At 72.0% G+C, this 57,340-nt stretch carries 45 protein-coding genes and 1 other RNA gene; 25 read left to right on the top strand and 21 right to left on the bottom strand.

The genetic code is table 11. From position 1 onward, the window contains the following. Positions 1 to 89: 89 nt before the first annotated feature. Together AC07DS_RS36505 and AC07DS_RS36500 are read right to left on the bottom strand one after the other, a co-directional pair. Positions 90 to 956 (bottom strand): ABC transporter ATP-binding protein, encoded by an 867-nt coding sequence (locus AC07DS_RS36505; RefSeq protein ID WP_479152436.1) that lies wholly within the window; start codon positions 954 to 956, stop codon positions 90 to 92. Beyond that, a complete protein-coding gene (locus AC07DS_RS36500) occupies positions 949 to 1,863 on the bottom strand; it encodes an ABC transporter permease (RefSeq protein WP_479152434.1) in 915 nt (304 codons plus the stop codon). Before AC07DS_RS36500 ends, AC07DS_RS36505 begins: the two co-directional genes overlap by 8 nt. Positions 1,864 to 2,064: 201 nt before the next feature. Here AC07DS_RS36500 and AC07DS_RS36495 point away from each other — a divergent pair, with 201 nt between their 5' ends. Next, complete coding sequence (locus tag AC07DS_RS36495) at positions 2,065 to 2,691, top strand: TetR/AcrR family transcriptional regulator (protein ID WP_479152432.1); 627 nt, start codon at positions 2,065 to 2,067, stop codon at positions 2,689 to 2,691. A 25-nt stretch (positions 2,692 to 2,716) separates the two neighbouring features. Here AC07DS_RS36495 and AC07DS_RS36490 read toward each other — a convergent pair whose 3' ends face one another. From AC07DS_RS36490 to AC07DS_RS36475, 4 genes are all read right to left on the bottom strand, one after another. After that, positions 2,717 to 3,652, bottom strand: a complete 936-nt coding sequence (locus AC07DS_RS36490) for an ADP-ribosylglycohydrolase family protein (RefSeq protein WP_479152431.1) — start codon at positions 3,650 to 3,652, stop codon at positions 2,717 to 2,719. 9 nt (positions 3,653 to 3,661) lie between these two features. Then, positions 3,662 to 4,642 (bottom strand): UDP-glucose 4-epimerase GalE, encoded by a 981-nt coding sequence (galE, locus tag AC07DS_RS36485; protein ID WP_479152429.1) that lies wholly within the window; start codon positions 4,640 to 4,642, stop codon positions 3,662 to 3,664. Positions 4,643 to 4,747: 105 nt separating this feature from the next. Beyond that, complete coding sequence (locus AC07DS_RS36480) at positions 4,748 to 6,376, bottom strand: glycosyltransferase family 2 protein (RefSeq protein WP_479152427.1); 1,629 nt, start codon at positions 6,374 to 6,376, stop codon at positions 4,748 to 4,750. 44 nt (positions 6,377 to 6,420) lie between these two features. Continuing rightward, positions 6,421 to 7,692, bottom strand: coding sequence for a glycosyltransferase 87 family protein (locus AC07DS_RS36475; protein WP_479152425.1), 1,272 nt, complete (start codon positions 7,690 to 7,692; stop codon positions 6,421 to 6,423). Positions 7,693 to 7,972: 280 nt separating this feature from the next. Between AC07DS_RS36475 and AC07DS_RS36470 the strand changes: the two genes are divergently transcribed. Continuing rightward, positions 7,973 to 9,520: a glycosyltransferase family 39 protein gene (locus AC07DS_RS36470; RefSeq protein ID WP_479152423.1), complete on the top strand. Its 1,548-nt coding sequence runs from the start codon at positions 7,973 to 7,975 to the stop codon at positions 9,518 to 9,520. Here AC07DS_RS36470 and AC07DS_RS36465 read toward each other — a convergent pair. Beyond that, entirely contained in the window at positions 9,468 to 9,980 is a 513-nt protein-coding gene (locus tag AC07DS_RS36465) for a MarR family winged helix-turn-helix transcriptional regulator (protein WP_479152422.1), read from the bottom strand. The two genes, AC07DS_RS36470 and AC07DS_RS36465, sit on opposite strands and share 53 nt — an antisense overlap. 98 nt (positions 9,981 to 10,078) lie before the next feature. Between AC07DS_RS36465 and AC07DS_RS36460 the strand changes: the two genes are divergently transcribed. Then, positions 10,079 to 10,492, top strand: a complete 414-nt coding sequence (locus tag AC07DS_RS36460; RefSeq protein ID WP_451385286.1) for an organic hydroperoxide resistance protein — start codon at positions 10,079 to 10,081, stop codon at positions 10,490 to 10,492. 44 nt (positions 10,493 to 10,536) lie between these two features. Here AC07DS_RS36460 and AC07DS_RS36455 read toward each other — a convergent pair whose 3' ends face one another. From AC07DS_RS36455 to AC07DS_RS36425, 7 genes are all read right to left on the bottom strand, one after another. Continuing rightward, a complete protein-coding gene (locus tag AC07DS_RS36455) occupies positions 10,537 to 12,762 on the bottom strand; it encodes a bifunctional glycosyltransferase/CDP-glycerol:glycerophosphate glycerophosphotransferase (RefSeq protein WP_479152420.1) in 2,226 nt (741 codons plus the stop codon). Positions 12,763 to 12,768: 6 nt separating this feature from the next. Next, positions 12,769 to 14,979 carry a bifunctional glycosyltransferase/CDP-glycerol:glycerophosphate glycerophosphotransferase gene (locus AC07DS_RS36450; RefSeq protein WP_479152419.1) on the bottom strand — a complete coding sequence of 737 codons (2,211 nt, stop codon included), beginning with the start codon at positions 14,977 to 14,979 and terminating at the stop codon, positions 12,769 to 12,771. Positions 14,980 to 15,104: 125 nt separating this feature from the next. Then, entirely contained in the window at positions 15,105 to 17,369 is a 2,265-nt protein-coding gene (locus AC07DS_RS36445) for a bifunctional glycosyltransferase/CDP-glycerol:glycerophosphate glycerophosphotransferase (protein ID WP_479152417.1), read from the bottom strand. Between the two features lie 154 nt (positions 17,370 to 17,523). After that, positions 17,524 to 18,435 (bottom strand): carbohydrate ABC transporter permease, encoded by a 912-nt coding sequence (locus tag AC07DS_RS36440; RefSeq protein ID WP_479152415.1) that lies wholly within the window; start codon positions 18,433 to 18,435, stop codon positions 17,524 to 17,526. Between the two features lie 91 nt (positions 18,436 to 18,526). Next, the gene (locus tag AC07DS_RS36435) at positions 18,527 to 19,870 is read right to left on the bottom strand and encodes a carbohydrate ABC transporter permease (protein WP_479152413.1); all 1,344 of its coding nucleotides are present in this window, start codon (positions 19,868 to 19,870) and stop codon (positions 18,527 to 18,529) included. 7 nt (positions 19,871 to 19,877) lie between these two features. Next, on the bottom strand, positions 19,878 to 21,260 hold the full coding sequence (locus AC07DS_RS36430; RefSeq protein WP_479152411.1) for an ABC transporter substrate-binding protein: 1,383 nt from the start codon (positions 21,258 to 21,260) through the stop codon (positions 19,878 to 19,880). Positions 21,261 to 21,415: 155 nt separating this feature from the next. After that, a complete protein-coding gene (locus AC07DS_RS36425; protein ID WP_479152409.1) occupies positions 21,416 to 25,069 on the bottom strand; it encodes an FHA domain-containing protein in 3,654 nt (1,217 codons plus the stop codon). A 341-nt stretch (positions 25,070 to 25,410) separates the two neighbouring features. On the opposite strand from AC07DS_RS36425, the gene AC07DS_RS36420 reads away from it, so the two are divergent. The 4 genes from AC07DS_RS36420 to AC07DS_RS36405 all read left to right on the top strand — a co-directional run bounded on the left by AC07DS_RS36420 (position 25,411) and on the right by AC07DS_RS36405 (position 30,895). After that, positions 25,411 to 27,096, top strand: coding sequence for a serine/threonine-protein kinase (locus AC07DS_RS36420; RefSeq protein ID WP_479152407.1), 1,686 nt, complete (start codon positions 25,411 to 25,413; stop codon positions 27,094 to 27,096). A 111-nt stretch (positions 27,097 to 27,207) separates the two neighbouring features. Next, on the top strand, positions 27,208 to 28,434 hold the full coding sequence (locus AC07DS_RS36415) for a serine/threonine-protein kinase (protein WP_479152405.1): 1,227 nt from the start codon (positions 27,208 to 27,210) through the stop codon (positions 28,432 to 28,434). 175 nt (positions 28,435 to 28,609) lie between these two features. Beyond that, positions 28,610 to 29,716, top strand: coding sequence for a peptide chain release factor 2 (gene prfB / locus AC07DS_RS36410; protein WP_479152404.1), 1,107 nt, complete (start codon positions 28,610 to 28,612; stop codon positions 29,714 to 29,716). A gap of 291 nt (positions 29,717 to 30,007) precedes the next feature. Further along, on the top strand, positions 30,008 to 30,895 hold the full coding sequence (locus AC07DS_RS36405; RefSeq protein ID WP_479152402.1) for a hypothetical protein: 888 nt from the start codon (positions 30,008 to 30,010) through the stop codon (positions 30,893 to 30,895). Positions 30,896 to 30,991: 96 nt separating this feature from the next. Here the strand turns inward: AC07DS_RS36405 and AC07DS_RS36400 are convergent, their stop codons facing one another. Continuing rightward, the gene (locus AC07DS_RS36400) at positions 30,992 to 31,186 is read right to left on the bottom strand and encodes a hypothetical protein (protein WP_145882578.1); all 195 of its coding nucleotides are present in this window, start codon (positions 31,184 to 31,186) and stop codon (positions 30,992 to 30,994) included. A 339-nt stretch (positions 31,187 to 31,525) separates the two neighbouring features. Here AC07DS_RS36400 and ftsE point away from each other — a divergent pair, with 339 nt between their 5' ends. The 5 genes from ftsE to ssrA all read left to right on the top strand — a co-directional run bounded on the left by ftsE (position 31,526) and on the right by ssrA (position 35,505). Further along, a complete protein-coding gene (ftsE, locus tag AC07DS_RS36395) occupies positions 31,526 to 32,215 on the top strand; it encodes a cell division ATP-binding protein FtsE (protein WP_145882577.1) in 690 nt (229 codons plus the stop codon). A 35-nt stretch (positions 32,216 to 32,250) separates the two neighbouring features. Further along, complete coding sequence (gene ftsX, locus AC07DS_RS36390; RefSeq protein ID WP_479152400.1) at positions 32,251 to 33,168, top strand: permease-like cell division protein FtsX; 918 nt, start codon at positions 32,251 to 32,253, stop codon at positions 33,166 to 33,168. 67 nt (positions 33,169 to 33,235) lie between these two features. Beyond that, on the top strand, positions 33,236 to 34,414 hold the full coding sequence (locus AC07DS_RS36385) for a S41 family peptidase (RefSeq protein WP_479152398.1): 1,179 nt from the start codon (positions 33,236 to 33,238) through the stop codon (positions 34,412 to 34,414). A gap of 67 nt (positions 34,415 to 34,481) precedes the next feature. Continuing rightward, the gene (smpB, locus tag AC07DS_RS36380) at positions 34,482 to 35,024 is read left to right on the top strand and encodes an SsrA-binding protein SmpB (protein WP_116150776.1); all 543 of its coding nucleotides are present in this window, start codon (positions 34,482 to 34,484) and stop codon (positions 35,022 to 35,024) included. 112 nt (positions 35,025 to 35,136) lie between these two features. After that, positions 35,137 to 35,505, top strand: a transfer-messenger RNA (tmRNA) gene (gene ssrA / locus AC07DS_RS36375). Positions 35,506 to 35,657: 152 nt separating this feature from the next. Here the strand turns inward: ssrA and AC07DS_RS36370 are convergent. From AC07DS_RS36370 to AC07DS_RS36360, 3 genes are all read right to left on the bottom strand, one after another. After that, positions 35,658 to 36,584, bottom strand: a complete 927-nt coding sequence (locus tag AC07DS_RS36370) for a hypothetical protein (protein WP_479152396.1) — start codon at positions 36,582 to 36,584, stop codon at positions 35,658 to 35,660. 19 nt (positions 36,585 to 36,603) lie between these two features. Continuing rightward, a complete protein-coding gene (locus AC07DS_RS36365; protein WP_479152395.1) occupies positions 36,604 to 37,059 on the bottom strand; it encodes a hypothetical protein in 456 nt (151 codons plus the stop codon). Positions 37,060 to 37,222: 163 nt separating this feature from the next. Further along, positions 37,223 to 38,515, bottom strand: coding sequence for an MFS transporter (locus AC07DS_RS36360; RefSeq protein ID WP_479152393.1), 1,293 nt, complete (start codon positions 38,513 to 38,515; stop codon positions 37,223 to 37,225). Between the two features lie 84 nt (positions 38,516 to 38,599). On the opposite strand from AC07DS_RS36360, the gene AC07DS_RS36355 reads away from it, so the two are divergent. From AC07DS_RS36355 to AC07DS_RS36340, 4 genes are all read left to right on the top strand, one after another. Further along, positions 38,600 to 39,565 (top strand): LysR family transcriptional regulator, encoded by a 966-nt coding sequence (locus tag AC07DS_RS36355; RefSeq protein ID WP_479152392.1) that lies wholly within the window; start codon positions 38,600 to 38,602, stop codon positions 39,563 to 39,565. A gap of 157 nt (positions 39,566 to 39,722) precedes the next feature. Continuing rightward, complete coding sequence (locus tag AC07DS_RS36350; RefSeq protein ID WP_479152390.1) at positions 39,723 to 40,946, top strand: DNA polymerase III subunit gamma/tau domain-containing protein; 1,224 nt, start codon at positions 39,723 to 39,725, stop codon at positions 40,944 to 40,946. Positions 40,947 to 40,965: 19 nt separating this feature from the next. Further along, a complete protein-coding gene (locus AC07DS_RS36345) occupies positions 40,966 to 43,146 on the top strand; it encodes a bifunctional polysaccharide deacetylase/glycosyltransferase family 2 protein (RefSeq protein ID WP_479152388.1) in 2,181 nt (726 codons plus the stop codon). Beyond that, a complete protein-coding gene (locus AC07DS_RS36340) occupies positions 43,143 to 44,393 on the top strand; it encodes an acyltransferase family protein (RefSeq protein ID WP_479152387.1) in 1,251 nt (416 codons plus the stop codon). Before AC07DS_RS36345 ends, AC07DS_RS36340 begins: the two co-directional genes overlap by 4 nt. A gap of 34 nt (positions 44,394 to 44,427) precedes the next feature. Here AC07DS_RS36340 and AC07DS_RS36335 read toward each other — a convergent pair whose 3' ends face one another. After that, on the bottom strand, positions 44,428 to 45,063 hold the full coding sequence (locus AC07DS_RS36335; RefSeq protein WP_479152385.1) for a hypothetical protein: 636 nt from the start codon (positions 45,061 to 45,063) through the stop codon (positions 44,428 to 44,430). Between the two features lie 164 nt (positions 45,064 to 45,227). On the opposite strand from AC07DS_RS36335, the gene AC07DS_RS36330 reads away from it, so the two are divergent. Further along, positions 45,228 to 46,616 (top strand): nitrate/nitrite transporter, encoded by a 1,389-nt coding sequence (locus AC07DS_RS36330; protein WP_479152383.1) that lies wholly within the window; start codon positions 45,228 to 45,230, stop codon positions 46,614 to 46,616. An 85-nt stretch (positions 46,617 to 46,701) separates the two neighbouring features. Continuing rightward, positions 46,702 to 47,862 carry a uroporphyrinogen-III synthase gene (locus AC07DS_RS36325; RefSeq protein ID WP_479152381.1) on the top strand — a complete coding sequence of 387 codons (1,161 nt, stop codon included), beginning with the start codon at positions 46,702 to 46,704 and terminating at the stop codon, positions 47,860 to 47,862. A gap of 77 nt (positions 47,863 to 47,939) precedes the next feature. On the opposite strand, the gene AC07DS_RS36320 is transcribed toward AC07DS_RS36325, so the two are convergent. Continuing rightward, entirely contained in the window at positions 47,940 to 48,503 is a 564-nt protein-coding gene (locus AC07DS_RS36320) for an anthrone oxygenase family protein (protein WP_479152379.1), read from the bottom strand. 315 nt (positions 48,504 to 48,818) lie between these two features. Here AC07DS_RS36320 and AC07DS_RS36315 point away from each other — a divergent pair, with 315 nt between their 5' ends. Continuing rightward, positions 48,819 to 49,352 carry a helix-turn-helix domain-containing protein gene (locus AC07DS_RS36315; RefSeq protein ID WP_479152377.1) on the top strand — a complete coding sequence of 178 codons (534 nt, stop codon included), beginning with the start codon at positions 48,819 to 48,821 and terminating at the stop codon, positions 49,350 to 49,352. Here AC07DS_RS36315 and AC07DS_RS36310 read toward each other — a convergent pair. Continuing rightward, a complete protein-coding gene (locus AC07DS_RS36310; RefSeq protein WP_479152376.1) occupies positions 49,303 to 49,842 on the bottom strand; it encodes a peptidoglycan-binding domain-containing protein in 540 nt (179 codons plus the stop codon). The two genes, AC07DS_RS36315 and AC07DS_RS36310, sit on opposite strands and share 50 nt — an antisense overlap. Positions 49,843 to 50,160: 318 nt before the next feature. On the opposite strand from AC07DS_RS36310, the gene AC07DS_RS36305 reads away from it, so the two are divergent. From AC07DS_RS36305 to AC07DS_RS36280, 6 genes are all read left to right on the top strand, one after another. Continuing rightward, the gene (locus tag AC07DS_RS36305; protein ID WP_479152374.1) at positions 50,161 to 50,757 is read left to right on the top strand and encodes a CGNR zinc finger domain-containing protein; all 597 of its coding nucleotides are present in this window, start codon (positions 50,161 to 50,163) and stop codon (positions 50,755 to 50,757) included. Between the two features lie 279 nt (positions 50,758 to 51,036). Then, positions 51,037 to 51,621 (top strand): sigma-70 family RNA polymerase sigma factor, encoded by a 585-nt coding sequence (locus AC07DS_RS36300; RefSeq protein WP_079071569.1) that lies wholly within the window; start codon positions 51,037 to 51,039, stop codon positions 51,619 to 51,621. Between the two features lie 50 nt (positions 51,622 to 51,671). Then, positions 51,672 to 52,436 carry an anti-sigma factor family protein gene (locus tag AC07DS_RS36295; RefSeq protein ID WP_479152372.1) on the top strand — a complete coding sequence of 255 codons (765 nt, stop codon included), beginning with the start codon at positions 51,672 to 51,674 and terminating at the stop codon, positions 52,434 to 52,436. 60 nt (positions 52,437 to 52,496) lie between these two features. After that, positions 52,497 to 54,866, top strand: coding sequence for a HelD family protein (locus AC07DS_RS36290; RefSeq protein ID WP_479152370.1), 2,370 nt, complete (start codon positions 52,497 to 52,499; stop codon positions 54,864 to 54,866). A gap of 354 nt (positions 54,867 to 55,220) precedes the next feature. Beyond that, entirely contained in the window at positions 55,221 to 56,651 is a 1,431-nt protein-coding gene (locus AC07DS_RS36285) for an NAD-dependent malic enzyme (protein ID WP_479152366.1), read from the top strand. A 281-nt stretch (positions 56,652 to 56,932) separates the two neighbouring features. Further along, the gene (locus AC07DS_RS36280) at positions 56,933 to 57,214 is read left to right on the top strand and encodes an HU family DNA-binding protein (protein ID WP_018549700.1); all 282 of its coding nucleotides are present in this window, start codon (positions 56,933 to 56,935) and stop codon (positions 57,212 to 57,214) included. Positions 57,215 to 57,340: the final 126 nt, after the last annotated feature.

The following is a 57,340-nucleotide window of genomic DNA, read 5'->3' as shown; positions in this document are numbered from 1 at the left end:
TTCGGCTCGTCGTCTCAGGGAGCACCTTTCATAACATACTGTCACTAGAGGTATGAAAGGGATAACCACGCCTGAGGTAAGAGCAGGGCTCACGAAGGAAGAGGGACCTTGGGAGCCTCGGGTTTCGCCGCGGCCTTCCCGGGTGCCGGTTTCTTCGCGGTCTTGTCGGTCTTGTCGCCGGTGAAGGCCTCGTACTCCTTCATGACGTCCTCGGTCGGGCCGTCCATGCGCAGCTCGCCGCGCTCCAGCCACAGGACCCGCTCGCAGGTGTCGCGGATCGACTTGTTGTTGTGGCTGACCAGGAAGACCGTTCCCGCCTGCTCGCGCAGCTCGCGGATCCGCTCCTCGGAGCGCTTCTGGAAGGAGCGGTCGCCGGTCGCGAGGGCCTCGTCGATCAGCAGGACGTCGTGGTCCTTGGCGGCGGCGATGGAGAAACGCAGGCGGGCGGCCATGCCGGAGGAGTACGTCCGCATGGGCAGCGTGATGAAGTCGCCCTTCTCGTTGATCCCGGAGAAGTCGACGATGCCTTCGTAGCGCTCCTTGATCTGCTCACGGGACATGCCCATGGCGAGACCGCCGAGGTAGACGTTGCGCTCGCCGGTGAGGTCGTTCATCAGGGCCGCGTTGACGCCCAGCAGGGAGGGCTGGCCGTGGGTGTAGATGTGTCCGTTCTCCACCGGGAGAAGCCCGGCCACGGCCTTGAGCAGCGTGGACTTGCCGGAGCCGTTCGTGCCGATCAGTCCGATCGCCTCGCCCTTGTAGGCGACGAACGACACCTTCTTCACCGCGTGCACCCGGCGCACGCCGGCCGCCTTCTCGGCCTGCTTGCGGCGCAGCATGCGGTTGAGGGCGGCGGTGGCGGTGCCGCGGCCGGCGCCGGTGCCGTTGACCCGGTAGACGATGTCGACGCCGTCGGCGACGACGGTGGGGATGTTCTCTGCGGTCTGCTCAGCCACGGCCGTACGTCTCCTCAGCCTTCCAGAAGTAGATGAAGCCGCCGACGCCGACGAGCAGCGCCCAGCCGGTGGCCGCCGCCCACACGTGCGGGGGCAGCGACTTGGAGTGGAAGCTGTCGATCAGCGCGTACCGCATCAGGTCGATGTAGACCGCGGCCGGGTTGGTCTCCAGCAGGACCGTGACGATGTGCGGCAGGTGGTCCTTCTTGGTGAGCTTGTCGATGCTCCACATCACGCCGGACACGTACATCCAGGTGCGCAGCACGAACGGCATCAGCTGGGCGATGTCCGGGGTGTTGGCGCCCGCCCGGGCCATGATCATCGACATGCCCGCGTTGAACGTGAACTGCAGGACCAGCGCGGGGATCGCGAGCAGCCACGAAGCGGCGACCGGTACGCCGAAGCAGAGCAGGATGACGACCAGCGCCGCCATCGAGAAGAGCAGCTGCTGGAGCTGCTGGATGCAGAAGGAGATCGGCAGGGCGGCGCGCGGGAAGTGCAGGGCGCGGACCAGGCCGAGGTTGCCGGCGATCGCGCGGGTGCCCGCCATGATCGAGCTCTGTGTGAACGTCCAGATGAACACGCCCGTGACCAGGAACGGGATGTAGTCCGGGACGCCGTGCTTGGTGCCGAGCAGCACGCCGAAGATGAAGTAGTAGACCGCCGCGTTCAGTAGCGGGGTCATGACCTGCCAGACCTGGCCGAGCTTCGCCTGGCTGTATTGGGAGGTGAGCTTGGCGGTGGCGAAGGCGGTGATGAAGTGGCGCCGGGCCCACAGCTGGCGGACGTACTCCGGCAGGTTCGGGCGGGCGCCGCTGACCGTGAGGCCGTGCCGGGCGGCCAGCGCCGAGAGGTCGTCGTCGACCGGGACCTGGGTGGGGGGCGGTGTGTGGAGGACCTGGCTCACATCCGCTGCTTTCGCTCGGGGGAGGGGGGTGCGTCCGGCTGCCGCCGGGCCTGAGTGGTCCTCGTCCGCCATCCGCCGTTTCCTTACGCTTCTCTTCACGTTCTCTTACGTCGGGACGGGACCGTATCGTCGCAACGTGAGCCTAGAACCATCGACCGTCGGAACGCAACCGTTTCGTCGTAACGCCCTATGCTTGTTCGCATGACGACGAACGCCGACGAGGCCCCGAAGCGCGTGCGCCGCCGGACACCTGCCGGGGCTGCCGTGCTCCGGGAGGACGTGACCGAGGCCATCCGTGCGGCGGTCTTCGGGGAACTCGCGGCGGTCGGGTACGCCAGGATGTCCATCGAGGGCATCGCGCGGCGGGCGGGCGTCGGCAAGACGGCGGTGTACCGCCGCTGGCGCTCCAAGCTGCACCTGGTGCTGGACGTGGTGTCGGCGATGGCGGTACTGGGCCTGCCGGTGCCCGACACGGGCTCCCTGGAGGGGGACCTGCGGCTGCTGTACGAAGTGACGTCCCGCGCCCTGCGCCACCCCGTCGCCTCGCAGATCATCCCCGACCTCCAGGCGGAGGCGGCCCGCAATCCAGAGATCGCGGAAGCCATGCAGAAGGCACTGCGGGACGGCCAGGAAGGGGTCGCCAGCAAGATCGTGGCGGCGGCGGAGGCCCGGGGCGAGGTCCGCACCGGAGTCGACCCGGACCTGGCCCTGGACCTGATCTCCGGCCCCCTGTACTGGCGCTCGGTGGTGATCCGCTCCCCGAAACTGCCGAAGGGCTACCTGGAGAACCTGGCCCGGGCGACGGCAGGGGCGCTCAAGGCGTTGTGAGCCCCCGCCCGCAGCCGGCCGCGGTCTACGCCAACCGCTGGGCCAGGCCGGCCAGTTCGCGTGCCCGCAGTACCCGGTCACCGAACCCCGGCAGCGGTACGTGCAGCGGCTTTGTCCAGCGTTTCGGTATCGCGCCGATCCCGTACACCGCTCCCGCCAGCGCCCCGGCGACGGCCGCCACCGTGTCCGTGTCACCGCCCAGGTCGATCGCCGCGCGTACCGCCTCCTCGTACGACGTCGTCGTACGCAGGGCCCAGACCGCCGAGCCCAGGCACGGCCAGACCGCGCCGTTGAACTCGGTGGCCCGGTCCGGGTGCCAGCCGGGGGCGAGGACGGTCGCGTAGCGGGCCCGGTGGGCGGGGTGGAGCGCTGCCAGGGTGTCCGGTACGGCGGTGAGCGGATCCTCTCCGCCGAGGGCCACACGGATCAGCTCGTGCAGGACGGCCGTGCCCTCCCAGGCCGCGGGGTCGCCGTGGGTGAGGGCGGAGAGGCGGCGGGCGGCGTCCATGGTGGCCGCACGGCCGTGGCGTGCGAAGCGGACGGCTGAAGGGGCCGCCCGCATCAGTGCCCCGTTCCCGGCCGCCCGTTGGTTCGTTCGGAAGTGCAGGGCCGCTGCCGTGTCCCAGGGGGCGCCGCTGGTCAGCACCGCCTCCGTCTGGAGGCCGATGTCCTTCGGGTCGGCGGCCGCCCAGCGCCGGAAGCGCCGGAACACGTCCGGGAGGTCCGTCTCCCCGCGCTCCAGCAGCGACTCGGCGGTCAGTACGGCCATCTGCGTGTCGTCGGTCGCCTCGCCGGGGTCCCAGCCACCGCCCCCGCACATCTCGCCGCCGTGTCCGGGCTGCGGGAAACGGGCCGAGAAGGCGCCTTCGGGGCCGAACTCGAAGGGTGCTCCGAGGGCGTCGCCCACGGCGGACCCGAGCACGGCGCCGACGGCACGTTCGGTGCGCGAGGGGGCGGTCATCCCCGGAGCCTACGACCGCGCGGCCTCCGGATGCAGGCGCACCCAGCCCTCCCAGGCCGAGGTGATCATGTCCTGGACGTCGTACTTGGCCTGCCAGCCGAGTTCAGTGGCGATGCGGTCGGCGGAGGCGACCACGCGGGCGGGGTCGCCGGGGCGGCGTGGGGTGACCGTCGGGGGGCGGTCGTAGCCGGTGGCCGCGTTGATGTGGTCGATCATCTCGCGGACCGAAACGCCTTCCCCGCGGCCGATGTTGAGGGTCAGGTCGCGGCCGGGGGTGGAGCGCAGGGCGCGGGCGACCGTCACATGGGCCTCGGCCAGGTCGACCACGTGGATGTAGTCGCGGACGCAGGTGCCGTCGGGGGTCGGGTAGTCGTCCCCGAAGATGCGCGGCGCCGCGCCCTCGGTGAGCTTCTCGAAGACCATGGGGACGAGGTTGAAGACGCCCGTGTCGGCCAGGGCGGGGGTGGCCGCGCCGGCCACGTTGAAGTAGCGCAGGGACGCGGTCGCCAGGCCCGTCGCCCGGCCCGTCGCGCGGACCAGCCACTCGCCGGCCAGCTTGGTCTCGCCGTAGGGGGACAGGGGCAGGCAGGGGGTCTCCTCCGTGACCAGGTCCACGTCCGGCATGCCGTAGACGGCGGCCGAGGAGGAGAAGACGAAGGACGGCACGTCCGCCTGGGTCACGGCCTCCAGCAGGACGCGCAGGCCCTCCACGTTCTCCCGGTAGTAGTGCAGCGGGAGGTCCACGGACTCGCCCACCTGCTTCTTCGCCGCCAGATGGACGACCCCGGTCACCTCGTACTCGGCCAGCGTGCGCGCCAGCATCTCGCCGTCCAGGATCGAGCCCCGCACCAGCGGTACCTCGTCCGGTACGCGTCCGGGGACACCGGTGGACAGGTCGTCGTAGACCACGGTCCGCTCGCCCGCCTCGGTCATCGCGCGTACGACGTGCGCCCCGATGTATCCGGCACCGCCGGTGATCAGCCAGGTCATGTGCGGCCTCCCCTCGTCAGCCGGCCTGTCGTGACGCGGCCGGTGGCTCTCGGTCGTGCGGGTCCCCGGTGAAGTCCGGCGGGTCCCGGTGAAGTCCAGTGGGTCTCAGTGAAGCAGGCGGCGGAGTCGTCCGTCGGCCACCTTCATGACACCCCGTATCCCGGTGGCCACGCGTAGTGCCAGCGCGCCGGAGTGGGTGGTGTACGGCTGGACCAGCAGCACGGCGTGCCGGACGCTCGGGACGGCGCGCCGGCGCAATCGGCCGGCGCCCGTGAGGGCGTGCGCCGTCATGCTCCGGGACGTCCCGTCCGCGAAGTGCACGGTCAGGCGCAGGTCCCAGGTGCCCGCGCCGAGCCGGTCCAGGTCGACCGGCACCTCGGCCGACCAGCCGTCCGTGCCGGAGGAGCCGGAGACGGCGGAGGGCGTGAAGGTGGTCTTCTCGTGCTGGGCCGTGCGCTCGTCCTCCCTCGACTGCCACTCCACCTCCACCTCCTGCGGCCCGGCCTCGGCCACCCGTCCGTACAGCTCGTGCAGCCGCAGGCGCAGCCGGGTGCCCCGCGCGCGCGGGCGCAGTTCCGCGTCCACGGTGAGCGGCAGGAGGCGGGTGGGGCGGGTCAGCAGGGGGGTGAGGGAGGCCTGCGGGAGGTCGGCGGACCAGACGGGCGTGCCGTCGGGTGTGCGGTCGTAGGGCGGGAGCAGCCGGGCCGGGCGCGCGGCCAGCTCCTTCAGCCGGGGCAGGTCGCACGGCTCCGGGGACTCCAGGACGACCCGCGCCAGCAGCCGGCCGGGTGCCGACGGGTTCGCCTCCCAGTCGGCGGCGTCGTAGCGCGCGAGGTGCTCCCGGGTGTGCGCCCACCACGCGCGCTGGTAGTCACCGTCGCGCAGACCCAGTTCGCGCGCGTACATGCGCAGCTCGTGGTCGAGGAACTTCGTCCGCGCCGCCCGCGCCAGCTCCTTCTGCCCGGCGCCCAGCAGAATGTCGTACGCCATCGCGCACGCCTCCGTACGCGCCTTCCAGTTGTCGATCCGCCCCCGGTCCAGGGAGAGCGACAGCTGCTCGGCCGACCGGCGCACGTGCCACACGTACACACGGTCCGGTACGAGCGAGATGCGCGGCGCGGCGGCGAGCACCCGCGCGGTGAACACGATGTCCTCGTAGAGGAAGCGCCCCTCGGGGAAGCGGATGCCGTGCTCGCGCAGGAAGGCGGTCCGGTACAGCTTGTTGACGCACAGCGTGTCGTGGACCAGGCGGGGGCGCTGGGAGGGACGCGTGAGGACGGTGTGCGCCGTGTAGAGGCGCGCCTGCCAGGGCTGTTCCCGCCCCGAGGGCAGCTCCCGGCGCACGCACAGCCCGCTCGCGACCTCGGCGTGTGCTCCTTCGGCCGCCGCCAGCAGCGCGTCCACCGCACCGGGCGGCAGCACGTCGTCGCTGTCCAGGAACATCACGTACGGCATCGTCACCGCGTCGATCCCGGTGTTGCGCGGGCTGCCGCAGCCGCCGCTGTTGGTCTCCCGGCGCACGATCCGCAGTCTGGGCTCGTCGGCGGCCAGGCGCGCCAGCAGCTCGCCGCTGCCGTCCGTCGAGCAGTCGTCCACGGCGACGACCTCACCGACGGCGGCGCCCTGGTCGAGCGCCGAACGTACGGCGTCGGCCACGTGGTCGGCGTCGTTGTAGCCGATGACGACGACACCGACCTGAGGCGTAGGGTGCGGGTCTCGCGGTACTGGATACATGGGGTCCACAGGCCAGGAGCGTAGAAATACTCGGTAATACGCCGTTAAGAGGCGCTTAGCGCTCGGTGTGGAAGACGGTCGGAATCCGGTCGGGGTTGCGTCGCGGGGCCGGCCCTTCCGGACGGCGGCCGTGCGGAGCGCCACAGCCGGATGAAGGACAGCACCGCGGCGACGGCCAGCAGCCCGTTGCGCGCCAGCACCAGCAGACAGCCGGTCCAGCTGCCCGCCACCACGTCGCGGTAGAACATCGGGAAGACCACGGAGCTGAGCGCGCTCGCCGCGAGGACCAGCACGGCCACCGGGCGCTGGCTGGTGTGCCGCGAGGTCAGGCACACGGCGGCGAGACCGATCAGCCAGATCATGTACTGGGGACTGATGACCCGGCTGGTGACGGTGAACAGCAGTACCGCTGCGAGCGCGGCGTCGTACGGCGTGGCCGGGCTCCAGTGCCGCGCCCGCACCCTCCACAGCACCAGCAGCGCGAAGGCGGCCACGGTGAGCACGAGGGAGGCGGTGGCGACGGCGGGCACGTGCGGGCCGACCATCTCGATCGCGCCGTACTGGTAGCGGGCCCGGCCGGACCAGCCGGCGTGCCGCGCCAGGTTGAGCGCCGAACCGCCGAACGACTCGATCTGCACACCCCGGCCGCCCTGCTCCCGCAGGAAGGCCAGCGGATTGTTGAACGAAAGGGCGAGGAGTGCGAGGCAGGCGCCTCCGGCGGCCACCGCCCATCCCCACGTCCGCCGCGTCATCGCCCCCCGGGGCGTGCCCAGCAGCACCAGGCCCGGCCACACCTTCACCAGCGCGCCCAGTGCGGCGAAAACACCGCCCGCGCGGGGGGAGCGTCCCAGCGCCAGCAGGGAGATGACGGCGAGCGCGGTCACCTGTACGTCGTACCGGGCGAGCGGCAGGTGCAACAGCAGCGGCAGACCGCAGGTCCACAGGGTCGCGCCGAACAGGCTCCGCCCGGGGCGGAGCCCCGCGTGGACCAGGACCGCCGCGATCAGCGCGTCGGCGGCCAGCGTCAGCACCACGAACGCCTGAAAGTACGTCAACCACGGGAGCAGGCCCGGCGCCAGCAGTACCGCGCCGGCGCCGGGCGGGTACTGCCAGGTGCTGTCGTGCGCCGGGAAGGCGCCGTGCGACAGGACGCCGTACCAGTGGAAGTACAGCCGCCACACCTCGCGCGGCACCGAACCCCCGCCCAGCAGGGGCGAGCTGTCGTGCGTGAGGAGCCACGACATCAGGGCACGGGTGGCGAGCCATACGGCGGTGAGGGCGAGGACCGGGCCGGGGGTGACACGGAGACGGTTCATCACGTGGGAGCCTAATCTGCGCGGATGGTGTATCCATGCCGATACGCCGTCAATGACCGGCAAAGGTTGGCTAATCGCAAAAGATCGGGCCATGGTGAACATCGGGCCTCTTGTGAAACCGCAGTCGCACAGGGCGGCTGCAGCAGCTGTCGTACCGGCTGATGCACCGGACACACCGGATTCGTTGGATGCGTCGGATTCGTTGGATGTGCTGGACGCACCCGGTGCAACGACTCGCGCGGCGAGAAGTGCGCGGAGCGCGCTCGCCGCGTGTGTGTCCGTGTCGCTGCCCGCGCTGGTCATGCTCGGGCTCGGGCTCTGGGGGTTGGACCGGGGCGGGATGTGGCGGGACGAGGCCGTCACCTTCCAGGTCGCGCGGCGCACGGTGCCGCAGATCTGGCGGCTGCTGCACGGGGTGGACGCGGTGCACGGCCTGTACTACCTGCTCATGCACGCCGTCCTCGGCGTTCGTTCCGGCGAGGTCGTCCTCCGGCTGCCGTCCGTGTGCGCGGCGGCGCTGACCGCGGGTCTGGTGGCCGGGCTCGGTACGCGGCTGGTGCGGCCACGGGTCGGGCTGTGGGCCGGGCTGCTGTACGCGATCACGCCGATCGCCGGGCACTACGCGCAGGAGGGCCGTTCGTACGCCCTGGTCGCGGCCGGTGCCACCGGAGCGACGCTGCTGTTCGTCCGGGCCGTGCGGAGCGGGTCCTGGCGGGCGTACGGCGTCGTGCTCGGCCTCACCTGCTGGCTGCACGAGTTCGCCGTCCTGCTGCTGCTCGCCCACGCGGTGTCGCTGGCGCTGGCCCGGGCGGGGGCGCGGGTGTGGCGGGGCTGGGGGTGCGCGGCGGGTGCCGTGGGGGTTGCGCTGGTGCCGATGGTGCTTGTGTCACGGGCCCAGTCGGCACAGGTGGCGTGGTTGCGGGAGCCGACGTGGACGACGGCGGGAGGGCTGCTGCGGACGTTTCTCGGGCCGACGGACGGGGTGTACTGGGCGTGCCTGGGGTTGGCCGTGGTGGGGCTCTTGGGGTTGGTGGGGCGGCGGGGGGAGGTGACCTGCGCGGGGGTCGCTCTGCCGGCGGCCGTGCTGCCGCCGGCCGTGCTGATGCTGGTGTCGCAGGTCTCCCCGCTGTACGTCGACCGGTACGTGCTGTACGCCCTGTCGGGGGCGCCGTTGCTGGTGGCGGCGGGGGCCGAGCGGGTGGCCGGGGTCGCCGGGCGCCTTTGGCCGGCCGGCCGGCCGCAAAGGCACCCTCGGCCGGCGCCGCCCCCGAAGACCGGCCCCCGGGCCGGCTCCTTCCTCCTCCCCCTGACCGGCGTCCTCCTGATCGCCCTGGCCCTGTCCCACCAACTCCCCCTGCTCAGAGGCGACCGCGACCCGGGCCGCCGCCCCGACGACCTGGCTGTCGTGGCGCGAGTCGCCGGGCGGGAGGTGCGGGACGGGGACTCCGTGCTCTTCATGCCGGCGCAGACGCGGAACGCGGCTCTCGCCTATCCGGGCGCGTTCCGGGGGGTGCGGGACGTGGCGTTGGCGGAGTCGGGGGCCGGGTCGGGGAGTCTGTACGGGCGGGAGGTCGGTGCGGAGAGTCTGCTGCGGCGGGTGGCGGGGCTCGACCGGGTCTGGGTCGTCGCCGACCGGGATCTGCTCGCGGGGCGCTGGCGGCCGGGCAGTCCCGTCGAGCGGGCGAAGCTCGCCGTGCTGGCGGAGCGGTTCGTGCCCGGTGAGGAGTCCGTGCAGGGCGATGTGATCGTGCGGCTCTACGTCCGCCGGCCGGTCGTCAGCGGGAGCTCTCGGCCTCTTCCAGTGCCGCCGCGTCCAGCGCGGTGGTGAGCTGGTCGAGACGTTCGCGCAGCTCGCCTATCTCCGCCAGGTCGAAGCCCGTCGCCGCCATGATGCGGCGCGGCACCTGGAGGGCCCGCTCGCGCAGCGCCGCGCCTTCCCCGGTGAGCCGCACCTGCACCGAACGCTCGTCCTGCGCGCTGCGCTCACGCCGGACGAGGCCGGCCCCCTCCAGTCGCTTGACCAGCGGGGACAGCGTGCCGGAGTCCAGGCGCAGATGCTCGCCGAGCTTCTTGACCGGAAGGTCGCCCTGCTCCCACAGCACCAGCATCACCAGGTACTGCGGGTAGGTGAGCCCGAGGTCCTTGAGGATCACGCGGTAGACGCTGTTGAAGGCGCGGGACGCCGCGTGCAGCGAGAAGCAGATCTGGCGGTCCAGGCGGAGCCAGTCCGCCTCCGGAGCGGGGTTCTGGGTGGCGGTCATGTCTCCAGGATAGCTCTTGCGGGCCATTGGATTGTGCGCAACTTAATTGTGTGCTCTACTTGTGGTCGTGAGGGCGGCCGGACAGGAGCCGCCGGATCACATGATTTCGAGAGGGATGGTCTTCCATGGACGCGCTCTACACCGCTGTCGCCACCGCCACCCACGGCCGCGAGGGCCGTGCCGTCTCCTCCGACGGCAAGATCGACCTCGCCCTGGCCATGCCGGTGGAGCTGGGCGGCAACGGCCAGGGCACCAACCCGGAGCAGCTCTTCGCCGCCGGTTACGCCGCCTGCTTCGGCAGCGCCCTCGGCCTCGTCGGCCGCCAGGCCAAGGTGGACGTCAGCGACGCCGCCGTCACCGCCGAGGTCGGCATCGGCAAGCAGGGCGAGGGCTTCGGTCTGAAGGTGACGCTGCGCATCGAGCTGCCCGAGGGCGTGGACGAGGCGACCGGCCGCAAGCTGGTCGAGACCGCCCACCAGGTGTGCCCCTACTCCAACGCCACCCGCGGCAACATCGAGGTCGACCTCGTCATCGAGTAGCACCCGGGGTCAGCCCGGCAACATCCGAGGTGACCTGCCTGCCCTCACGTCGGGGCCAGCAGGTCACCTCCGACGTTCTGGCCCGGGATCCGCACCGGAGCGCCCGCGGGCATCGACTCGCCCAGCAGCAGCGTCCGTACGACCCGCTCGGCGGCCCGGCCGTCGTCGAACTCGCAGAACCGCTCCCGGAAGTCCGCCCGCAGCCGCGCCGCCTCCTCGTCCCGCCAGGACCCGGAGCCGAACAGCCAGGCCAGCTCCCGGTAGGAGTGGGACACATGGCCCGGCGCCTCGGCGGTGATGTCGAGATAGGCGCCCCGGCTCGCGGTGTACGCGGCCCAGTCGTCGGCGTGGACCACGATCGGCCGGTCCAGGTTGGCGTAGTCGAACATCAGGGCCGAGTAGTCGGTGACCAGCACGTCGGAGGCGAGCATCACCTCCTCGGCGTGCGGCTCGTCCGTCGCGTCGACCACGACCCCGCGCCGGGCCAGCTCGGTCAGGCCCATCCCGCGCGCGGGACCGGTCGCGAGCGTCGGGTGCAGCCGGACCACGAGCGTGCAGTCCTGGCCCAGGTCGGCCGCGAACCGGGCCAGGTCGAGCCGGTCCACGTACCCGCCCCGCCGGTAGTCCCGGCGCGTCGGCGCGTACAGCACCACCCGGTGGTCCTCGGGGATGCCGTGCCGCAGCCGGAAGGCGGCGCCGGCTTCCCCGGCGCCGTCCGCCGCGCCGACCAGCACGTCGTTGCGCGGGCTGCCGGTGCGCAGCGAGGTGAAGTGGCAGGGGTAGGCCCGCTCCCACACCAGCTCGGAGTGGTGGTTGGCGACCAGGCTGTAGTCCCAGCGGTCGGCCCGGCGCAGCATCTGCGGCACGTCGAAGCCGAGCCGGGCCCCGGGCTTGTCCAGCAGGTCGGCGCCCATGTACTTGAGCGGGGTGCCCTGGTGGGTGTGGAGGTGCACGCTGCCGGGCCGTTTGGCCAGTGAGCCGGGCCAGTTGACGTCGTTGACGAAGAACTTCGCCCGCGCGGTGACCTCCAGATAGCGCCGGGAGTCCACGAGCACATGCTCCACATCGGGCGGCAGCTGCGCGGCGGCCTCCTCGTCGCGGACCACCCACACCCCGCGCAGCTGCGGGGCGAGCTCCCGCGCCTTGCGGTACACGGCGGCCGGATCGCCCAGCACGCCCCGGTGCGAGGACGCCGAGTACACCACCAGGTGCGGGTCCAGCGGGCGGTGCGCGTGCAGCCCGGCCCAGCCGCGGCGGGCCCGCAGCGCGCCCGCCCGGCGCAGCTGCTCCGTCCGCCGCCCGGCCTCGCGCCCGGCCCGCGCGGCCTGCTGCTTCAGCCGGTACGCCGGGTAGCCGCCCTCCAGCAGGGCGACCTCACCGTCCACCAGGGCGCCCTCGGGCCGGTGGCGGCGGAACATCTCGGCCGTGCGCCGGAAGAACTCGGCCCTGTCCGCGGGCGGCAGCCGGTCCGGCTTGGCGAGGATGTCCAGGCAGTGCTCGCCCATCTTGCGGTGCAGATACGGCCGCCAGCCCGCCAGTTCCCCGTGCGCGTCCACGAAGGCGAAGACCCGCTCGTACTGGTCGTGGATGTCGAAGTGCTTGCGGCTGGTGGTGGACAGGATGTTGCCCTGCCGGCGCTGCCGGTAGTTCAGACAGATCCGGTCCAGGGCGGCGATCCGCCGGGCGCTGAGCATGACCGGGAACGTCCAGGGGGTGTCCTCGTAGTACCCGGGCGGGAACTCGAAGCCGTGCTCCTCGACGAAGTCGCGCCGGTAGACCTTGTTCCACACCACCATCAGCAGGTCCAGGATCTCCGGCCGGCCGGAGACCGTGAAGGTGTCCGTCCCTGCGTCGGCGAGCACCTGCGCGAGCACGTTGCGCCGGGTGCCGCCCCACCAGTAGGTGCGCGCGTAGTCGAAGACCAGCACGTCCGGGTCGCCGGACTCCGTCAGCCGGTCGGCGACGGCGCGCAGCGCGCCCGGCGTGAGCGTGTCGTCGCTGTCCAGGAAGAACAGGTAGTCGCCGGTGGCATGCGGCATACCCGCGTTGCGGGCCCGGCCGAGGCCGACGTTCTCCGGCAGGTGCAGCACCTTCACGCGCGGGTCGCGCTCGGCGTACTCGTCCAGGATCGCGCCGCAGCCGTCCGGGGAGCAGTCGTCCACGGCGATCAGTTCGAGGTCGTTGAAGGACTGCAGCAGCACCGAGTCCAGACACTCGCGCAGGAAGCCCTGCACCTTGAAACAGGGGACGATGACACTGAAGCGGGGCACGGCGGGTCAGCTCCTCACGAGGGTCGCGGCGGCGGGGGCGGGGATGCGCTCCGCGAGCGGGATCACCGGCGGGACCGCCTCCGGCGGCTCGCCGAGCAGCACCCGCCGTACGACGCGTTCGGCGGCCAGCCCGTCGTCGAACTGGCAGAACCGCCCGCGGAACGCGGCCCGTTGCGCCTTTGCCTCCGGGCCCGCGTAGGAGCCGTCGCGGAAGACACGGGCCAGTTCCTCGGCGGTGCGGGCGACCGGTCCCGGCGGCTCCGTCATCAGGTCGAGGTAGACGCCCCGCGTCTCCTGGTAGACCTCCCAGTCGTCGGCGTACACGACGATCGGCCGGTCCAGGTTGGCGTAGTCGAACATGATCGAGGAGTAGTCGGTGACCAGCGCGTCGGCCGCCAGGCACACGTCCTCCGAGGAGCGGTGCGCGGTCACATCGATGATTCGGCTGACCCGCCCGGAGCTCCGGGTGCGGCCCCCGTCGTAGAAGTAGTGGGCGCGCAGCAGCACGACCACGTCCTCGCCGGCCGCCTGGCAGAACGCCTCCAGGTCCAGGCCGGTCTCGAAACCGGTGTGGTGGTCGCGGTGGGTCGGCGCGTACAGCACGGCCGTGCTGCCCTCGGGCACGCCCAGCTCCCGCCGGACACGGACGACGTCCTCGGCGGTCGACGTGTAGTAGACGTCGTTGCGCGGATAGCCGTACTCCAGGTGCTCGTACGAACCGGGGAAGGCGCGCTCCCACATCTGGGTGGAGTGGCGGTTCGACGAGAGGTTGAAGTCCCAGCGGTCGACCCGGCCCAGCATCCGGGTGAAGCTGCCCGACTGCGCCGCCACCACCGGGTACGTCGACTGGTCCACGCCCATCGTCTTCAGCGGGGTGCCGTGCTGGGTCTGCAGATGGACGCTGCCCGGCCGTTTGGCGACGCCCTCGGCGAAGTTGGCGTTGTTCACCAGGTACTTGGCGCGGGCCAGCAGCTCCCAGTAGCGGCGGGAGCCGATCACCGCGTGCTCGACGTCCTTCGGCATCGCATGCGCCTGGTCGGCCTCGACCAGGAACACCGAGCGGATGTGCGGGGCGAGTTCACGGGCCTTGGTGTGGATCGCGGCCGGGTTGCAGGCGTAGCCGCGGCCCCAGTAGGCGCAGTACACAGCCAGGTTGGGGTCGAGGGGGCGGCGCAGGTCGCGGGCGTAGCGCAGCCGGGTGCGGAGCATGTGCGGGCGCGGCACGGTCTCGGCCGCCCTCGCCGTCGCCTGGTTGGCGCCGCGCAGCGCGCGGAACGCGGTGTACGCGCCGGCCGCCAGCAGCCGGTGCTGCACGCCGAGGCTGCCGCCCGGGGCCTGATAGCCGGCGGGCCGGTGCCGCCGGTACAGCCGGCCGGCCCGGCGGAAGAACGCCCGGTGCCCGGAGGGCAGCCGCTGCGGCCGGGACGCCGTCTTCAGCACATACCCGAAGAGCTGCTCGAAGAGCGCGTGGGTCCGCTCGGCGGACAGCCCGCCGGCGGCTGCCCGGGTCAGCACCAGCTCCACCTGGTCCAGCAGGGCGTGCTGGTGCGGTCCCGGCAGGTTGAGCCGGCTGCCCTGCCGGCGCAGCCGGTGCCGTACGACGACCCGGCGCAGCACCGCGATCCGCCCGGCGGCGATCGTGGTCAGCCCGCCCCAGCCAAGGTCGGTGAAGTGGCTCTCGGGAAACGTGAGCCGGTGCTCGGTGAGGAAGGTGCGGCGGTAGACGGCGCTCCACGCCGGCAGCTGCACACCCGTCAGCGCCGGGAACACGTCCGGAGCGAAGGCTCCCTTCGGCGCCCCGGCCAGCAGCGGGGCCGTCGGGTTGCTCGGCTCCCCCTCCCACCAGGGGGTCCGCTCGTGCTCGACATGGAGCACGTCGACACCGGCGGTCTCGGTCAGCCGCGCGTCCAGCGCCGCCAGAGCGCCGGGCAGCAGCAGGTCGTCGCCGTCGAGGAACAGCACGTACGCGCCGGTCGCCGCCCGCACCCCGGCGTTGCGGGCCCCGCTCAGACCGGCGGCCGGGGGTGAGTCGACCGGTGTCACCCGGGAGTCGCGCTCGGCGTAGGCGGCGGCCACCGCGGCGGCCGGGGCGTCGGGAGCGTCGCAGACCGGGATCAGCTCCAGGTCGCCGAAGGACTGGCCGAGTACCGAGTCCAGCGCCTGGGACAGCCGGCCGGCGACCCCATGGGACGGGACGATAATGCTGAAGCGGGGCATTCTGTTCTTTCTGTTGTCTTGCGGAAGCGGCTCGGCCGTCCGGCGGGACGCCAGGTGGACGGCCGGACCGGAGTGGGCCGCGTCGTGCTGAGGGGCATGGGAACTCCCGGTAGGACCAACGCTGTTCAGCGGCTCTCGGTGACGGGGAGGGGGCCGGAAGGTTGCGCCACGGTGGCGAGCGGGGAGCGGTCGAGCGCAGCAGCGGCCGAGGGCACGGGCTTGCGCTCGGCGAGCGGCACGATCGCCGGCCGTCCCGCCGGCTCGCCCAGCACGACGTGCCGTACGACGCGCTCGGCGGCGCGTCCGTCGTCGTACGGGCAGAACCGCTCCCGGAACGCCGCCCGCAGCTGGGCGGAGCGCGAGCCGCGCCAGTGGCCGGTGGCGAAGATGTCGATCAGCTCGTCCTCGCTGCGGGCCACCGCGCCCGGCGGGACGGCGCGCAGGTCGAAGTAGGTGCCCCGGGCCGCGTCGTACGCGTCCCAGTCCTCGGTGTGGACCACGATCGGCCGGTCAAGGTTGGCGTAGTCGAACATCAGGGACGAGTAGTCGGTGATCAGCGCGTCCGAGGCCAGGCAGAGGGAGGCGATGTCCGGGTGGTCGCCGACGTCGACGACCCGGGCGGCACCCTCGGCGAGCCGGCCGGGGTGCCAGTAGTGGGCGCGGGCCAGGACCACGAAGCGCGGGCCCAGCCGGCGCAGCACCCGGTCCAGGTCGAGGGCGGGGCGCTGGGTGCGCCGGTAGTCGCGGTGGGTGGGGGCGTACAGCAGCGCGACCGCGCCCTCGGGGATGCCGAGCGACTCGCGGATCCGGGCCACGTCGGCGGACGTCGCCCGCTGGAACACGTCGTTGCGCGGGTAGCCGTACTCCAGTGTGGTGTAGCCGCCGGGGTAGACACGCTCCCAGGTCAGGGTGGTGTGGCGGTTCGCGGACAGCAGGTAGTCCCACTTGTCGACGCCCCGCACAAGCTCCTCGAAGTCCATGTCACCGGCGGCCGCCGGGCGTTCCTGGAGGTCGAGGCCCATGTGCTTGAGCGGGGTGCCGTGCTGGGTCTGGACGAAGACCTGGCCCGGACGCTTCCTCAGCCGGCGGTCGAAGTTGACGTTGTTGACCAGGTACTTGGAGCGGGCCAGCGCCGTCCAGTAGGCGAGGCTGCCCGGGCGCAGCCGACGCGGGCCCGGCGGGACGGTGTGCTGGTGCTCGGGGCGGGCGATCCAGGCGGTGCGGATGTGCGGGGCGTGGGTGCGGAACGCCTCCTCCAGGGCGCCCGGATTGCAGCCGTGGCCCCGGTTCCAGTACGCGGCGAAAACGGCCCGGTCGGAGCGCAGCGGGAGGCGCAGCTGGACGCGGTAGTGCAGCTGGAGGACGGCAGCCCGGACGGCCCGGGCGAGCTTGACGGTGGCCTTGAGGGCGCGGCGGCGGGCGGACATCGCCAGCTGGAGCGCGCGATAGGTGCGGTGCAGGCCGAAGCGGACGAGGCCGTGGCGCAGCCGGGTGCGCAGCGGGACGCAGGCGCCCCGGACCTGGTAACGGCGGTAGTGGGCACGGGCCTTGCGCAGGAACTCGCCCCGGGTGCCGCGCGGGAGCCGGTCCCGCTTGGTGAACACGGTCGAGAAGTGGTCGACCATGCGGCGGAACAACACCGGCTGCCAACGGGCGAGTTCGGGCCTCCCGGCGATGAACGCGAACACCCGGTCGTACTGTTCGAAGATGTCGAAGTGCTTGCGGCTGGTGGTGCTCAGGATGTTGCCCTGCCGCCGCTGCCGGTAGTGCACGCACACCCGGTCCAGGGTGGCGATCGACCCCGCCGCCATCAGGACCGGGAAGGTCCAGGGCGTGTCCTCGTAGTAGCCGGCCGGGAACCGGAAGCCCTGCTCCGCGACGAACTCCCGCCGGTACGCCTTGTTCCAGGCGACCATCAGCACCCGCAGCAGCCCCGGGCGGTCCTCGAGACGGAAGGGCGCCGGGCCCTGCTGGGTGAGCTGGGCGGCGACCTTGTTGCGCTCCACCGTGCCGTTCCAGTAGGTGCGCGCGTAGTCGAAGACCAGCACGTCCGGCTCGCCGGTCTCCTTGATCCGGTCGGCGATCGAACGCAGCGCGTCCGGGGTGAGCGTGTCGTCGCTGTCCAGGAAGACCAGGTAGTCGCCCGTCGCCCGCGCCAGGCCGGCGTTCCGGGCACGGCCCAGGCCCTGGTTCTCGGCCAGGTGTACGGCCTTCACGCGCGCGTCGCGGGCGGCGTACTCGTCGATGAGGGCACCGCAGGCATCGGGGGAGCAGTCGTCCACGGCGATCAGTTCGAGGTCGGGATACGACTGTGAGAGCACCGAGTCCAGGCACTCCGAGAGGTACGCCTGGACCTTGTACGCGGGGACAATGACACTGAACCTGGGCAAGGGACATCCATGGGTCGGTCGGCGCGGGCGTTCTGCCCGGGAACGGCCAATGGAGTGATTCGGTTACGGTTCGTACGGCATGTGGGGGACACCGGGTGAACGAGAAAGGGCGGGCCTCTCAAGGCCCGCCCCTCGAAAAGGGTCCTTCTCGGTGCTACTTGACCGCGCCCGCCATGACCCCGGACACGAACTGCTTCTGGAACGCGAAGAACACGGCCAGCGGGATCACCATCGAGATGAACGCGCCCGGCGCGAGCACGTCGATGTTGTTGCCGAACTGCCGTACCTGCGTCTGCAGGGCGACCGTGATCGGCTGCGAACCGGACTTGGTGAACACCAGCGCGACCAGCATGTCGTTCCACACCCACAGGAACTGGAAGATGCCGAGGCTCGCGATCGCGGGCCCGCCGAGCGGCATCACCACCCGCGTGAAAAGCCGCAGTTCACCGGCGCCGTCGAGGCGGGCCGCCTCCAGCAGCTCCCGCGGGATCTCCGCGAAGAAGTTCCGCAGCAGGAACACCGCGAACGGCAGGCCGAAGCCCACGTGGAACAGGATCACCCCGAAGATGGTCCCGAACAGGCCGATCCTGCCGAACAGTTCGGCGATCGGGATCAGCGCCACCTGCACCGGCACCACCAGCAGGCTGACCACGCCGAGGAACCACCAGTCCCGGCCCGGGAACTCCATCCACGCGAACGCGTAGCCCGCGAGCGAGCCGATCACCACGACCAGGATCGTCGCCGGGACCGTGATCAGCACGGTGTTCAGCAGGGAGTGGGTGATGTCGCTGTTCTCCAGCAGCTTCTGATAGCTCTCGAAGGTCAGCTGGGACGGCTGGCTGAACACCTTCCACCAGCCGCTCGCGCTCATGTCCTCCGGTGCGCGCAGGGAGGAGATGAGCAGACCGATGGTCGGCACCAGCCAGAACAGGCCGACGAGGATGAGGAACACACGGACCAGTCCGCCGCTGAGCCTCTCGGTGATCCTCGAACCGAGCGACTGCCGGGCCTTCACGGTCATGTCGGCGGGTGCCGCCTTTCCGATGCTTCCGGCAGCGGTCGTCATCGCCTGCCCTCCCGCCGCAGCCTCCGAATGTTGCTGCGCCTGCCCGGGGGACAACCCCCGGACCCCCGGCCGACGCCAGGCACACGCGTCCTCATCGCCTGCCCTCCCGCCGCAGCCTCCGAATGTTGAACAGCATCACCGGGATCACCAGGAGCAGCAGGAACACCGCGATCGCGCTCGCGATGCCCGGCTGGCTCTCCGCGAAGCCCTTGCGGTACAGCTCCAGGGCCAGCACGTTCGCGTCGTCCTGGGAGGAGCCCGGCGCAATGATGTAGACGAGGTCGAACACCTTGAGCACGTTGATCATCAGCGTGACGGTGACGACGGCCAGGACCGGCGCGAGCAGCGGCACGGTGACCCGGCGGAACACCTGCCACTCATTGGCGCCGTCCACCCGCGCGGCCTCCAGCAGCTCCCGGGGCACGCCCGCGAGCCCGGCCGCGATCAGCACCATCGCGAAGCCCGCCCACATCCACACGTACGACCCGATGATGGCCGGGGTGACCAGCGACGGGCCGAGCCAGTCGACACCGTTGTACGGCTCCCTGAAGTTGTCCGCGGGAAGCCGCAGCCGGGCGCCGTCGGCCTGGGCGGGCAGCGTGAAGGTGCCGTCGCCGGCCGCCTTTGCGGACGCCACCACCTTGCCGTCCTTCACCGCCTCGATCCGCATCCCGGCGTAGCCCAGCTCGGACGGGTCGGGCACGCCCAGCTTCCCGACGCCCTTGCCGCGGGTGAAGTCCTGCCAGGTGGTGCCGGTGATCTTCCCCGGCTCCGGCTTCGCCGCCACGGCCTTCTTCGCGCCGTCGGGCATCTGGTCGGGGGCGACACCGACCAGCGGGAGGGCGACCGTCCGCCCGGTGTGCACCGGGGCCGAGGTGATGAAGCCGCCCTGGTCCGGTTCGAGCGGCGACTCGCGGCCCGGGTGCGCCTTCGGGAACGCCGACGACTGCGCGAAGGTGTCGTGCACGCCCACCCACACCGCGTTGGCGACACCCTTGTCCGGGTCCTGGTCGTACACCAGCCGGAAGATGATCCCGGCCGCCAGCATCGAGATCGCCATCGGCATGAAGACGACCAGCTTGAACGCCGTGCCCCAGCGCACCCGTTCGGTCAGCACCGCGAAGACCAGACCGAGGGCCGTGGAGACGGTCGGCGCGAACACCACCCAGATGATGTTGTTCTTCAGGGCGGTGCGGATGCCGTCGTCGGTGAACAGCGCCTTGTAGTTGTCGATGCCGGCGAAGCCGTCGCCCGAGGCGTTGTAGAAGCTGCGGACGAGCGAGTACCCGATCGGATAGACCACGAGCGCGCCCAGCAGCACCAGTGCGGGCAGCAGGAACAGGGCTGCCACCGCCTTGCGGGTGCCGGTCACGCTCCTGCGGCTCTTCGGTGCGGCGGGGCCCGGTGAGGGCCCGGCCGCCGCTGCCGACGCCATCGCCGGATCAGCTCCCGTTCCCGTAGGCCGCCGCCGCGTCCTTCTCCAGCTTCGCCTGGGTGCCCGCCACGTCCTTCGGGTTCTTCAGGAAGTCCTGCAGGTCCTTCCACTCACCCTTGCCCGGGGTGCCGCCGAAGGCCTGCGGGGCCTGGTCGGACATGTCGAAGCGGAAGTCGTCGCCGGACGCGATCAGCGCCTTGGCGATCTTCTGCTGCACCGGGTTCGGGTAGGCCGAGTCCGGCACGTTCTTGTTCGGCGAGAGGTAGCCGCCGAGCCTGGCCTGGATGGTGGCCGCCTCCGGGGAGGCCAGGAAGGTGGCCAGCGCCTGCGCCGCCTTGGAGTCCTTCAGGATGACGGCCGCGTCACCGCCGGAGACCACCGGCGCGGCCGAGCCGACCGCGGGGAACGGGAACACCTTCGCGTCCGTGCCCACCTTCGCCTTGGTGTCACCGATGTTGACCTGGACGAAGTCGCCCTCGTAGACCATCGCCGCCTTCGGCTGGTCCCCGCCGGTGAAGGTCTGCGTGACGGAGTTCGGGAACTCGGTCTGCAGGGCACCGTCCGCGCCGCCCGCCACATAGTCCTTCTTGCCCCAGATCTGGGCGAGCGTGGTCAGGGCCTGCTTCACCGAGGGATCGGTCCACTTGATCTTGTGCTGGGCGAGCTGGTCGTACTTCTGAGGCCCGGCCTGGGACAGATAGACGTTCTCGAACCAGTCCGTCAGCGTCCAGCCGTCCGCGCCGCCGACCGAGAACGGGGTGACACCGGAGTCGTACACCGCCTGCGCGGCGGTCAGCAGCTCCTGCCAGGTCTTCGGCTCCTTGGCGCCCGCGTTCTCGAAGACCTTGGCGTTGTACCAGATCAGCGACTTGTTGGCGGCCTTGTAGTAGACGCCGTACTGCTTGCCGCCGACCTTGCCGATGTCCTGCCAGCCCTGTGAGTAGTTCTTCTGCAGTTCCTTGAGCGCGTCCGGGCCGAGCGGCTTGGCCCACTTCTTGTCCACGGCCTGCTTGATCGCGCCCGGCTGCGGCAGCAGGGCCACGTCCGGCGGCTGACCGCCCGCGATCTTCGAACCGAGGAAGTTGATGATCGGGTCCTGGGCGGGCACGAACGTCACCTTCGCGCCCGTGCGCTTCTCGAACTCCGCCAGGACCTTCTTGAAGTTCGCCTGTTCGGTGCCGGTCCAGACGGCGGCGACCTCCAGGCTCGCGCCGTTCAGTTTCGGCAGGGAGACGCCGGAGCCGCTCGCGGTGTCCCCGCCGCTCGTGTCACCGCTGCCCTTCTTGCCGTCGCCGCTGGAGCAGGCGGTGAGCGCGAGGGCTCCCGCGAGCAGTGCGGCGACTGTGGTGACGGCCCTGTGTGTCCGGATGGTGTTGCTGTTGCCACGCATCACTTCCCCGTTCGTCGTTCTCCGCTGAACGTCAGAACACTGTTCCGTGCGGTCCGGTCTACGCCGGGCCGCACAGGGGCGGCAAGAGCGCCTGCGCCGTCCGGCGGGTCATCGTGACCGGCTCGTGATCAGGGAAGTATGCGTACGGATTCCGGCTACAGGAGTGAGGGCACCTCCGCCGCGGCGACCTCCCGGGCCGCCCGCTCCACCGCGCTCGCCAGCAGGGCCAGGTCGGTGGGGCCGTTGCCCAGTTCGCGCACGGGACGGCGGGCCGGCGGATCGCCCATCCGCTGCCACTCCAGCGGGACGACCGTGGGCCGCTGGGTCGCGGTGCGCGGGATGCGGCCCGTCACCCGGCCGCCCTGGAAACCGACGGTCCGCCCGTCCGGGTACGCCAGCCTGCCCCGCCCCGGTGCCGGCTCCTCGGGCCCGGGCGTCGGCGCGTCCAGCGTGACCCGCAGGGCGGCCTGCCGGGCCGGCTCCGTCTCCGCCGTACGACCGCCCGTCCCGGCGGCGGCCACCAGGTGCACGCCGAGCCGCTCGCCCTCCCGGGCCACCGCTTCCAGAGCCCGCATCACCGATCCGGCGGCGGGCCGGCCCGGCGAGCCGAGCGCGGGGGAGACCAGCGCGTCCAGGTCGTCGACGACCACGAGGAGCCGGGGCAGCGGAGGTGCGGCCTCGGTGCGCCTGCGCGCGGCGCCGGGCCGCAGCCGCAGCGTGGAGCTGGGCGGCGTCTCTATGTCACCGGCCCCGGAGGCCGCCGGGCGCCCGCCCGGGGTGCGCTGCGCGACGATACGGCCGGACACCTCACGCCCCGCGTGCCACTGGGCGAAGTCCGTCCGGCCCAGCAACTCCGCGCGCCGCTTCAGCTCGGCGCTCAGCGACTGCGCGAACTCCCGCATGCGGACGGGGTCGTTGGCGATGAGGTGGGTCGTGACATGGGGTATGTCCGTGCAGACGCGCAGGCCCTCACCGCGCCCCGCGCCCGCGCCCGCGCCGACGCCGTCCCGGCCGTCGATCAGCACCATGCTCAGCCGGTCGGGCCGCTCCGCGGCGGCCAGCGAGGCGACCAGGGCCCGCAGCAGCTCGGTACGGCCGCTGCCGGCCGGCCCCTCGATCAGCAGATGCGGCCCGTCGGCCACCAGGTCGGCGGTGAGCGGGCCGTGCGGCCCGGCACCGAGGACCGCCCGGGCCCGGCCGCCCAGCGACTCCGTGTCGTCGGCCGCGTCCGCCCAGCGCGCCATCAGCGAGGCCGGGGTGGCCCGGGCCAGGCCCAGCTCGTCCAGCAGCCGCGCCGACTGCGGCAGCGGTACGGCCACGCGCGCGTGCCGCTCGCCGACGGGGCCGTCGGGCCTGAGCGGCGCCAGCGCCCGCGCGAACCGCTCCGCCCAGGCCGCGGAGACGGCGTCCACGGTGGCGACGGCCCCCGGGCCCACGGGCCCGGTGGGCGCGACACGCATCAGGTGCAGCGCTCCGGCGACATCGCCGCTGAGCAGGGCCACGGCCCCGCAGTGCCGGAAGGTGGGCGTGACCGCCGAGGCCGCCTCGTACACCTGCGCCACGGGCGAGGCGGGCGTGGTCGCCGCGGTCTCGGCGAGGCAGACGACATGGATCCCGGCCCGCGGACCGGCCACGGCCAGCCGCGCCAGGGCTTCCTGCAAAGAGGCGCCTCCCGGGTCCCCGTCCACGACGACGACGGTGAACGGCCCAGGGAAGCCACCGAATCCGGCCGGCTCGGCGCCTTCCCTGGCCCAGGAGGGGCGGCGGGCGGAGGTGCTGGTGCCGTGAGTGCCGTGCGGGGAGGCGGGTGCCGATTCCGGTGCGGCCGGCGAGGTCGGTCCGGCTGGGCCGGTGGAAGGGGCGCCGGACCCCGCCGCCGGGGCCGGCTGGGCCGTGCCCCGGCCCGTCGCCGCGAACTCCTCCACCCGGCGCAGCAGTTCCTCCGTGCGGGCCGCCGCCTGTTCGCGGTCGTAGGCCAGCAGCAGGCGGCAGTCCTGGCCGTGGCCCGGGCGGACGTGCGGGAGCCAGCCCAGCCAGGACCACTCGGCCGTCCGCTCCTCCTCGGGGCGGCTGCGGTCCGCGCTGATCAGCACGATCTCCAGCAGGTCGGGGGAGTGCAGCGCGGCCAGCTGGGCCAGCACCGCACGGGCCAGCCCGGACAGCCGGGGGCGCGGACCGGCCAGGCCCAGCGCACCCGCCTCGCGCAGCGCGGCGGTCACCGGTACGGCGGGCAGCACGCCCGAGCCGTCCGGTGCGCTCCGGTCGGCCGTACCCAGCCGTACGGTCAGCGCCTCCGGGTGTCCCGGCCCCCGCTCCCACAGCCGGGGCCCCGGGCCCAGCGCCGTCAGCAGCAGCGCGGCGGGATCCGGCCAGGTCTCCGGCAGCTGCGGGCCATCGGCCGGCTGTATACCGCCCCCACCGGCCTGCGGGGCGCCGAACGTCTCCGGCCGGGCCGCGGGCTGCTCCCCGCGCCCGCCGGCCAGCCGCCGCGCCCAGGCGCCGATTCCGCCCCGGCGGCGGCCGCTCTCGGGGGCGTCGGTGCCCCGGAGCGGGGTGTCCTTGCGGCCGTGGCCCTCTCCCGCGCCGGTGCCGGAGGAGGCGCTGTCCGAGGCCGGGCCGCGGGTCGTCGTACCGGCGTGCGCGGCCCCGGTCGGGTCCCCCGGGCCGCCGGCGCCGTACCGCCCCGCGTGGGTGTCCCCGCCACGGGAGGTGGCGCCGGGCGTGCCGGGTGCGGCGGTTTCACCGCCCGGTCCGCCGGCCCCGTGGCGGCCCGCGGCCGTGCCCCCGCCGTCGGTGGCCGCGCCGGGCAGCCCGGGTGCCGGCCGTTCTCCGCCCGGTCCGCCGGGCCCGAAGCCGCCCCCGCCGACGGAAGCCCTGCCCGGAGCCGAACCCGGCTCCGCCGCGCCTTCGCCGCGCGTCTCGATGCTCGGTGCCCCGCCCTGGCCCGGTACCGCAGGCTGTTCGCCGCGCCGGTACTCCTTGATCCCCGCGCCCGCGCCCGGGGCAGCCCAGCCCGCCGTGCCGTACGCGTGGTGGGTCGGTCCCGAGGGGCCGTCGGCGGCCGGGGCCGAGGTGGGCTCCACGCGCGCGTGCCCGGCGCCGGCCGTACCCGGATCACCGGCTTCGCCGGCCGGCCCCGGGGCGAAGCGCACGCAGCCCTCTCCGTCCGGCACCGTCCGCACCCGCGCCCCGGGGCCGCCGGACGGGGTGATCCGCAGGGCGGACTCGCCGATCCTCAGCAGGGCCCCCGGAGCGAACCGCACCGCGCGGTCGCTCACCCGGGTGCCGTCCAGGGCCGTGCCGTTGGTGGAGCCGAGGTCGGCCACCGAGACACGGCCGTCGGCGGCGACCGTGACCGCGCAGTGCAGGCGGGAGACGTCCGGGTCGTCCAGCGGGACGTCGGCGTCGGCGGAGCGGCCGACCGTGATCCGGCCGCCGTGCAGCAGATGGACCCCGCCCGCGTCCGGGCCCGCGACCACGTGCAGCTGGGCCGGGGCGTCGTCCAGCTCGGGATGCGGCTCGAGGGCTGCCGGGGCGCCCAGGGACAGCACGGCGCCGTCGACCAGGGGAGGCTCGCCGAGGGTGCAGCGGCGCGGGTCCAGCCGCTCCGCACCCGCGTACAGGACCACCGAGGCGCTGCCGGAGTCCCGGCCCGTGCCGCCGTCTCCCGTGACCGCCGTGGCCAGCGCCGACGTCACCGCGGCCAGGTCCGTGCCCGCGGGCGCCGTCACCAGCACGTCGCGGCTCGTGGCGCGGCCCCGCTGCGGGGACGGACCCAGCGGGTCCACGACGGTCAGCCGGATCTGCATCGGCGCAGCGGTCCCTTCTGCCCGGGCGCGGACATCCCCCACCCCCGCACGAGCACGTCGGCCAGTACTGCACGCATCCTCGCACCTGTCACCGACAACGCGCCCGCGGCCCGGTGCCAAGTGATCTTGATTGGTCAGCTCTGCCCCCAAAAGTGCCTGACCATTAATCCATCGGTGATCAGTTGAGATCGGTCACGTCCGGCACTGGGCAACCAGGAGACGAAGGCGAGCGTCTTTCCTTCGAACATCGACGGGAACGCTTACGTAGTGCCCTCGGGGGCGGCACTACAGTGGGCCGGAACACCGGAACACAGGCGAACAGACAGCAGGGAGCGCGGAACGTGCGGCCAGTCGGCAGCAAGTACCTGCTCGAGGAGCCGCTCGGACGCGGCGCCACGGGCACCGTCTGGCGTGCCCGCCAGCGCGAGACCGCGGGCGCCGAGGCGGCCGTGGCCGGCCAGCCCGGCGAAACGGTCGCGATCAAGGTCCTCAAGGAGGAGCTGGCGAGCGACCCGGACATCGTGATGCGGTTCCTGCGGGAACGCTCCGTCCTGCTCCGGCTCACCCACCCCAACATCGTCCGGGTCCGCGACCTGGTCGTCGAGGGCGATCTGCTGGCCCTGGTCATGGACCTCGTCGACGGTCCCGACCTGCACCGCTACCTGCGCGAGAACGGCCCCTTCACGCCGGTCGCCGCCGCGCTGATGACGGCGCAGATCGCCGACGCCCTCGGCGCGAGCCACTCCGACGGCGTCGTCCACCGCGACCTGAAGCCCGCCAACGTGCTGCTCCAGCAGCTCGACGGCCGGATGCACCCGATGCTGACCGACTTCGGCATCGCCCGCCTCGCCGACTCCCCGGGCCTGACCCGCACCCACGAGTTCGTCGGCACGCCCGCGTACGTGGCGCCGGAGTCCGCCGAGGGCCGCCCGCAGACCTCCGCCGTCGACATCTACGGCGCCGGCATCCTGCTGTACGAACTGGTCACCGGCCACCCGCCGTTCTCCGGCGGCACCGCCCTCGAGGTGCTGCACCAGCACCTGAGCGCCGAGCCGCGCCGCCCCTCCACCGTCCCGGACCCGCTGTGGACGGTGATAGAGCGCTGCCTGCGCAAGAACCCCGACGAGCGGCCCAGCGCCGAGAACCTCGCGCGTGGTCTCCGGGTCGTGGCCGAGGGCGTCGGCGTGCACGCGAACGCCGCCCAGATCGCCGCCGCCGAGGGCGTCGGTGCCCTGCTGGCCCCGGACCCGGCCCCGGCCGCCGTCCCGGGCGTGCCCGGCGCCGCCGACCCCACCCAGGTGCTGCCGACGAACGCGCCGCAGGGGGCGTTCGACCCGAACGCGGCGACCAGTGTCCTGCCGCACACCGGCGGCCCCGTCGGCGCGGCCGACCCCACCGCCGTCCTGCCGAGCACCGGCGCGGCCGACCCGACGGCCGTCCTGCCGCCGGTGCCGCAGGGACAGCCGGGGCAGCAGCCCGATCAGCCGCACCCCTGGCAGAACCAGCTGCGCGCGGCCCGGGACCGCAACGAGCAGACGCAGATCCAGTACCTCGACCCCGACGAGGACCCGCTGCGCCGCCGCCCCCAGCGACAGGTCGCCCGGCCGCAGCAGCAGCCGCGCCAGGCCCCGCAGGCGCGCCCGCAGCAGCCGCAGCCGCGCGGCCGGCAGCAGCAGCCGCACGCCGGGTACGGCTACCCGCAGCAGCAGCCCCAGCAGTACGCCCCGCCGCAGCAGCCCCAGCGGTACGCGCCCCCCGCCCCGGAGCCGCAGCGCCCCGCACGCGAGCCCCGGCCGGCACGGCAGCGCAGCGCCAACCCGATGAAGATCCCGGGACTCGGCTGCCTGAAGGGCTGCCTGTTCACGATCGTCATCCTGGTCGTCGCCAGCTGGCTGATCTGGGAGCTGACCCCGTTGCACACCTGGGTCGGCCAGGGCAGGGGCTACTGGCACGAGGTGCGGCACTTCGCCGGACAGGTGAGCCACTGGGTCAAGGAGCTGGGCTCGTCCTCCGGCAGCCGCAACTGAGCGCGAGTTTGGGGATTTGTCGACACCTGACGGGTGATTTCCGTCTCCGCGGTGAAGGTTGGCTCGTTCGACGCGTAGTTTTGTCGGCAACACGCGTCAGTAGGAGCAGTCTTGGCACGGAAGATCGGCAGCCGGTACACCGCCAACCAGATCCTGGGGCGGGGCAGCGCCGGCACGGTGTGGCTGGGCGAGGGACCCGAGGGGCCCGTCGCGGTCAAGCTGCTGCGTGAGGACCTCGCGTCCGACCAGGAGCTCGTCGGGCGCTTCGTCCAGGAGCGCACCGCACTGCTGGGCCTGGAGCACCCGCACATCGTCACCGTGCGCGACCTCGTGGTCGACGGCAACGACCTGGCGCTCGTCATGGACCTGGTGCGCGGCACCGATCTGCGCACCCGCCTCGAGCGTGAACGGCGCATGGCCCCCGAGGCGGCCGTGGCGATCGTCGCCGACATCGCCGACGGGCTCGCGGCGGCCCACGCGGCCGGGGTCGTGCACCGGGACGTCAAGCCCGAGAACGTCCTGCTGGACATGCAGGGCCCGCTCGGCCCGGGCGGCGCGCACCCCGCCCTGCTGACGGACTTCGGCGTCGCGAAGCTGATCGACTCGCCGAAGCGGACCCGGGCCACGAAGATCATCGGCACGCCGGACTACCTGGCCCCGGAGATCGTCGAGGGCCTGCCGCCGCGCGCCTCGGTCGACATCTACGCCCTCGCGACGGTGCTGTACGAGCTGCTGGCCGGCTTCACCCCCTTCGGGGGCGGACACCCGGGAGCGGTACTGCGCCGCCATGTGACGGAGACGGTCGTACCGCTGCCGGGGATCCCCGACGAGCTGTGGCAGCTGATCGTGCAGTGCCTCGCGAAGGCGCCGGCGTCGCGGCTGCGGGCGTCCGAGCTGGCGTCGCGACTTCGGGAGCAGCTGCCGACGCTGGCCGGGATGGCACCGCTGGACGTCGACGAGCCGGACGCGGAGTCGGCCGAGGAGGGTCCGGAGGAGGCACCGGCCCCGGCGGCGCCCGGGGAGCCCGTACGGCGCCGGGGAGCGGTCTCGCTGGTCCCGGGGGCCAAGCCGGACTCCAACCGGGACACCCACACGTCGATGCGGGTGCCCGCGCCCGACGAGCTGGCCGGAGGAGCGCGGGGTACGGCGCGAGCCCCCCGCGCGTCGGGTGCACCCCGCCCCGGCTCGGCCCGCCACCGCGCGGCCGTCCGGCGCCGTCGGATCACGCTGGGCGTCGCGGGGGTGGTCCTGGCCGCGGCGATAGGAGTCGGCGCGTGGGCGGCCACCTCGGGGGACGACGATCCGCCGCAGGAGACGCACAGCACGTCTACGCCGTGACTTCCGGGTGCGGGTTCGCACCCGCCGGCCCGCCCCGCGCCCGAGGACGAGGCCGTTCGGTCCGGAGCGGGCCCCGGGGACGCCGGCCCCCGGCAGGGCCCGCACCGGGGCCGGCTGCCCGGTCGGCTGCACACACCCTGCCCAGGCTGCCCGGCGGAGCCGTTACGCTGGAGGCGTGGCAGTCGTCGATGTATCCGAAGAGCTGAAGTCCCTCTCCTCGACCATGGAGTCGATCGAGGCCGTCCTGGACCTCGACAGGCTGAGGGCAGACATCGCCGTGCTCGAGGAGCAGGCGGCCGCGCCGTCCCTGTGGGACAACCCGGACGAGGCGCAGAAGATCACCAGCAAGCTCTCCCACCTCCAGGCCGAGGTCAGGAAGGCGGAGGGGCTGCGCGGCCGGATCGACGATCTCGCGGTCCTCTTCGAGATGGCCGAGGAGGAGGACGACCCGGACACCCGTGCCGAGGCCGAGTCCGAGCTGGCCTCCGTGCGCAAGGCGCTGGACGAGATGGAGGTCCGGACGCTGCTCAGCGGTGAGTACGACTCCCGTGAGGCGCTCGTCAACATCCGTGCCGAGGCCGGTGGCGTCGACGCCGCCGACTTCGCCGAGAAGCTGCAGCGCATGTACCTGCGCTGGGCCGAGCAGCACGGCTACAAGACCGAGCTCATCGAGACGTCGTACGCGGAAGAGGCCGGCATCAAGTCGACCACCTTCGCCGTACAGGTGCCGTACGCCTACGGGACGCTCTCCGTCGAGCAGGGCACGCACCGCCTCGTGCGCATCTCGCCCTACGACAACCAGGGGCGCCGCCAGACCTCCTTCGCGGGCGTCGAGATCCTCCCCGTGGTCGAGCAGACCGACCACATCGAGATCGACGAGTCCGAGCTGCGGGTGGACGTGTACCGCTCCTCCGGCCCCGGCGGCCAGGGCGTCAACACCACCGACTCCGCGGTGCGCCTGACCCACATCCCCACGGGCATCGTGGTCTCCTGCCAGAACGAGCGGTCGCAGATCCAGAACAAGGCCACCGCGATGAACGTCCTCCAGGCCAAGCTGCTGGAGCGGCGCCGCCAGGAGGAGCAGGCCAAGATGGACGCCCTCAAGGGCGACGGCGGCAACTCCTGGGGCAACCAGATGCGTTCGTACGTGCTGCACCCGTACCAGATGGTCAAGGACCTGCGCACCGAGTTCGAAGTCGGTAACCCGGAGGCCGTGTTCAACGGCGAGATCGACGGATTCCTGGAGGCCGGCATTCGCTGGCGCAAGCAGCAGGAGAAGTAACTTTGTCGACATGACAACTGCCGCCCCGGAGGCGGCAGTTGTCTTTTGTCTGGGTTTTACATCACACTCACAGGCTCCAACTGCCCCCAAACGCCGCCCTGTCGGACATTGCGCGCGCAATGGCCTTGACGTTGCTTTGAAAAATGGGAAGGCTGAAGCGTGGCATGCGTATCTCTGGGGCGCATGTGAACCGGGGGAATTGGCGCACATCTCGTCACGGCTACCTCCGTCGATCACGGCAAGCCCCGCACGCCGCCTCATTGACGAACAGCTACTGGGGGTAGCAACCATATGACGAAGAAGACGCGGATCCGGGTCGCGCGGATAGCCGCCGGCGCCGTGATCGCGGCCGGTGCCTCGCTGACTGCCGCGGGCGCCGCCTCGGCTCTGGACCTCGGCGTCCAGGCAGGTCCGATCACCCTGGGCGTGAGCGCGGACGGCAACGACGACGGCGGGACCACCGGTGGCTGTGACCCCGTCGGTGTCTGTGACACCACGGGCGGCACCTCGACCGGTGGCGACGACTCCACGGGTGGCACCACCACGGGCGGTGACGACTCCACGGGTGGCACCACCACGGGCGGTGACGACTCCACCGGTGGCACCACCACCGGCGGCGACGACAGCACCGGCGGCACCACCACCATCGGTGGCGTCATCGGCGGTGGCGACAGCACCGGTGGCACCACCACGGGCGGCGACGACTCCACCGGTGGCACCACCACCGGTGGTGGCAGCAGCACCGGCGGTGGCAGCTCGACCGGCGGTGGCAGCAGCACCGGTGGTGGCAGCTCGACCGGCGGTGGCAGCTCGACCGGCGGTGGCAACAGCTCCGGTGGTGGCAGCTCGACCGGTGGCGACACCGGCGGCAACGGCAACTCCGGCGGCAACGGCAACTCGGGCGGCAACGGCTCCTCCGGTGGCAACAGCAGCACCGGTGGCAACGGCAACACCACCCCCGACGGCGGCAACAACAACGCGTCCCAGGAGGAGGGCTCCTCGGCCCTCACCGACACGGGCTCGGACACCTCGGCCCAGGGCGGCGACAAGCAGCTCGCCGAGACCGGTGCCGGTCAGACCGCGTTCCTGATCGTCGGCGCCGCGACCATGATCGCCGGCGGCATCGGCTTCCGCGTCCTGCCGCGTCTGGCGAACGGCCGGGGCGGCGCGGCCGCCTGAGCGTAGCCTCACGGTCACGTGCTGTAGGCGCAGTGCAAAGGGAAGGGCCCGGAGCTCGACGCTCCGGGCCCTTCCGCTGTTCCTGAGGGAGGCTTCCTACGCGGTCTGGTGCGCCAGCAGCGCCACCGCGGCGATCAGTACCGCGAGCAGCATGATCAGCGCCATCGGGTTCAGCCCGGCGAAGAAGCCCTCCTGCTGCTGCAGTCGCTCGCGATTGGCGCGGCACACCGGGCACCGGCCCTCACTCACAGGCGACGCGCAGTTCGCGCACACCAACCGGTCGTACGTCATGCGCTCGCCCTCCTTGCACCGGCCATCACACATATAACGCACACGGGAACGAGAACGTTCCCCCTCCACTCTGCCAGGTTCCCGCCGAGCTTGCGCGGGGCGGCTGCAGAGGGGTGGATTCCGTCGCAGCGCGGCTGCGGGCCCTGGGGGGCGGGCGCGCCCCCGCGGCGGGGCCGCATGTCGAAACAGTCCGCGCTCCTGGGTGGGAAAGCTCACGCTCGTCGAAAAGTCTCGTACAAAAACGCACAAGCCTCCCCCAACCCCGCCCGGACCCTGCACCCCCGCCCCCGGTTCGCGTATGGTCACGCACATCTACCCCCGGCGACCCGTGGTGCATCCGTGATCCGATTCGACAACGTCTCCAAGGTCTACCCCAAGCAGACCCGCCCCGCGCTCAGGGATGTGTCCCTGGAAGTGGAGAAGGGCGAGTTCGTCTTCCTCGTGGGGTCCTCCGGCTCCGGAAAGTCCACCTTCCTGCGGCTCGTGCTCCGCGAGGAGCGGTGCAGCCACGGCCAGGTGCACGTCCTGGGCAAGGACCTCGCGCGCGTCTCCAACTGGAAGGTGCCGCAGATCCGCCGCCAGCTCGGGACGGTCTTCCAGGACTTCCGCCTCCTGCCCAACAAGACGGTCGCGGAGAACGTGGCCTTCGCGCAGGAGGTCATCGGCAAGTCGCGCGGCGAGATCCGCAAGTCCGTGCCGCAGGTGCTCGACCTCGTCGGGCTCGGCGGCAAGGAGGAACGGATGCCGGGCGAGCTCTCCGGTGGTGAGCAGCAACGCGTGGCCATCGCGCGGGCCTTCGTCAACCGGCCCAAGCTGCTCATCTGCGACGAGCCCACCGGCAACCTCGACCCGCAGACCTCCGTCGGCATCATGAAGCTGCTCGACCGCATCAACCGGACGGGCACCACCGTGATCATGGCGACGCACGACCAGAACATCGTGGACCAGATGCGCAAGCGCGTCATCGAGCTGGAGAAGGGCCGACTCGTCCGCGACCAGGCCCGCGGCGTCTACGGCTACCAGCACTGACCGACGAGATCCACGGAAAGGCTTAACCAGACGCCATGCGCGCCCAGTTCGTCCTGTCGGAGATCGGTGTCGGTCTCCGCCGCAATCTGACGATGACCTTCGCCGTCATCGTCTCCGTCGCCCTGTCCCTGGCCCTGTTCGGCGGTTCGCTGCTGATGAGCGACCAGGTGAGCACCATGAAGGGGTACTGGTACGACAAGGTCAACGTCTCGATCTTCCTGTGCAACAAGAGCGACGCACAGTCGGACGTCAACTGCGCCAAGGGTGCGGTCACCGATGACCAGAAGAAGCAGATCCTCATCGACCTGCACAAGATGTCGATCGTCGAGAAGGTCGCGTACGAGTCGCAGGACCAGGCGTACAAGCACTACAAGGAGCAGTTCGGCAACTCCCCGCTGGCCAGCTCGCTGACGCCGGACCAGATGCAGGAGTCGTACCGCATCAAGCTCAAGAACCCGCAGAAGTACCAGGTGATCGCGACCGCGTTCAACGGGCGCGACGGTGTCCAGTCGGTGCAGGACCAGAAGGGCATCCTGGACAACCTCTTCCAGCTGCTGAACCTGATGAACCGGGCGGCGCTCGGCGTGATGGCGCTGATGCTGCTCGTCGCGCTGCTGCTGATCGTCAACACCGTGCGTGTCTCGGCGTTCAGCCGTAGGCGCGAGACCGGCATCATGCGCCTGGTCGGTGCCTCGGGCTTCTACATCCAGGCGCCGTTCATCATGGAGGCAGCGGTCGCCGGTCTCATCGGCGGTGGCCTCGCCTGCATCTTCCTGGTGGTCGGGCGGTACTTCACCATCGACCACGGCATGGCGCTGTCCGCCAAGCTCACGCTGATCAACTTCGTAGGCTGGGACGCGGTGTTGACCAAGCTCCCGCTGATCCTCGCCACCAGCGTCCTCATGCCGTCACTGGCGGCATTCTTCGCGCTGCGCAAGTACCTGAAGGTGTGACGCATCCCAAGAGGGCCGTACGGACATCCGACCGTACGGCCCTTCGCGTTCCCCTAGACTCACGGCCATGTCAGGCCGAGACCTGTTCTGCCAGCCCCGCCGCATCCGCCGTGGGGCCGCCCTGACATTGGTGTTCGCCGGCGTCCTCGTCGCGGGCGCCGCCACCGGCTCCTTCCCGGACACCGGCCAGGCGGTCGGCGCAGGCCGCAAGGCCGCCGCGGGTGCCGCGCACCCGGATCCCGGGCACGAGGACGTGCAGCGGGCCGCCGCCGAGGCCATGGCCGACGGCAAGTCGCCGATGGAGGCCGCCGAGCGGGCCGTCAGCCGCAGCGGTGACCGCTGGGGCGCCGTCTACTCCGAGGGCGAGTACCAGGAGTTCCAGGAGGCCCTCGACGGCCAGTACACGGGCGTGGGCCTGTGGGCACGGCGCGAGCGGGACGGCCGGATCGCGGTGACCCGGGTGCAGCCCGGCTCGCCCGCGGCCGACGCCGGGGTCCACAGGGGCGACCGGCTGCGCAGCGTCGACGGCGACACGGTCGACGGGCGGCCGGTCACCGAGGTCGTCTCCTTACTGCGCGGCGACGCGGAGGACGCGGCCGCCGGCACGACGGTCACGCTCGGCCTGCAGCGCGGCACGCGCGCGTGGAGCGAGACCCTGCACCGGGCCCGCCTGTCCACTGACTCGGTGACCGTCCGCAGGCTGCCCGACGAAGTCACCGTCATCCAGATCGCCGCCTTCACCAAGGGCTCCGCCGCCGCCGTCCGCGCCGCCGTACGGCAGGCCCCGGCCGGCGCCGGCATCATGCTCGACCTGCGCGGGAACTCCGGCGGCCTGGTCACCGAGGCGGTGGACACCGCCTCCGCCTTCCTCGACGGCGGCCTGGTCGCCACCTACGACGTCGACGGCGCCCAGCGCGCCCTGCACGCAGAGACCGGCGGCGACACCGCCCGGCCCCTGGTCGCCCTGGTCGACGGGGGCACCATGAGCGCGGCCGAGATGCTGACCGGGGCCCTCCAGGACCGGGGCCGCGCCGTCGTGATCGGTTCCCGCACCTTCGGCAAGGGCTCCATCCAGATGCCGACCGAGCTGCCCGACGGCTCGGTGGCCGAGCTGACCGTGGGCCACTACCGCACCCCCTCCGGCCACAAGGTGGACGGCCGGGGCATCACCCCGGACCTGGAGGCGGGGCCGGAGGCGCTCCAGCGGGCGGAGACGGTGCTCACCGGCCTCGGCGATCCCTCCTAGCGTCCTTAATACGCTTCCCACCCACCCCCTCCGTGGTGCGAAAATGGTCGGCACTATGAGCAAGGGAATGTACGTACCGAAGGAGTCCCAGCCCAAGCAGGGCGGTGGGGCCGCGAAGGCCAGGGACGGCGAGAAGGGCGGCAAGCGCAAGATCGTCGCCCAGAACAAGAAGGCCCGGCACGACTACGCGATCGTCGACACCTACGAGGCCGGGCTCGTGCTCACCGGCACCGAGGTCAAGTCGCTGCGTGAGGGACGGACCTCGCTGACCGACGGCTTCGTCCAGATCGACCGGGGTGAGGCGTGGCTGCACAACGCCCACATCCCCGAGTACCACCAGGGCAGCTGGACCAACCACTCCGCGCGCCGCAAGCGCAAGCTTCTCCTGCACCGCGAGGAGATCGACAAGCTGGAGTCCAAGGCCCAGGAGACGGGTCACACGATCGTGCCCCTCGCCCTGTACTTCAAGGACGGCCGTGCGAAGGCCGAGATCGCCCTCGCACGAGGCAAGAAGGAGTACGACAAGCGGCAGACCCTGCGGGAGAAGCAGGACCGGCGTGAGTCGGACCGTGCGATCGCGGCGGCGAAGCGGAAGCAGCGCGGCGTCTAGCCCGGGCTGCCGGTAATGAGCTGGCATCGGCGTGCGTCGGTCACGTACGATGGCACTGCACTCCACAGAGGGTGCGCCCCCCTCTCTCCGGAGGGGATTGAAAAATCAACATGGGGATGATCGGTTTCGACAGCGGCTGTCGAAGCAGGGGAAGCGTGTCGAGGAAGCGGCAATGATCTCGTAAACCATATGTCGCAAAAAATAATCGCCAACACCAAGCGCGATTCCTTCGCCCTCGCTGCCTAAGTAGCGACTTGCGAAGTGTCAGCCCGGGGCTGTTCCCGACCCGGATCCTGGCATCAGCTAGGGAACTAAACCTTGATCCCGGTCACGGGGTGAAGAGGGAAACCTAACAGTGACTGGGCCCGTCGGCGACTTGTTCGCGTGATCGCCGGGGCCGAGAAAATCACAGCGAACTGCACACGGAGAAGCCCTGATTCCGCACCGTTGGACGCGGGTTCGATTCCCGCCATCTCCACGGGTTGGAGGTGGACCGTGCTCGCAGACGACGCGAGCCCGGTCCACCCCGTCGTGTTTCTGGGGGCATGACCCCCAGACCCCCTCATCCCATGTGGGCACAGGCCCCGCTGCCGAGGCAGCGGGGCCTGTGCCGTTGTACGGGGCATACCCCCGTCATGCCCCGTACACGCGGGCCAGCCGCGTGATGCGGAGGTTCTCAGCGTCACGCTCGGCCTGGGCGGCCCTGAACTCCTTCTGCCGGCCGGCGATCGCGGTGTTCTGGTACTCCGACTCGACGGCGAACCAGACGCCCACCAGGTTGGTGCTCTCCTTGCAGCCGACGTCGGCCCGGGCCTCGCGGATCTCCGTGCGGTCCGGCTCGGCCCGCTGGACCGAGGGCAGCTTGGCCCCCGCCTCCATCGGGTCCGGTTCGTCGAAGCCGTGCGTCCGCATGCAGGCCGACCAGCGGGCGAAGACCTTCCGCACCCGGGGGTCGGCCAGCGAGCGGGTGAAGCTGTCGCTCTTGGTGGCCGCGACGATCCCGCCGGGTCCGGCACCGGTGCCGATCCGCCGGGCGGCCTCGCCCTCGCACCCTCCCTCGGGCAGCTTCCGGCCCTTGTAGGTGGTCACCGGCCGGCGCTCGGCGTTCCTGGCGAACATGACCGCCTGCTCTGCGGCGGACGGCTTCAGCGCCGCGCTGTCGGCCGCCGCCGACGACTTCGTGCGCGGCAGGTGGTACCCCCAGGTCGCGACGCTCGCGGGATCCGTCACGCCGTACCTGCGGTACATCACCGAGTCGGCGGCGGAGGCCACGGGCTTCGGCCCCACGGGGAAGTCGAGGCCGTACTTCTTCATGCAGTCCTCGACGATCCTGCCGTGCACCCAGCCGCGCCGCGCCGTCTGCTCGGGCGTGAGCATGTAGTCCTCGATCGGCAGGTGCAGGTTCATGACCTGCGCCGGGCCGGGCGTGGGCGTGGGAACGGGCGTGGCCGCGGCGGCCGAGGGCGGGTCCTGCCGGCCCGCGCAGCCCACCGCGGTGGTGAGCGCAAGCAGCAGCGTCCCCGCCTTCAGGCCTCGCCGGAGGGTGCGTGCGGCGATCATGTTCTCTTCCTCGTCCGGATCAGACGTCGGGACACTGGTCGTACTGGTCGTGGCCCCCGTACAGACCGTCGATCGCGATGGACGCCTCGTTGTTCCGCAGCCGCGAGGTCAGGTTGCCGCCGTAGCCGCCTATGACGTAGTTCGAGTCACCCACGTAGTTGGGGTAGACCCAGGTGCGCACGTCGCAGTACACGGGGTTCTCCATGGACGCGGCGTCGTTGCGGATGATGTGGCCGTCGCTGAAGTTGCCGGAGATCGTGGGGACCTGGATGTCGTAGTAGCCCTTCATGCCGCCCGCGTGGTTCGGCGAGTAGTACAGGCAGAAGAAGTAGCCCTGGTCGTTGCATCGCGAGCTTGTGGACCATGAGGAGACATCAGTGTCCGTCGCGCTCGCCTGCCCTGCGGACACGCCCAGTGCCAGCGCGGCACCCGCCGCAGCGACGCCCGCACGCCGGCCGAACTTGCTCAGAAACATGCTCTTTTCCTTCGTCGAGGGGACATCCGTTGCCGCGGCAGATTGAATTCTGCATGCCGGGTGACCTCAACGTGGCGCGGAATGGGGTGCTTTGTCGCACCCCTTGCTCGTCCCAAGCCTCTGACCTGCGGTTTGGGACGCGTCCCTGAGACGGAGCGGGCCCTCAGGGCACGTTGCGGAGCGCGGTGTTCTCGCGGTCACCGGTGTGACGGGCATGGCGGTCGGCGGTTCGGCGGGAGGAACGCATGGCCACCGCAGCCGAGTTGATGAGCACGGCCGTGCCCGCCGCAGCGGCCGGGACGGCGTAGGCGAGGGCGGGGGAGAGGTGGTCCGCCGCCCAGCCACCGGCCGCCGAGCCGCATGCGATGCCGGTCAGCAGGCCGGTGACGACGAGGCTCATGCCCTCGTTGAGCCGGTCCGCCGGGGTGCGCTCCTGCACCTGGGTCATCGCGGTCACCATCGTCGGTGCGGTCGCCATGCCGGCCAGGAGCAGCGCGCCCGCCAGGACCGTGAGCGAACCCGCGGTGGCGGCCGCCAGCCAGGGCAGGGTCATCAGCCCGGCCATCGCGAGCAGACACTGGGGAAGGCGCAGGCCGGCCGGCTTCAGGGACCCGTACAGCAGGCCCGCCGCGCAGGAGCCGGCCGCCTGCAGTGCGAGGACCGCACCGGCCGCCGCGCGGTGCCCCTGAGCGTCGGCGTAGGCGATCGTGACGACCTCCATCGAGCCGAACACCGCGCCGGTCGCCACGAAGCAGGCAAGCAGCGGAGGCATTCCCGGGCTCCGCAGCGGTGACGGAGCCTTCGAACGTGCCTGTGGCGGCGGCTCGGTCGCCCGCTGCGCGGTGAACAGCAGCATGCCTGCCAGCAGCAGGACGGTCCCGGCGAGGGTGCCCGCCTCCGGGAAGAACGTGCCGGTCAGGAAGGACGCCAGCACGGGGCCGAGCATGAAGCACAGCTCGTCGGCAGCCTGCTCGAAGGAGTTCGCGGTGTGCAGTGCGCCGGGGTCGTCGCGCAGCAGATGGGCCCAGCGGGCGCGGGACAGGCCGCCGATGTTCGGGGTGGCCGCGGTGGCGGCGTACGCGGCGAACAGGGTCCAGTCGGGGGCGTCGTAGCGCACGCACAGCAGCAGCGCGAGGCTGCCGAGCACGGCCGTGAGCGTGGCCGGTACGGCGACCCGGGCCTGCCCGTGCCGGTCGACGAGCCGGGCGATCCAGGGCCCGGCCAGCCCGGTCGCCGCGAGCCCGGTGGCCGTGACGGCACCGGCGAGGGCGTACGAGCCCCGGGACCCGGCGATCATCACGACCGCGCTCACGCCGAACATGCCCATGGGGAGGCGGGCGATCAGGTTGCCGGCGGTGAAGGCGCGGGTGCCGGGGAGAGAGAAGAGGCGGCGGTATCCGGTTGATCGTGCTGGTCTGCTGGGTATTCGGGTGTCTTCGGCGGTCTGGTGCGGCATGGCTCTACGTTCGCCCGGAGTCGATCACCGGGTCCAACACCTTCTCGATGCCGATTCACGCGCCCGCGTTGTAAATTGCCCGCCATGCCCGCCGCCATAGAGCCCCGCCTCCTGCGTGCCTTCCTCGCCGTCGCCGAGGAACTGCACTTCACCCGCGCCGCGGCCCGCCTGTACGTCGCCCAGCAGGCGCTCAGCCGGGACGTGCGGCGGCTGGAGCGGGAGCTGGGTGCCGAGCTGTTCGTGCGGACCACCCGGCAGGTGACGCTGACCGCGGACGGCGAAAGGCTGCTGCCGCACGCCCGGCGGGTCCTCGCCGCCCAGGACGACCTGCTCGCCGCCTTCGGCCAGGCCCGGCCGCTGCTGGTCGACCTGAACTCCGCGGGCCTGGCCACCGGCCGCCGTGTGCTGCACCGGGCCCGGGAACTCGCCCCCGACTGCGAGCTGATGGCCCGCTACGAGAGCGGCCTCACCGGAGCTGCGGCCGATCTGCTCGCGGGCCGTCTCGACGCCTCCTTCGGGCGCTTCGCGGGCCTGGACCCGGCCCTGCGCTCCGGTCTGGAGCAGCAGCCCGTGCGCCACGAGCCGATGGCCGTGCTGCTGCCCGAGGACCACCCGCTGGCCGCCCGGCCGGAGGTGCCGCTGGCGGCGCTGGCCGGGGAGACCGTGTACGCCGGTGCCGGGAACCCGCGCACCCGGGAGTGGACCGACCTGGCCCTCCGCCTCTTCGAGGGGCGCGGCATCCGGCTCGCGCCCCCTCTTCCGCTGGCGGTCGGGGACGAGGAGTTCGAGCGGATCATGTCCAAGACCCGCAACCCGATCCTGGCCGTCGTGGACTTCCCCGTCATGCCCCGCACGGTGCTGCGGCCGCTCGTCGACCCCGTTCCGCTGTCACCCGTCTCGCTCGTCTGGCGCAGGGGGCTGGTCCATCCCGCGCTGGACTCGCTCCGGAGGGCCGCGGCCGAGATCGCGAAGGCCGAGGGCTGGCTGCGACGGCCTGCCGACCGATGGATTCCGGCCATCGACGACGATGCGATGAACCTGCGCGACTGAGGCACGGCGAACACGGGCACTCCGCGTGCGCTACATTCATGGCCCGAGCACAGGTGTGGTAACGGGGGCGCTCGGGCCGGGTGGGGGCCTGGTCCGGTCGACGGGTGCTCGGAGTCGTGCGCGCACCCAGAACAGTCCCGTGGGGGGATGTGCGCGCGTGAAAAAGTGGCGAGAAGACGCCCAACCGGAAGGGGTCGACTTCGCATCCGCGAGTCCGGCTCCGCCGAGCCCGGAGGGCGACAGACGGACGACCACGGAGACCGGGATACCCCAGGGCGGTCGCGCCGCCCTGACCGAGGCCGAAGAGACGGCTGTACTGCCCCTGACGCCTGCCGACGCCACCTCTCCGGCCGAGCCCGCAACGCCTGCCGACGCCACCACTCCGGTCGAGCCCGCAGCGTCGGCCGAGCCCACCTCTCCGGCTGAGCCCACCGTGCCGGCCGAGCCCGCGTCGCCGGTCGAGCCCACCGTGCCTGCCGACGCCACCTCTCCGGCTGAGCCCACCGTGCCGGCCGAGCCCGCGTCGCCGGTCGAGCCCACCGTGCCTGCCGAGCTGGCCCTGCCGGCCGAGCCCGCAGCGCCTGCCGACGCCACCTCTCCGGTCGAACCCGCAGCGTCGGCCGAGCCCACCTCGCCTGCCGAGCCCGCAGCGTCGGCCGAGCCCACCGTGCCGGCCGACCCCACTGCCCCCACCGACCCCACTACCTCCGCCGACCCCATCACGTCGGCCGCCCCGACCCACGACCCGCACGAGGTGACCGTCCAGCTGGACGCCGTTCAGCTCGGTGACATACGGGTGCGGTCGGCTGCGGGCGACCCGAGTGACGTCGGCCGCGACGGCTCGGACGGGCCGGTCTTCGTGGACGAGTCCGGCCGCCGCAGCCGCCGCTTCCGCCGTGCCGGCATAGCCGTCGCCGTCGCCTGTGCCGGATACGCCGCCGTCATCGTCGCCACCCTGCTGTCCGGCAGCTCCGACGCGCCGTGGCTGCCCGTGCCCGGCCAGGGCGACGACCAGCCGGCCGGCCAGGTGCACACCTCGCCGCTGCCCAGCGCCTCCAAGGCCGCGCCCCCCGCGGCGACCGGGCGGGTGACCGGACCGGTCACGTCCCCCGCGACGAGCGCCACCACCGTCCCGGGCGCCGGTGCGCCGAGTGCCCCCGCCGTGGTCAAGCCGTCGGCCGGCACCTCCTCCGCCCCCGCCCCCGGCACCACCGGCGGCAGCGAGAACTCCCCGTCCGCGCCGGCCTCTCCCCCCGCCGCTTCCCCGGACCCGTCCCCCTCCGGAGGCAGCACCACCTCCGCCCCCTCGCCGTCCCCCTCGGAAAGCACCCGCACCCCGGGCGGAAAGCGCCGGCACCCGCATCCCACGTTCACACTCTGAACAGGGGAAACACCCTCTGATGGCTTCACCCTTCCGCCGCCGTACGTCACCGTCGGCCCGGCGCACCCGACTGCCGCTGCGCCATCTCCTGGCGATCCTGGTCCTCTGCGCGACCCTGGCGATGCTGATGCTGCGCGGATACGTGCACAACGAGATCCTCGCGGACCACCGGGTGCGGCCCGAGGCCGCGAGCGACAAGGTGCCGGAGAAGATCCTCGACGGCGGCCCGGTCATCGACACCCGGGACGGCCGCGTCGACAGCCTGCGGGTGCCGGACCACCGCATCGTCCTCACCTTCGACGACGGTCCCGACCCGACCTGGACGCCGAAGGTCCTCGACATACTGAGGAAGCACCACGCGCACGCCGTCTTCTTCGTCACCGGCACCATGACCTCGCGCCACCCGGAGCTCGTCCGGCGCATGGTGGACGAGGGCCACGAGGTCGGCGTGCACACCTTCAGCCACCCCGATCTCTCGTACCACTCCACGGAGCGCATCGACTGGGAGCTGTCGCAGAGCCAGCTGGCGCTCGCCGGAGCGGCCGGCATCCGCAGCTCGCTGTTCCGGCCGCCGTACTCCTCCTTCGCCGACGCCATGGACGACAGGTCCTGGCCGGTGACCGAGTACGTCGGCAGTCGCGGCTACCTCACGGTCGTCAACGACACCGACAGCGAGGACTGGCGCAGGCCCGGCGTCGAGGAGATCATCCGCAGGGCCACGCCCCGGGGCGGCAAGGGCGCGGTCGTCCTCATGCACGACTCGGGCGGCGACCGCCACCAGACCGTCCAGGCACTCGACAGGCTCCTGCCCCGACTGCAGCAGCAGGGCTACGAGTTCCAGACCCTCACCGAGGCCCTGAAGGCACCGAGCGCGGACACCCCGGTCACCGGCCTCGGCCGGTGGAAGGGGAAGGCCTGGGTCCTCCTGGTGAAGGCGTCGGACGGCATCACCGGGTTCCTCGTCGTCGGCCTCGCGGTCGTCGGCTTCCTCGTGTTCGCGCGCTTCGGCCTGATGCTGCTCCTGTCCGCCGTACACGCGCGCCGCACCCGGCGCCGGGGCTTCCGCTGGGGCGAACGGCCGGTCACCGAGCCCGTGTCGGTGCTGGTCCCGGCCTACAACGAGGCCAAGTGCATCGAGAACACCGTCCGGTCGCTGGCGCGCAGCGAGCATCCCATCGAGGTGATCGTCGTCGACGACGGCTCGACGGACGGCACCGCCCGCATCGTGGAAGGGCTGGAGCTGCCCGACGTCCGGGTGATCAGACAGCACAACGCGGGCAAGCCGGCCGCCCTCAACCGCGGCCTGGCGAACGCCCGGCACGACCTGATCGTGATGATGGACGGCGACACGGTCTTCGAGCCGGCCACGGTGCGCGAACTGGTGCAGCCCTTCGCCGACCCGGGCGTCGGTGCCGTCGCCGGTAACGCCAAGGTCGGCAACAAGGACACGCTCATCGGCGCCTGGCAGCACATCGAGTACGTGATGGGCTTCAACCTCGACCGCCGGATGTACGACGTGCTGCGATGCATGCCGACCATCCCCGGCGCGGTGGGTGCCTTCCGGCGCTCGGCGCTGGAGCGGGTCGGCGGCATGAGCGACGACACGCTCGCCGAGGACACCGACATCACGATGGCCCTCCACCGCGACGGCTGGCGGGTGGTGTACGCGGAGAAGGCCCGCGCCTGGACCGAGGCCCCGGAGTCCGTCCAGCAGCTGTGGTCGCAGCGCTACCGCTGGTCCTACGGCACCATGCAGGCGATCTGGAAGCACCGGCGCGCCCTCCTCGAACGCGGCCCCTCCGGCCGGTTCGGCCGCGTGGGTCTGCCGCTGGTGTCCCTCTTCATGGTCCTCGCCCCGCTGCTGGCCCCGCTGATCGACCTGTTCCTCGTCTACGGGCTGGTGTTCGGCCCCACCGAGAAGACGATCGCGGCCTGGTTCGGCGTCCTCGCCGTCCAGGCGGCCTGCGCGGCCTACGCGTTCGTGCTGGACCGCGAGCCCCTCACCCCGCTGATCTCGCTGCCCCTGCAGCAGATCCTCTACCGCCAGCTCATGTACGTCGTGCTGCTCCAGTCCTGGATCACGGCCCTCACCGGCGGCCGGCTGCGCTGGCAGAAGCTGCGCCGCACGGGCGGCATCGCGGCTCCCCCGGACCAGCCCGCCCGGCCGGGGTCCGTCATGAGCGGGAGGACGGCCGGATGACCACCCCACCCGCACCCACGCACACCCGGGAAGCCCAGCACGTGACCGTTCCCACCCTGCCGCCCGGCACGGACGAGCCCACCGAGCCGCCGCGGCCGGAGCAGCAGGGGCGCACACCCGGGCGCGACCGGTACTTCGACCTGCTGAGGGCGGTCGCCCTCTTCCGTGTCGTCTTCTACCACCTCATGGGCTGGGCCTGGCTGCCCGTCGTCTTCCCCTCCATGGGCGTGATGTTCGCGCTGGCGGGAAACCTCATGGCCCGCTCGCTCGAGCGCCCGCCGCTGCAGGTCGTGCGCGGCTGGCTGCGCCGGCTGCTGCCTCCGCTGTGGCTGCTCGGCGCCATCGGTGTGACCGGCATGGTGCTGCAGGGCTGGGGTCCGGGCGACGACGGCCACCCCGTCTGGTGGTGGCTCCACCTCGGCTTCTGGATCCTGCCGCTGAGCGACCCGCCCTACGCCGAGGGCCTGCGCGGCATCCACGGCGTCCTCGGAGCGGACTGGGGAGCGGAACTGGCCGGACCGCTCTGGTACATCCGCGCCTACCTCTGGTACGTCCTGCTGTCCCCGTTCCTGCTCAAGGCGCTGCGGGCGCTGCCCTGGGCGACCGTCCTGTCGCCGATCGCGCTCTCGGCAGCCTTCGAGTTCGGCTACCTCACCCTGCCCGGGGAGCGCATTCCCTCAGCCCTCACCGACTACAGCACCTTCGGCGCCTGCTGGATCCTCGGCATGGCGCACCAGGAAGGCGTCCTGAAGCGCATCCCCCGCTACGTGGTGCCCTCGGTGGCCCCGGCCGTCGCCGCCGTGGGCCTCTGGTACGCCCTGACGCACGGCTTCGGACCGGGCCACGACCTGGACGACATCCCGTTCGCCCAGTCCCTCTGGTCCTTCGCGACCGTGCTGCTGCTCCTCCACGTCAGCCCCTCCTGGACGCAGTGGCCGCGGTGGCTGCGCCCCTTCGACCGGATCGTCACCCTGCTCAACTCCCGGGCGGTGACGATCTACCTCTGGCACAACCTCTGCATCCTCGTCGCCGCCACCCTGTGGGACCAGCTGTGGCAGGTCGACGTGATGTACCTGCATTTCTCCTGGCTGCTGGAGAGTTCCTGGCCGGTCCTCGCCATCACCTGGGTGTTCATCGGCAGTTGCATCGTCTGGTTCGGCTGGGTCGAGGACATCGCGGCGAGGCGCAGCCCACGGCTGTGGCCGGACGGGGTCGAGCGCGGCCGGGTCCGGCGCCGGCCGGCCTGAGCCGGCGGGACCCGGCCGGTGAGGTCCCGCCCGCTCACTCGTCGAACCACACCACCAGCCGCACACCGTCGTCGCCGTGGACGCCGGCCAGGGCACCCATGACCGTCCACACCGGCCGCCAGCCGCCGTCGGGCGGGACGGCGTCGCGGCGGCGGGAGCGCTCGACCCGGAAGACCGAGGTACCGGACTCCCACTCCGTCCCCTCCGGCCACAGGCCGGCCAGGGCCGACGGGTCCGTGGTCAGGGTGTTGATCCCGGCCGCGCGGGCGAAGGCCCGGCTCCAGACCCATGGGCTGCGAAGCCGGAGCGTGCCGTCCGGGGAGCGGTGGTACTGGGCGACGTGAGTGGCGCGGGGGAGAGCCGGTTCGTCCCAGTCGACCGACCGGGCTTCGGCCCAGGACAGCCAGGTGGTGCCGAAGGCGGCCTCGCCCCAGGACTCCAGCCCGGTCCGGACCGGCTCCGACGCGTCGGGCGGCAGGCCCCGGCCCGCGGCCACATGGCGCCAGCGGGCGGCGAAGTCCCGTACCCCGAAGAGGCAGGCGAAGGCCTCGTAGTCCCGGTGCACCCCGAGCAGCGCGAGGTCGAGGGCCGGGCACCAGGCCGTCTCGCCGGGGGCCAGGCCCTCCCGCCAGGTGCGGCACTCGATCCAGCCGTGGATGTCCGTTCCCATGGCCCCCGATTCTTCCCTCACCGACGGCTCTCCTCGTGAGTGAGAGCAACGTTCCCTTCCGGTCACCCACAGCCACAGGCAGGAAACGCGCCCTCCCTACCTTCGGGACTCATCACCGCTCATCACCCGGAATCACCCGAGCCCCGGAGCACCGTGGAGGCGTCATGACAGCCCCGAGTACAGCCCCCGCCGCAAACAGCAGCAGGGGAGGCCGCTGGATCGAGCAGTGGGATCCGGAGGACGAGGCGTTCTGGAACGCCACCGGTGAGAAGGTCGCCCGCCGGAACCTGCTCTTCTCCGTCCTCTCCGAGCACATCGGATTCTCGATCTGGACCATGTGGTCCGTGCTGGTGCTCTTCATGGGCCCGGAGTACGGGCTGACCCCGGCGGACAAGTTCCTGCTGACCTCGGTGGTCACGCTCGTCGGCGCCGCCGTCCGCGTCCCCTACACCTTCGCCGTCGCCGTCTTCGGCGGGCGGAACTGGACGATCGTCTCGGCCGGTCTGCTGCTGGTGCCGACGGTAGCCGCCTTCCTCGTCATGAAGCCGGGTACGTCCTTCGACACCTTCCTCCTGGTCGGTCTGCTCGCGGGCATCGGCGGCGGGAACTTCGCCTCCAGCATGACCAACATCAACGCCTTCTTCCCGCTGCGCAAGAAGGGGTGGGCGCTCGGCCTCAACGCCGGCGGCGGGAACATCGGCGTCCCGGTCATCCAGCTGGTCGCCCTCGCGATCATCGGGGCGAGCGGCGGGCCGCGGGTGCTGCTCGGGATCTACATCCCGCTGATCGTCGTCGCCGCCGTCCTCGCCGCGGTGTTCATGGACAACCTCGCCTCCGTGAAGAACGACACCGGCGCCGCCAAGGACGCGGCCAAGGACGCCCACACCTGGATCATGGCGTTCCTCTACGTCGGGACGTTCGGCTCCTTCATCGGGTACAGCTTCGCCTTCGGGCAGGTCCTGACGAACCAGTTCGGGCGCACCCCGCTGCAGGCCGCCTACCTCACCTTCGTCGGTCCGCTGCTCGGCTCCCTCATCCGGCCCGTCGGCGGCTGGCTCGCCGACCGCTACGGCGGGGCCCGCATCACCCTCTGGAACTACGTCGGCATGGCCGCCGCCACCGCCGTGCTCGTCTTCGCCAGCATGCAGAAGTCGCTGCCGCTGTTCGTGTCGGTCTTCGTCGTGCTGTTCGTGCTCAGCGGGCTCGGCAACGGGTCGACGTACAAGATGATCCCCGGGATCTTCCAGGCCAAGGCCGCCGCCAAGGGGCTCCGGGGCGAGGAGGCGGCCGCCCACGGCCGGCGCCTGTCCGGTGCCTCCATGGGACTCATCGGCGCCGTCGGCGCGCTCGGCGGTGTCGGCATCAACATGGCGTTCCGTCAGTCCTTCCTCTCCTACGGCACCGGCACCGGTGCCTTCGTCGCCTTCCTCGCCTTCTACGGCGCCTGCTTCGTGATCACCTGGGCCGTATACCTTCGCCGCCCGGCAGGCCAGGTTTCCGCCGCGACCGCCGCTTCCGAGGCGAAGCCGCAGCTCAGCTACGCCGAAGTGTGACGTAACACCGGCGACATCGAGCCGAACCGAGCCTGTCACGAGCCGTTGACAGGCTCGTTCGGCATGCGGGCCAGGTAGGAGAGCCATGTACGACGAACAGCAGCAGGCGGCACAGACGGAACACGGACCCCTCGCGGGCTTCACGGTAGGTGTGACCGCCGCGCGCCGCGCCGACGAGCTGGGCGCGCTGCTCCAGCGGCGCGGGGCCGCCGTCCTGCACGCGCCCACCCTGCGCATAGTGCCCCTTGCCGACGACGGCGAACTGCTCGCCGCCACCAAGGAGATCATCGACCAGGCGCCGGACGTGGTGGTGGCGACCACCGCCATCGGGTTCCGGGGCTGGGTCGAGGCCGCCGACGGCTGGGGGTTCGGGGAGCAGCTGCTGGAGCGGCTGCGCGGGGTGGAGCTGCTGGCCCGCGGACCCAAGGTGAAGGGGGCCGTCCGGGCCGCCGGGCTCACCGAGGAGTGGTCGCCGTCCAGCGAGTCCATGGCCGAGGTGCTCGACCGGCTGCTGGAGGAGGGCGTCGACGGGCGCCGGGTCGCCGTGCAGCTGCACGGGGAGCCGCTGCCCGGGTTCGTCGAGGCGCTGCGGGCCGGGGGAGCGGAGGTGGTTCCGGTGCCGGTGTACCGCTGGATGCCGCCGGAGGACATCGGCCCCGTCGACCGGCTGCTGGACGCCGTCGTCTCGCGCGGGGTGGACGCGCTCACCTTCACCAGCGCGCCGGCCGCCGCGTCCCTGCTGTCGCGGGCCGAGGAACGGGGACTGCTCGCCGAGCTCCTGACCGCGCTGAGCCATGACGTGCTGCCCGCCTGTGTGGGCCCCGTCACCGCGCTGCCGCTGCAGGCCCGGGGCGTGGACACCGTACAGCCGGAGCGGTTCCGGCTCGGGCCGCTCGTCCAGCTGCTCTGCCAGGAACTGCCCGCGCGGGCACGGGCCTTGCCGGTCGCCGGGCACCGGGTGGAGATCCGGGGCCACGCGGTGCTGGTGGACGGCGACCTGAAGCCGGTGCCGCCGGCGGGCATGTCCCTGCTGCGGGCGCTGTCCCGGCGCCCGGGCTGGGTGGTGGCCCGCGCCGAGCTGCTGCGCGCGCTGCCGGGCGCCGGCCGCGACGAGCACGCGGTGGAGACGGCGATGGCCCGGCTGCGTACGGCACTCGGGGCGCCGAAGCTGATCCAGACCGTGGTGAAGCGGGGGTACCGGCTGGCGCTGGATCCGGCGGCGGACGCGAAGTACGCGGACGCGTGAGCGGCCGCCCGGTGCGGTGACCGCCGTCGCGCCGGGCGGAGCCGGGGGCTTCTTCGCGCGCCCGCCCGGGGCCGGCCTCACAGGGCCGCGCTCGCTCCAGGTGCGCTGCGACGGGACGTGAGCGGCGCGGACGGCTGTGCCGCCTCGCCCGGCTTCTGCCCGGAGCGCCCGTGCACCAGCAGCGCCCGCGTCAGGAGTGCCACCGCCGCCGTCGACCCCACCGCCCGGGCCACGTTCCACGCCACCCACGGTCCTTCGAAGTGCTCGCGGAGGGCGGACGGATCCCCCTTGGCCGCGAGGGCATTGTTCAGGGGGATGTTGAAGGCCACCGTGATGAAGAAGACCAGGGTGTAGGCCGCCAGGGCCGCCCAGGTCCAGCGGGCGGCGGGGGTGGCGCGCAGTTGCCACGCCGACCATCCGGTCAGTGCCAGTGCCCCCATGAAGCTCAGGAAGAACACCGGGTTCTGGATCACGCCGTTGATGTTGCGCATGACCTCGACGTAGGTGCGGTCGTCGCTGCGGGCCAGGGCCGGCATGACCGCGCAGGCGAAGATGTAGAAGACCCCGGCGATCAGGCCCATCGCGACCGTGGCCGCGCTCAGGACGACTGTGCCGGTCCGTGTTTCCCTCGTATTCGTCATGCCTTACAGCCAACCGGAGCAGCCCCCGCCCCGGACATGGCCGAGGCGCGCACCCGCATACGCGGGCGTCCAGCTACGCCGACGCCGGTACGGCCGTACGACGTTCTGGGTAGCGGGTCACCGGCGACGGGCCGGGCGGTGCAGGCAGGCCCCGGGACGGAGGGCGCTCGGCTCACGCAGTGCGACCACGCGTGCTCCGGGCTGCCGGGCGTGCGCTCTGCCGGATGTTTTCGGCCGGGCGTCAGGCTGACGCCGGACCGTGGCGGGGAGGGACCGCTCCCGGGGACGTCGCGGCGAGCACTCGGGGGGACGAGGATGACACGCTGGCAGCCGTTGCCGGATTCGCTGCCGCGGGAGACCCGGCACCTGGTCGAGCAGATGCGCGTCCTGAAGGGCCGTACCGGACTCAGCCTCGCCGAACTGGCCCGGCGCACCGCGTACAGCAAGTCGTCCTGGCAGCGGTATCTGAGCGGGACCAAACTGCCGCCGAGGGGAGCGGCGCAGGTCCTCGGCCGGCTGGCCGGAGCGGACCAGGCGCGGCTGCTGGCGCTGTGGGAGCTGGCCGAACAGGCATGGCAGCCCGAAGGGCCGGAGCCCGCCGGGCCGCCGGAGGACGCCGCCGCAGCCGGTGCGGTGGGCGATGCCGGGGCCGGGCCGGAGCCGGCCGGCGGCGCGCACCGGCGGTGGCGGACGGCGGCGCTGGCCGCGTTCGCCGTCATCGTGCTGCTGGTCGCGGGGCTGCTGTGGGCGCTGCCCCGCAGGGCGGGCGACCGAACGGCCGCCCGCCCTCGGGGTGTTCTCAGCCGAGCTTGTCGTAGTAGGCGACCTTCCAGGGGCCGGTGCCCTTGATCCGCACCCGGTACTTGCCGCTGACGCGCTTGAGGGTGGCGTTCCGTGCGTCACCCAGGTACGTCACGGTGCCGCCCGAGGCCGGGCCGGTGAGCCAGTGCTGGGCGAACTCCCAGCTCGGGCCGGTGACGACGCCGTCGTTCTCCGAGATGCCGTAGTGCTCCTGCCACCACTGGGTGGCCGACTCGGTCTCGGGGCCGAAGGTGCCGTCGATCTGGCTCTTCTGGAAGGTGTGCGTGTCGCCGTCCTCGTCCTGCCACTGGGCGCCGTCCGCGTACAGGACGGTCTGCCAGAGGGCCGTGGCGTTGCTCTCCGCGTAGTTGTCGACGCCGAGGTCCTCCTCGTCCTGGAAGTCGTCGGTGACGGCTCCGTTGCCGTCGATGCCGTGGTACGAGGCGGCACTCGCGCCGGGTGCCAGGGCGATACCGGTCGCTCCGGCGCCCAGCAGCGCGGCCGTCGCCATCGCGACGACCCGGGTGCGCATGCTCATGAACGTTTCCTTTCTGAACCGCCGTCCCCCGTGGATCCCTGGGGCGGCTCCGGTGCTTTCGCAGGACACAGCGTCATGGCCGCGGGCAGGGGCCACGAGCCCTGCCCGGGTTTCTGGACCGGAAGGGGCCGACCCGTGCTCCGGGCTCCGGCATCCCCGCCGGGGACGGGCCGGGCGGGGAACGCCGCGGGCCGGACGGGTCGGCGCGGCGAAAGGCGGCGTGCCGCCGGCGGTACGAGGGGTTCCGCAGTCGGGTGCGGGCAGGCACTGTGAAGAGGAGCGACGGAACGTTCCCCTGTCCTAGGCGGTGACAGGCACATGGCACTGGGTACGGCCACGGTCCCCTACGAGCTGCGGTTCGACGCCGGGCGGATCTGCCTGGATCTCCTCGCGACCACCCACCCGGCCGAACGGCTGGACGCCGTGGGGCCGTTGTGTGCCTGGATCGGCGGGTCGGGGCTGGTGCCGCCCGGCACCCCGCTGGGCCATGCCGATGTCTCCTGGCTGGCGGGGTTCCGGGAACTGCGCGGGTGCATCGGCCGGTTGGTGCGCACCGCGGACCCGGCGGACTCGCCGCCGTACGAACGCGCTCTCGTCCGGCTCAACGAGATCGCCGCCCGTGCCGCGCCCCCGGTCCCGCGTGCGGTGCGCGGCGAGGACGGCACGCTGGTGCGAGAGTTGGCACAGGCGCCCGGGTGTGCGGGGCTGCTCGCTCTCGTCGCGCGTGATGCCGTCGAGCTGCTCACCGATCCGGTGGCGCGGGCGGCCGTGCGCGAGTGCGAGGGGGACAACTGCCCCATTGTGTACCTGGACACGTCCCGGGGACGCAGGAGGCGCTGGTGCTCCAGCGAGGTCTGCGGGAACCGTGAACGGGTCGCCCGGCACCGACGGCGGGCAGCCCTCGCGCAGGCCTGAGTGTCCGGTACGGGCCTTCTGTCGTATTGCGCCCTTGCGGCGCCCGGAGTGATTTCCGCAACACCGCGCGGCGCCGGGTTTGTTGACGGTCCGACACGGGCAGCTCGGCCGCCTCCGGCGATGTGTCGGAAATGTAAAGATCACGCGGTGGGAATGTGTGCGCATGTCCCGCTCGTCACACCACTCCTGAGAAAACTCCCAGCTCGGTTTGAACATCACGACACCCCTGTCCGTACGGGTGGGCGAGCGACCGACTGGGGGAACCCCCGGACACCGGAGGTGGGCGTGCGCAAGGATGCGGCCGTGGCCAATGAACGTGGAACGAGGGCCCGACATCGCATGTCCTCACAGCCCTCGGAACCGGATGAGGAGCTGATGCGTGCGCTGTATCGCGAGCACGCCGGACCTCTGCTTGCGTATGTCCTCAGGCTGGTCGCCGGAGACCGGCAGCGCGCCGAGGACGTCGTGCAGGAAACGCTCATCCGTGCCTGGAAGAACGCCGGTCAGCTCAATCGGGCGACCGGTTCGGTACGCCCCTGGCTGGTGACGGTCGCGCGCCGCATCGTCATCGACGGCCACCGCAGCCGGCAGGCCCGGCCGCAGGAGGTCGATCCGTCGCCGCTGGAGGTCATCCCCGCGGAGGACGAGATCGACAAGGCGCTGTGGCTGATGACGCTGTCTGACGCGCTCGACGACCTGACCCCGGCCCACCGGGAGGTACTCGTCGAGACGTACTTCAAGGGGCGTACCGTCAACGAGGCGGCCGAAACCCTGGGCATACCCAGTGGAACCGTCCGTTCTCGGGTGTTCTACGCCCTGCGGTCCATGAAGCTGGCACTGGAGGAGCGGGGGGTGACGGCGTGATGAGCATGTACGGGGGGTTCGGCACGGGTGGTTCGGGTATGTCTGGGTCCATGCAGGGATCACAGGCTCCGAACGAGCACGAAACCGTCGGCGCCTACGCCCTCGGGATCCTCGACGACGCCGAGGCAACCGCTTTCGAGGCCCACCTCGCGGGCTGTGAGTGGTGCGCCCAGCAGCTGGACGAGCTGGCCGGGATGGAGCCGATGCTGGCCGCCCTCGCGGACCTGCCCAACTCCGGCAGCACGCCCGCGATCGGCGAGTCGCTGTCCGCCAAGCCGAGCCCGAGACTGGTCGAGAAGCTGGTCGACGAGGTCTCCGAGCGCCGCGCGCTGAAGCGGCGCAAGGGCTTCTACCTGGTCGCGGCCGCGGCCGCACTGATCATCGCCGGCCCGGTGGCCGTCATGGCGACGAGCGGCGGAAGCGACTCGGGGCAGACCGCCACACCGCTGGCGGCCACCGCCCAGACGACCTTCGACCAGCTGCCCAAGAAGGTCTCGGGGACCGACAACACGACGGGCGCCAGCGCGACCGTCGCCATGGGAGAGAAGAACTGGGGCACCTCGACGGTCCTCGAGCTCAAGGGCGTCAAGGGTCCGCTCAAGTGCTCCCTGGTCGCCGTCACCGGCAGTGGCGAACGCCAGACGCTGGGTTCCTGGTCCGTCCCGAAGTGGGGCTACGGCATTCCGGACGCCAAGACGGCGGAGGCCAAGAACCCGCTCTACATCGGCGGCGGCACGGCCCTCAAGCCGAGCGAGATCGACCACTTCGAGGTCGTGACGTTCGACGGGAAGAAGCTCGTCCAAGTGGACGCGTAGCCTCGGCGGGCCCCCTTCGCGTACGGTTGACGGCTGCCCAGCACGTCAGAAGGGGGCCCGGTGGCCGCTCAGGCTCAACAGGAAACCGCGCTCGACTCGGTCCGGGACCGGGAGATCAGCGTCGAACAGGAACACCTCGACCGGGTGTACCACCGCCTGGAGGAGAAGATCCACGAGGCGGAGTTCCTCATGAACGACGCGGCCAAGCGCGGCCAGGTCGGCACTCCCGGCGCGCTCGCCGAACGGGATGCCCAGGTGTTCCGGGCAGGTGTACACCTGAACCGGCTCAACAACGAGTTCGAGGACTTCCTCTTCGGCCGGATCGACCTGCTGCTCGGCAGGGACGGCAAGAAGGGCCCGGACGGGGCGTACACGGCGGTGGAGCCCGCCGAGGGCGCGGTCCGGACCGACAACACCGCCGACATCGCCGAGACCCTGCACATCGGCCGGATCGGCGTGCTCGACGAGGACTACTCGCCGCTGGTCATCGACTGGCGGGCACCGGCCGCCGCGCCCTTCTACCGGTCCACCCCGAAGGACCCCGGCCGGGTCGTCCGGCGCCGGGTCATCCGCTCCAAGGGCCGCCGGGTCCTCGGCGTCGAGGACGACCTGATGCGCCCGGAGCTGACGGCGTTCCTCGGCGACCGCGAGCTGCCCGTCATCGGTGACGGCGCGCTGATGGCCGCCCTCGGCCAGGCCCGCAGCCACACCATGCGGGACATCGTCTCCTCCATCCAGGCCGAGCAGGACCTGGTCATCCGCGCTCCCGCCGCCTCCGTCACGTACGTCGAGGGCGGCCCGGGCACCGGCAAGACGGCGGTCGCCCTGCACCGCGCGGCCTATCTGCTCTACCAGGACCGCAGACGCTACGCGGGCGGCATCCTGATCGTCTCGCCGACCCCGCTGCTGGTGTCCTACACCGAGGGCGTGCTGCCCTCGCTCGGCGAGGAGGGCCAGGTCGCCATCCGCGCGATCGGCTCCCTCGTCGACGGCGTGGAGGCCACGCTGTACGACTCGCCGTCCGTGGCCCGCGCCAAGGGCTCGTACCGGATGCTGAAGGTGCTGCGGAAGGCCGCCCGGGGCGCGCTGGAGCTGGGGCCGGCCGCTCCGGCGGGGCAGCTCGCCCTGGACGAGGACAGCGAGCCGCAGGCCTTCGGCGGCCCCCCGTCCCGCCTCCGCGTCGTCGCCTTCGGGCGCCGCCTCGAACTGGAGGCCGCCGAGCTGGAGCGTGTCCGCCGCACCGCCCTGAGCGGCACCGCGCCGGTCAACCTGCTCCGCCCACGCGCCCGCAAGCTGCTCCTGGACGCCCTGTGGTCGAAGTCCGGCGCGGCCGGCCGGCACAGCGACCCGGAGCTGGCCGCCGAGCTGCGCTCCTCCTTCGACGAGGACATCACGACGGAGGACGTCTTCATCGCCTTCCTCGACGCCTGGTGGCCCGAGCTGACCCCGAAGGGGGTCCTGGCCGCCATGGCCGACGAGCGGCGGCTCGGCCGCTGGGCCCGCCGCATCCTCAACCCCGGCGAGGTCCGCCGGGTCGCCCGCTCGTTGAAGCGGGACGGGTACTCCGTCCACGACGTCTCCATGCTCGACGAGCTGCAGGCGGTCCTCGGTGCCCCGGCCCGGCCGCGCAAGAAGCGCGAACTCGATCCGCTGGACCAGCTCACCGGCCTGGAGGAGCTGATGCCGGTGCGCGAGGAGACCCAGCGCGAGCGGGCCGAGCGCCTGGCGCAGGAGCGCACCGAGTACGCGCACGTCATCGTGGACGAGGCGCAGGACCTCACGCCGATGCAGTGGCGCATGGTCGGCCGCCGCGGCCGGCACGCCACCTGGACGATCGTCGGCGACCCGGCGCAGTCCTCCTGGTCCGACCCGGACGAGGCGGGCGAGGCCCGCGACGAAGCCCTCGGCACCCGCCCCCGGCGCCGCTTCCAGCTCACCGTGAACTACCGCAACCCGGCCGAGATCGCCGAGCTGGCCGCCAAGGTGCTCGCCCTCGCCATGCCCGGCTCCGAGGCGCCGTCCGCCGTACGGTCCACCGGGGTCGAGCCCCGTTTCGTGAGGACGCACGACGGACACGGCACCGTCGCGAGGGACGCCCTGGAGAGGACCGTGCACGCGGAGGCCGAGCGGCTCCTCGGTCTGGTGGACGGCACGGTCGGCGTGGTCGTCGCGATGAACCGGCGCGAGGAGGCCCGGCGCTGGCTGGCCGGGCTCGGCGACCGGGTGGTGGCGCTCGGCAGCCTGGAGGCCAAGGGCCTGGAGTACGACGCGACGGTCGTCGTCTCCCCGGCGGAGATCGCCGACGAGTCCCCGGCCGGCCTGCGGGTGCTGTACGTGGCGCTGACCCGGGCCACCCAGCAGCTGACGGTGGTCTCCGGAGAGCGGGACGAACCGGACACGGCGGGGGTGCCCGACCTGCTCCGGGACTGAACCCTGTGAAGTCGGCCGACGGGAATGGCCTTACCGGATCCGTTTGTTAGCCTGGGTGTGGCACCGGCCCGATCCAAGCCCCCGGGCCCAACCTTCGTCCCTCAGAGGGACCACTTGCCGCGAGGCGAGCATGGCGGGTCGGTGTCATGAACGTGTGGGAGGCCCACATCACCTTGTGATGTGGGCCTCTTTCATTGCCTGATCGATTCTCGTATGGTGGAAGTGGTTTTCCGAAACCATGCACCCTCCGTGAACAAAACGTTCGCAATCCAGGGCGACTATCACGTACTCACGGGTAGGTGCGACGATCGGACGGCACAACTCGCGACACGGTGAAAGCAGAGGAAGTCGGCCATGGCAACGGCGCCCAGCGTCTCCTACTCGATGACCATCCGGCTGGAGGTGCCCGCGAGCGGAACAGCCGTCTCGCAGCTCACCAACGTCGTGGAGTCCTCCGGAGGCTCGGTCACCGGCCTCGACGTCACCGCGTCCGGCCACGAGAAGCTCCGCATCGACGTCACCATCGCGGCCACCTCGACCACGCACGCCGACGAGATCGTCGAGAAGCTCCGCGGCATCGAGGGCGTCACGCTCGGCAAGGTCTCCGACCGTACGTTCCTGATGCACCTCGGCGGCAAGATCGAGATGCAGTCCAAGCACCCGATCCGCAACCGTGACGACCTCTCGATGATCTACACGCCGGGTGTGGCCCGCGTGTGCATGGCCATCGCCGAGAACCCCGAGGACGCCCGCCGCCTCACCATCAAGCGCAACTCGGTTGCGGTCGTGACGGACGGCTCCGCCGTGCTGGGCCTCGGCAACATCGGCCCCAAGGCCGCGCTGCCCGTCATGGAGGGCAAGGCGGCCCTCTTCAAGCGCTTCGCCGGCATCGACGCCTGGCCGCTGTGCCTGGACACCCAGGACACCGACGCCATCGTCGAGATCGTCAAGGCGATCGCCCCCGGCTTCGCCGGCATCAACCTCGAGGACATCTCCGCGCCCCGCTGCTTCGAGATCGAGGCCCGCCTGCGCGAGGCCCTCGACATCCCCGTCTTCCACGACGACCAGCACGGCACCGCGATCGTCGTCCTCGCCGCCCTGACCAACGCGCTTCGCGTCGCCGGCAAGGCGATCGAGAACATCCGGGTCGTCATGTCCGGCGCCGGCGCGGCCGGTACGGCCATCCTCAAGCTGCTGATCGCGGCGGGCGTGAAGAACGCCGTCGTCGCCGACATCCAGGGCGTCGTGCACGCCGGCCGCGCCGACCTGGTGGAGGCCCCGGCCGACTCCCCGCTGCGCTGGATCGCCGACAACACCAACCCCGAGGGCCTGACCGGCACCCTGAAGGAGGCCGTGCGCGGCGCCGACGTCTTCATCGGCGTCTCCGCCCCGAACGTCCTCGACGGCGACGACGTTGCCGCCATGGCCGAGGGGGCGATCGTGTTCGCGCTCGCGAACCCGGACCCCGAGGTCGACCCCGCAATCGCCCGTCAGACGGCCGCTGTTGTGGCCACCGGCCGCTCCGACTTCCCCAACCAGATCAACAACGTGCTGGTCTTCCCGGGTGTCTTCCGCGGTCTGCTGGACGCGCAGTCCCGCACCGTCAACACCGAGATGATGCTCGCCGCCGCGAAGGCCCTCGCCGACGTGGTGACCGAGGACGAGCTGAACCCGAACTACATCATTCCGAGCGTCTTCAACGACAAGGTCGCGGGCGCGGTCGCCGGAGCGGTGCGCGACGCGGCCAAGGCGGTCGGAGCGGCGTCCCAGCCGCTCGTACCGTAGGGTTTCAGAAGCTGTGAGACCGACCGTGCAGGGGCTGTGAGGATCGACACGGGCAGCCCCCGCACCGGCGCGTCGTGGAACCCCCCACCGGCGGGTGCCCTCTAGGGTGACGGCCGAGCAGGCGCTTTTCGTGTGACTCCCTAGGGTGTTCTCACGACTCCTACGGGTGCCGGATTGGCTTTCGCGCCGCAGGTAGGGGCAGGATGCGTCTTTGGGCGCGAGCGCATCGGCATCGATCTCACCTCACGCCTCAACGGCAAGAAGAACACGGGAGTAACAACATGAACCGCAGTGAGCTGGTGGCCGCGCTGGCCGACCGCGCCGAGGTGACCCGCAAGGACGCCGACGCCGTTCTGGCCGCGTTCGCCGAGGTCGTCGGCGACATCGTCTCCAAGGGCGACGAGAAGGTCACCATCCCCGGCTTCCTGACCTTCGAGCGCACCCACCGTGCCGCTCGTACCGCGCGCAACCCGCAGACCGGTGAGCCCATCAACATCCCGGCCGGCTTCAGCGTGAAGGTCTCCGCGGGCTCCAAGCTCAAGGAAGCGGCCAAGGGCAAGTAAGCTCCGCCGAGAGCGTCGAAGGGGGGGGGGGGGGGAGGGACGCACGCGCTGTCGCCCCTCCGCCCCCTTGTCTCCCTTTCCACCCCCCCCCACCCACCCACTGCCTCCCCCCCTCACTTCCAACGC

It is taken from the genome of Streptomyces sp. NPDC044064, from assembly GCF_056434245.1.
This window is presented reverse-complemented; position numbering and strand designations above follow the sequence as displayed.

Coding starts and splice junctions, on each gene's coding strand:
- AC07DS_RS36495 (WP_479152432.1), top strand. CDS start 2,065: ATGACGACGAACGCCGACGAGGCCCCGAAGCGCGTGCGCCGCCGGACA.
- AC07DS_RS36490 (WP_479152431.1), bottom strand. CDS start 3,652: ATGACCGCCCCCTCGCGCACCGAACGTGCCGTCGGCGCCGTGCTCGGG.
- galE (WP_479152429.1), bottom strand. CDS start 4,642: ATGACCTGGCTGATCACCGGCGGTGCCGGATACATCGGGGCGCACGTC.
- AC07DS_RS36480 (WP_479152427.1), bottom strand. CDS start 6,376: ATGTATCCAGTACCGCGAGACCCGCACCCTACGCCTCAGGTCGGTGTC.
- AC07DS_RS36475 (WP_479152425.1), bottom strand. CDS start 7,692: ATGAACCGTCTCCGTGTCACCCCCGGCCCGGTCCTCGCCCTCACCGCC.
- AC07DS_RS36465 (WP_479152422.1), bottom strand. CDS start 9,980: ATGGCCCGCAAGAGCTATCCTGGAGACATGACCGCCACCCAGAACCCC.
- AC07DS_RS36460 (WP_451385286.1), top strand. CDS start 10,079: ATGGACGCGCTCTACACCGCTGTCGCCACCGCCACCCACGGCCGCGAG.
- AC07DS_RS36450 (WP_479152419.1), bottom strand. CDS start 14,979: ATGCCCCGCTTCAGCATTATCGTCCCGTCCCATGGGGTCGCCGGCCGG.
- AC07DS_RS36440 (WP_479152415.1), bottom strand. CDS start 18,435: ATGACGACCGCTGCCGGAAGCATCGGAAAGGCGGCACCCGCCGACATG.
- AC07DS_RS36435 (WP_479152413.1), bottom strand. CDS start 19,870: ATGGCGTCGGCAGCGGCGGCCGGGCCCTCACCGGGCCCCGCCGCACCG.
- AC07DS_RS36430 (WP_479152411.1), bottom strand. CDS start 21,260: ATGCGTGGCAACAGCAACACCATCCGGACACACAGGGCCGTCACCACA.
- AC07DS_RS36425 (WP_479152409.1), bottom strand. CDS start 25,069: ATGCAGATCCGGCTGACCGTCGTGGACCCGCTGGGTCCGTCCCCGCAG.
- AC07DS_RS36405 (WP_479152402.1), top strand. CDS start 30,008: ATGACGAAGAAGACGCGGATCCGGGTCGCGCGGATAGCCGCCGGCGCC.
- AC07DS_RS36400 (WP_145882578.1), bottom strand. CDS start 31,186: ATGACGTACGACCGGTTGGTGTGCGCGAACTGCGCGTCGCCTGTGAGT.
- ftsX (WP_479152400.1), top strand. CDS start 32,251: ATGCGCGCCCAGTTCGTCCTGTCGGAGATCGGTGTCGGTCTCCGCCGC.
- AC07DS_RS36385 (WP_479152398.1), top strand. CDS start 33,236: ATGTCAGGCCGAGACCTGTTCTGCCAGCCCCGCCGCATCCGCCGTGGG.
- smpB (WP_116150776.1), top strand. CDS start 34,482: ATGTACGTACCGAAGGAGTCCCAGCCCAAGCAGGGCGGTGGGGCCGCG.
- AC07DS_RS36370 (WP_479152396.1), bottom strand. CDS start 36,584: ATGATCGCCGCACGCACCCTCCGGCGAGGCCTGAAGGCGGGGACGCTG.
- AC07DS_RS36365 (WP_479152395.1), bottom strand. CDS start 37,059: ATGTTTCTGAGCAAGTTCGGCCGGCGTGCGGGCGTCGCTGCGGCGGGT.
- AC07DS_RS36360 (WP_479152393.1), bottom strand. CDS start 38,515: ATGCCGCACCAGACCGCCGAAGACACCCGAATACCCAGCAGACCAGCA.
- AC07DS_RS36355 (WP_479152392.1), top strand. CDS start 38,600: ATGCCCGCCGCCATAGAGCCCCGCCTCCTGCGTGCCTTCCTCGCCGTC.
- AC07DS_RS36345 (WP_479152388.1), top strand. CDS start 40,966: ATGGCTTCACCCTTCCGCCGCCGTACGTCACCGTCGGCCCGGCGCACC.
- AC07DS_RS36340 (WP_479152387.1), top strand. CDS start 43,143: ATGACCACCCCACCCGCACCCACGCACACCCGGGAAGCCCAGCACGTG.
- AC07DS_RS36335 (WP_479152385.1), bottom strand. CDS start 45,063: ATGGGAACGGACATCCACGGCTGGATCGAGTGCCGCACCTGGCGGGAG.
- AC07DS_RS36330 (WP_479152383.1), top strand. CDS start 45,228: ATGACAGCCCCGAGTACAGCCCCCGCCGCAAACAGCAGCAGGGGAGGC.
- AC07DS_RS36325 (WP_479152381.1), top strand. CDS start 46,702: ATGTACGACGAACAGCAGCAGGCGGCACAGACGGAACACGGACCCCTC.
- AC07DS_RS36320 (WP_479152379.1), bottom strand. CDS start 48,503: ATGACGAATACGAGGGAAACACGGACCGGCACAGTCGTCCTGAGCGCG.
- AC07DS_RS36315 (WP_479152377.1), top strand. CDS start 48,819: ATGACACGCTGGCAGCCGTTGCCGGATTCGCTGCCGCGGGAGACCCGG.
- AC07DS_RS36310 (WP_479152376.1), bottom strand. CDS start 49,842: ATGAGCATGCGCACCCGGGTCGTCGCGATGGCGACGGCCGCGCTGCTG.
- AC07DS_RS36305 (WP_479152374.1), top strand. CDS start 50,161: ATGGCACTGGGTACGGCCACGGTCCCCTACGAGCTGCGGTTCGACGCC.
- AC07DS_RS36295 (WP_479152372.1), top strand. CDS start 51,672: ATGCAGGGATCACAGGCTCCGAACGAGCACGAAACCGTCGGCGCCTAC.
- AC07DS_RS36285 (WP_479152366.1), top strand. CDS start 55,221: ATGGCAACGGCGCCCAGCGTCTCCTACTCGATGACCATCCGGCTGGAG.
- AC07DS_RS36280 (WP_018549700.1), top strand. CDS start 56,933: ATGAACCGCAGTGAGCTGGTGGCCGCGCTGGCCGACCGCGCCGAGGTG.